The sequence below is a fragment of the Acinetobacter rathckeae genome (assembly GCF_015627125.1).
Classification (GTDB): Bacteria; Pseudomonadota; Gammaproteobacteria; order Pseudomonadales; family Moraxellaceae; genus Acinetobacter; species Acinetobacter rathckeae.
The window spans coordinates 1-57,671 of the sequence record NZ_VTDO01000008.1; the positions used below are offsets into that span (position 1 = coordinate 1).

A 57,671-nucleotide genomic window follows, 5' to 3' on the forward strand; every position below is an offset into this window, starting at 1 on the left:
AGTTTGTCAAATGCTTTTTGAAAGTTTTTTCTACCCCCTAACTAAACTCCCTTAACCAATCAATCTAAGACCTAAACCCTAAACTAATTAACTAAGATATTGTTTATTAAGAAGTTTCTTCCAACAGCACCGCCGATGGATACGCATTATAGATCAATCCATAACAAACGCAATACCTTTTTTTAATTATCCTATTCGGGTGATTACTATGTAGCCAAAATGTATTTTTCAGCTCTAAATATAAACAAATTAGCCACGTAAAATGCTTTTAACATGGCTTTTAGCGTATTCATACTGTCTTTAATTCATATCCTCTATGCTTTTTTCACTCTTTATCTGTGGTTTTGTCACATAAAGTGCATAGTTTTCTGTATCAAAGATCTGCTGAGCAAGATTACGAATGGTATTTGAGTCAATTTTTTGGGTCAACTGGCCTACTTGCTCAAGATAATCTGCATTTTTATAGTGTTCATTACTCAAAATGAGTCTTTTTTGTAATGTATTGATGTCAAATGCTTTGTTTTTTTCACTGTCTTGAAAGTATTTGCTTTGTTCTTGAATGTCTTCTGGCGTAATGAGGCTAGGCAGTTGCTTTAAAGTGGTGAGTGTCTGTTGCCAAAGTTCATCTGCTCGCTCTGGTGCGGTGGTAAAACTAATGTCTGTTTTTATAAGATTATTTTTATCATCGAGTTCACTGTTTATTTTCATACGATAGATACCCTGCATTTGGTCTCGGAGTGCTTGTTTGAGATATTTTTCTGCTAGGTTTCTTATAATGCTGACTTGCATGGCTATTTCAGGTGTCCATACCTGTTGCTTTTGGCTCCATGATCTAATTTCAGCTCGAGGCTCAAGGTTAATTTGTGCAACTTGTTTTAATACACCACGTTTTTGTTGTTGGTATGCCGTCTGAATCGTTTTTGCTTGGCGTTCAATTCCTGCAAGGTAGGTTTCTATGTCTGGTTGATAGCTTTGTGGATCTTTGGCAGTCAAAATATAGAACGTAGTTGGGGTTGTACGTATTTTATTCCATTGGGCTGTAAGCATATGGGTATGTAATTGCTTTAACTCATTTAGGTCTGGCTCTATATTTTTTTGTTCAAATCTGAGTTGTTGAATATCTTTATTCTTTTGGGCTGAAACAGAGGTTTGCTCTAACACTTTTTTTCGTATAAGTATGCTTGTGCTTGAAGCCAATGCTTGTGAGTTAAATTGTATCTGTTGTTGTGTTGTCGCATAGAGTTGTAGTAGCGAAGTAATGTGATCTGTTGCAGTTTGGCCTGAAAATATGAGTTGTTGTGGCTGTTGTTCAATTGAAAACTGGATATTGTATTGTTTTTTCCATGCTTGAAGTTGTTCAGGTTGCCATTGTTCAGGCCCTGTTTGTGATAAAAGCTGTGAGGCAATTTGTGCTTGCCATGGGTTTAAGTCTTGGCGTAAAAAACCTGCATCTGTTTGAGCAGTAAAATAGAGTTTTTCTTGAGCAAGTGCTGTTTGCAACCAAACGATGCGATCACCATTACTGAGTGTCCACACCTGATTGGTTGGTGATAGTATCTCTTTTTGTTTGATATATCCAAGGTGTTTTTTGATGGTCAATTGAGGTATTTGAACGGTTATAGGTGTTGAAAAGGTAAGACGCATGCGATGGTACTGTTGTTGCAAGGCAAAAATATCTTTAACAGAAGGTAAAGTAATACTGCTCATACCCGGTGTACTGTACTGTATGAGTTGATCTGATGCATTAAGCCATGTATGAATTTGCTGATTTACTTCTTGGTTGCTAATGGTTGGTAAAAACTGTAGAGCCTGTTGGCCAATAGAGACACTACCAAGATAATCTTGGTTTTGTTGCCATAGAGGTACAATTTTTTGTACCCAGTCAGAAAAGCTTCTTTGCTCAGGCTGTTTTAACATTTTTTCTGCTGTATTTCGTATGTCACTCTTTATGCTGTTTATTCGCTCATCGGGCAATTGATTTTGCTGTAAACGTACAATTTCTTTCAGCAGTATTGGTAAAGCCTGTTGATGCTCTTGAGGAACGACATCTGCAAAAATTCCCACGGCGAAACTATTTGGCCCAATCTCTGATTTTCGTACGACAAGGCTACTGACTGAGTTAGATTGTGTTTTTGCTTGCTGTCTTACTTGTTGGGTTAATGTATCTATAGCAATTTGCTGTAATAGTCGTTGTCTAAAACCTTGTGGGGTATTTTGTTTCGCTAAATGGTCTGTAAAGCGGTAAATATATGAAATTTGACTGCTTCCGCTTTCACTGTCTTGTAACTGTACAATTCTAAGTTGTTTTTTTAATTCAATATCATAGCTTGGCTTTGTGATTGTATTTGATGTAGATACTGTAGCGAAATATTGCTTAATTTTCGCCTGAACTTGCTCATGATCTACATCACCTATGATTAAAATTTTCATGTTTTTAGGGACATACCATGTGCGATAAAATTGCTGTAATTGCATCAGTGGCATATTTTGAATGGTTTGCTCTGTACCGGTGACTGATCGTTGTGGATATAAAGAATCCTTACGAATGGCCTGCATGCGTTGTTCGTTCATACGGTCGGCAACACCTAATTTACCTCGCCATTCTTCAAGGATGATGGATCGCTCTTGATTGAGCTCTTGTTGGTTAAATTGGCTAAAATATACCATCTGACTCAGTGCGTTCAGGCTTAAGTCTAGCGACTGCTTGCCATCGGGTGGACTCATCATAAACATTGTTCTTTCATGATTGGTCACGGCGTTATAGTGTTTTCCTCTTTGCCAGCCATGTTGCTGTAAGTATTGGCTTACTCCATTTTTTAAGCCTTCGCTGTGATGAAAGACCATGTGTTCAACCATATGTGCGACACCCTCTTGCTGTGGGGTTTGCTCCAGTGCACCCGCATCGACTTGTAGGCGTATATCTATACGATTGCCCTGCCCTTTGAGGGGCACAATGGTATAACGAAGTCCATTATCCAGTATGCCTGTACTGATCTGAGGCAATGGACTTTCTGCTTCTACGGCATGGCTCGGTGTGCTTAACATCAGTACAACAACCGCTGTCACATAGGGAAGGCTTTTCAACATATTGTTATCTCTTTATCTTTGATTGAATGTAAAAGCCGATGAGGTTTTATCTTCATCGGCTTTTTTTAACAGCTTAACGATTTACCAGTTCCAAGCAGCACCTAGCCAGATTTGGCGACCTGTTTTGTAGGTAATTGCACTACTTAATGTGGTTGATTTATAGCTTTCTATGGCTGTATTAAAGACATTCATAACATCTAGCGTGAGCTCTAAGCTTTGGCTTTTAAACATGGGTTTGATGTAACTAAAACGCCAATCATAAGAGACATAATTGTTATATTTTACTGGCATATACAAAGTTGCATTTCCAACATAGCTTCCACACACTCCTCCTGTACCATCACAAATGAGGGTCGATGTCGAATATGATTTATAACCAGAGGTATAACCGAGACGTTGTGTCCAGTTAAAGTTCCAACGTGGTACGCTCATATCTACATTAAAAAATGCAGTCCACGGCGTATTGTAGTCAAGTGCATCCATGTCACCACGTTGCATGAGTTTGTTGTTAAATACCACCATGTTTTCATCGGTGTTACTCACATCGTAATAGCTTTGTGAGCTTGATTTATTGTTACTGTAGTTGGCCGCAAAGTTCCATGTTAAATCTAGATATTTAAATTGGTATGGACTGATTGGCTCAATGGTCAGTGAAACAGTATTGCCTTTGGTTTTCCCATCGTTGGTCAGGTAGTAGTATTTCTGACCATCGACCGCGGTTGTACTACTACGTCCAAACTGGTCACGACCTTGACGGTTCACATATTTTAATGTCCAAATAGTGTCAGCAATGCGTTGTGCAATACCTAAATTTAACTCATCGCTATACGGTGTTTTCAGATTTGAAATATCATAATCGTATGATGCTTTGTTGAGTGAACCTGTTGTCCATGCTGTGCTAGCACTTGTGCGGGTTTGAGTGTAATTTTCACTGATGCCTTGGCGTAGTTTATACGCCAGCAAACTTTGTGCGTGATAACGGTTTGCACCGGCAAATAAACGGGTCTTATGGTCGCCAAAGACATCTAAAGAACCAGATAGACGGGGTGATATATTGAGATTACTCAAATAGTCATCATAAGATAAGCGCACACCTGCCGTAACTTCTAGGTTTTTCCATAACATACTGTCTTGTAGATAGCCTGCATAGTTGGTGTAGTTGCCTTTGACCAAACGTGCAGGGTACAAAGTACGACTCTTAAAGTATTGTTCACCACTAATACACAATACATCACCTGATTGGCAGACTGTTGTGCTACTCCATGTTGGTGTACCACGGCTGACAACAACATCGTTAAAACGCTGATAGCGTGCACTATAGTTCTCTACATTCCAACCGAGATCAATTTGGTGTTGCGTTTGTCCCCATTGTAGTGGATTCAAGGCATAATCTTGTTTGGCGGTCAGACTACTTTTTTGCGTTGCAAAGTGTCCGTACCCACCGTAGTAACCCAAACGTGTTGCTGTTGATGACGTACCTGTTGAGTTCCAGTTAATGGTTTTAGATGCTGTATTTTGGTAACGGCTATACCAACTGACAAAATAGTCTGACTCATGTTGAATGTCATTTTCTTCAAACTGATATCCAATGAGGCTGTTTACTTTACCCCAGTTCGCCAAGTGCTCCCACTCAAGGTTTAAGCGATACCCGCCACCTGTGTTGGTAAATGCACCTTCTTGTACATCTTTTTTAACATAAGTTGACTCATGTGGTGAGTACATGGCTGTTGCACGTAAGGTGTCGCCATTGGCAAATAAGTAGTTACCTTTCAATAAATAGCTTTCAGATTTTCTGCTTTGGTCTTCCCACTGCCCTAAAATGCTGTGGTATGACGGAATCTCTGACGTTTGGCGGTTATATGAAAAAATAATGCCCGCTTGGTCAGATAAAGGTTGATTAATACTGGCTGTATAAAATTTTTTATTAAATTTTGGTTGGTAATATAAGCTTGTCGCTTGCTCAAAGGCTTCGCTAATTCGATCATCGACATGATATTCAGTCAAATGATCGTTGGTTGTACGAAACGCAATTCGGCCAGATGGTTTTGTTAAGTCTGGGTCTTTGAGTTTTGCATCGACAACGCCACCGGTGAAACCACCGTATTTGGCTGAAATATTAGAGTCAAAGACTTCTGCTGAAGCAATCAGTTCAGAATTAATCCAAAAACTTTGCGTTCCCCCTGCAGGAAGATCTGTGGGTGAATAGCCATCTGGGCTATTAGAAAGCTCACCATTATTTGCACCTGGGTTAATCGTATTATTATTTGATAGGCCATCAATTAGATAACTATTTTGATAAAACTTTTCCCCATGAAAAGATACATTTTCAGGTTGCAATTCACCCGGCGTATTACCATTATCTGCCTGGTTTGAAAACTGTACGTTTGGGTTGTTTTTGAGTAATTCAGTGACCGAACCATTACGCGTTGGCATTTTTGCAATTTGGGTCGCCGTAATAATTTGTGTACCCATACTCTGACTTGTAGGTGTAGATCGAACAATAATGGTGTCTTGCTCATCGAATCCTGCTGTTTTTTCTTCCGCATATGCGGTGTTAACCAATGCACAAAAAACTAAAAAGGTGTATACGCTTTTATTCATAAGTCCGTTCTTTCCCCGACTGACAAAAATAATCATTTACTGATTTTCAACCACAACTCGTCCGTCTAAACGAAAGACGATATGAACCACTTGATTTTCTACTGCATGTGTAACGCGATACCGCCAACGTGACATATCTTGTATAAGACCATTTACAAAAAGCCCTTTCGGGGTTTCCTCAATAATCTGAATATTCTTCACTGCACCACTTTCAGTAACATCAAACTGTACCTTTACACGCCCTTCTACCCCTAATGCACGTGCACGATTTGGATAGTTCACACGGCGACTCATGGCTTGTATTTCACTGGGTATCGTTGCCACGGCTTGCACTGTTTTTTCTGTTAACTGTACTTCTGTTTGTATGGCTTGATGAACACTTGGGGGTCCTGTCATCTCCCTTTTTTCTTCTGTAATCGCTTTGTGGTCATCAACTGCCGTTTGTGTATTTTCAACCTGATGAGCCACTTGGCTTATAGGTTTACTTTTTGCCATATGAGAAATCGTCTTAGGATTTGGCTGTATCGTTGTCGCACGTATATCTTGTTTCACGAGACTGTGCGTTTTTTGTGATGATTTCACGTGTATAGGTTTAGCATCGAATACCGCTTGAGGTTGTTGTACAAAAGTATGACTACGCTGATGTTGCCAATGGATGTGTATCGACCTTGATGCATGTTGAGAAACTGACGCTGCTACAGGTTTTACCTTGTCTACGAGAACACTGTGGTTAAAGATAAAACTTATAAAAATGACATGAATGACGAAGCAACCTAGGCATATTGCAAGTTGTTGCATGCGATAAAACTGCTTTTGAGTATTCACATCGTAACATTACTGTAATAAAAATGTTAATGTTAATGATTATTATTTAATATAGCAATATGCATTGTGCATGCAGATTTATTATTTGTATAACAATAATACTTTTCTAATTTTAAAATGGCCTTTAAGACAGATTTCATCTTAAAGGCCACATCAGACTTACTCGCGCTTACTTAGGCTTTACTTGAGCCTTTTTCTCGCATTGGCGAACATATTTTTCTACTTTCTCACGGGCACGCTGGCGTTTTAGTGGAGATAAGTAATCCACAAAAAGCTTGCCATTTAAGTGATCCATTTCATGTTGAATACAGACTGCTAACAGCCCTTCTGCTTCCACATCAATATGCTGACCTTCTAGATCTGTGTACTCTATACGTACACGGGCTGGCCTTTCCACTTTGTCATACACTTGAGGAATAGATAAACAGCCTTCTTCATACTGTTGCATTTCATCTGTTAAAGGTGTGACTTTCGGGTTAATAAAGACCATAGGTTCATCTTTATTTTCAGACAGATCCATGACAATCAGTTGAATGTGCTGATCTATCTGTGTAGCGGCAAGACCAATACCCGGTGCGGCGTACATGGTATCGAACATATCTTGTGCTAAAGTTCGAATTTCTGCTGTCACTTGCTCTACTGGCTTAGCAATTATACGTAGACGCGGGTCAGGAAAGCTAAGTATTGGTAATAAGGCCATATGCCCTCCTTAAATTTGCATAAATCATCACGATAAATCGTTTCTTGCTAGAATATTAACCATCATTTTAGCTATTATAACTGAATCTCACCACTATCGTTTTGGGCATTACACAGATGAAAAAAAAATTTGATCATATTGGGGAAGTTTTTCAATCTAAAAAAAAGCAACTGATTCAAACAATGACAGCAAAAGCATTGGTTTCATCTTTCGTTTTAGGCAGTACATTTGTCGTATCAAGTGCAACAATGGCTACACCTGTCAATCTAAATCCAGTGGCACCCAATGTATATGTGGTTAAAAAAGGCGATACGCTATGGCAAATTGCTGGCCTATTTTTACAAAAACCTTGGCTTTGGCCACAAATTTGGGTTAAGAATAGCCATATTAAAAACCCAAATTTAATTTACCCCAATGACCGTCTGTTAATCTGTAAAGATCAAAACAACACACTGATTGGCAAAGATGAGGGGGATGGCTGTACTGGTGTAATTTCTCGTGCATCTGCTCTAAAAACCACTGAAGTTTTACCTAGAATACGTGTACAAGCATTATCAGATGCAATTCCTCTGATTCCTCTAAAAGACATTCAAGTTTGGTTAAACCGTGCCACCATTGTTTCTGCTGAATCGATTAAAAACACACCTACTGTCGTTGGTGCTGAGAATGGTCGTTTGGCATCTGCTGTTGGGCAAAAAGTTTATGTATCTGGCCAAGGGCTAGAGATTGGGCAACGTTATGCCGTTTATAAAACCATGCAACCTTATCTTCTGCAACGTCAAGACCGTACCACACTCAATGCAGGTACTGAATTAATTCAAACAGCTTCGGGTATTGTCACAGATATTCAGCAAGGTATTGCTTCTTTAGAGCTGACCAAAAGCTTTAATGAAGAAGTCAAACAAAAAGATCTGGTCCTCCCTGAACAAGTAACACAGCTACCAACAACATTTACACCAACACCTGCTTCGGTCATGGAGAAAGGCCGTATTATTCGTATTGCAGGAAGTATGGCAAATGCATCTAAACATAGTGTTGTGACAATTAATCTAGGTACATATCAGGGCATTGAAGCAGGTCAAGTTTTTGATATTACCCAAAATGGCCTAAAGCATGGTGATTTAGATAAACATGTGAAGCAATTACCGACAGAAAAAGTGGGACAATTGATGATCTTTAGAACCTTTAACAATGTAAGTTATGGGTATGTTTTATCAAGCCGTACTCCTATCCAACTGGGTGCGACCACTCAAGCACCTGAGTAATAAAAGATAGATCTATGTCTACTAAATTATCTCGGCATCAACATCAAGTTCTAATCTTATGGTATCTCGTTCAACACTCTTTAACGAGCTACCATAAACTTATAGACCATTTTGGCCATGTAGACACTGCAATTCATCCCCACAATATAGCGACATGGTCAACACTAAAAATACATAAAAACCATATTCAACGTGCCTTAGATTTTCAGCACCCTCAACAACAACAGTATTTCCAAAATATCATTGATGTGATTTGCAAGCATTGTGATTTTGTCTGTACACCATTAGATGAAGATTACCCTAAACAGCTTTTGCATTACTCAGATCATCCTCCCATTTTATTTGGTCAGGGCAATATAAAACAATTAAATACCCCCCAGATTTCAATTGTAGGAAGCCGTAAAGCTTCTAAAGCAGGCCTGCAAATCAGTTACGATTTTGCATACTTTCTCGCAGAGGCTGGCTTTACCATCACCAGTGGGCTAGCAACAGGCATAGATCAGGCAGCACATGATGCCGCTTTAAAACATTACAGAACCATTGCTGTCATGGGTACAGGTATAGATACAACTTATCCTAAAGCCAATCACTCTCTCAGACAGCGTATTCTTGAACACGGTGGTGCAGTAATTACCGAGTTTTTACCCTCCACACCACCATTACAACATCACTTTCCTAGGCGTAATCGAATTGTAAGTGGCTTGAGCTTAGCGGTATTGGTTACGCAAGCTGCATTAAAAAGCGGTTCCTTAATTACTGCAAAAACAGCCGCTGAGCAAGGAAAGCTCATTTTCGCAATCCCAGGCCATATTTATGACAGTACATATCACGGATGTCATCAACTGATTCGTGAAGGGGCAACTTTAGTTGATCACCCTGAACAAATTCTAGAAGATATTGCGTTACCAGCACATTGGTATATAAAAGCATCTGAACCCCAAATTTCTCATAAACAGAGCCAAACAGGCCCAGCTGTCGCTGTTCACTTACAAAGCACCTTAAATGCCCTTTCATGGCAAGGACAAGATATTGATGAACTCGCCACCAAGACACAACTTACAACCAGTACGCTGATTGCAAACCTCATGGAACTCGAACTAGAAGGACATTGCATACAGCAGTTTGGCTTATACTCTAGGCAAGCAATTTAAGGAACATATATGCAAGATACTTCAGTGATGCAAATGGTCAAAGACTTACGTGCAGGGGAAGTCATTGCTTACCCAACCGAAGCAGTTTGGGGATTAGGCTGTGACCCATTTAATGAGCAGGCATTTCAAAAATTACTCAAACTAAAGCAACGCCCTATTGAAAAAGGGGTTATTTTACTTGCCAGTGATATTGCTCAGGTCGAACATTTATTTAAAAACTTAAATAGCAATATTCAACAGAAGATTATTTCAAGCTGGTATCAGCAAGACCCTCTTTCGAAAGCAACCACATGGTTATTACCATCTGACAGTACTATTCCCAAGTGGATTACAGGTGAGCACCACAGTGTCGCTGTGCGTGTTACAAATCATGGGCTGTGCCAAGTCTTATGCAGAGCATTTGATGGATTTATTGTTTCAACCAGTGCTAACCCAGCAGGTGGAATGCCCGCAAAATGTTTAAGTGATGCAAAAAATTATTTTAATGATCAAATCAGCTATTTAAATGGCGAGCTAGGACTATCTCCTGAGCCAAGTCGAATTATTGATGCAAGCACAGGTTTGGTCATTAGAGAATAAAAAAAGCCCAGCTGAAAATGAGTTAGCTGGGCTTGAAAATGATGTGTGTTAATACACATCAGAGGGTTAACTGGTCAGTGATATCCAAATGAATCACTATGGGTTAGATTATGTTCAAAAAATATATATTTTAAAAATAGTTTTAAACTATAAATCATTTCACTCTAACAGTGATGTAAATAACGTGAATATTTGCTATTTATGCGTTTTTTATATAAAAAAACTAATAATAGTGTGCATTTTATTCGCCATTAGTCTAGACTTAATTGTACAAAAAAAAACCAAGTAGCTATAGCAAAATGATATTACGCTATATTTTCAACTGTTATTGATTTCAATTTACATCAAAACACCAATAGATTTCATAGTTAAAAGCTATAATTAAACCATAGAGATGATGTATTCATTCATAGAGGAATTTGATTAAACTTACCCTCTGAGCACAGTAAACATTATATTGACTCAAAGGGTAATACATAGTAACTCTAACACTTAATATATCATTTATAAGAAACTACAAAATAATACCACTGCTACTTGGATGTGCTTTTAGATACTTAAAAATTTGGCTTTGTGGCATGTTCAAGTTAATATTGTTTGGTGGAATAGGTGACTGAAACCATTTTTTATACAGTTGATCCATTTGCCCTGAATTCCACATATTTAGAATCACTGTATCAGCAATTGTTTTTAACTTTGTATTGTCTTTAGCAAACATAATTGCATATGGCTCTACGGCTAGGGGTTGACCATTTATAATCACTTTATAATCTTTTGCATTCCCCGACTTTGCAATTAGGTCATGTAAAACAGCTTCATTTTGTACAAAAGCAACAACCTTACCAGATTCAAGCATTGCGAATGCATCTGCATGACTTTTTCCATAAGATGTTGTCACTTGAATATTTTTAAGCTTTTCTATACGTGCAATATGCTTTTCAGATGTTGTACTTTTTGTTGTAGATACAATCTTATCATTTAAATCTTGAATATCTTTAATTTGAGCGTCTTTTTTGACAGCAAACCGTACCTCTGCTGCAAAATAGTTAATCGAAAAGTCGACTTCTTTTTGGCGCTCTTTAGTATTTGTTGTGGTATCACACATTAAATCTACGTGGCCTGCTTCTATTTCAGGAATGCGTTGCTCTGCTGTAACCTTTTTATATTCTATTTTAAGGTTTGGTTCTTGCAATTCTTTCTTAATTTCATTAGCAATATTATTACAAGTATCAATTACATAGCCTTGTGGCTTACCATTTGCAAAATAAGATACGGGTTCTGAAGACTCTGAATAACCAATAATAATTTTACCGCTTGTTTTAACTCTTTGTAAGGTATCTGCGGCATGACTTACACTGACTAAACTAAAAGTTGAGTACATCAATACTGAAAGTAGTATCGTATTTTTTGAGAATCTCATGGATAGAATTCCGTGCATTGAGAGGCGATTTTTATGCCTTTAATAAGATTATAAAATGAGTGTTATAACTGGAGCGAGCTATAAACTACAATAAAATAAAGCATATATTATAATTCGAAAATATTATTTCATATGCATAATCTGCATAAAATCTAAATATATCATCACTTATATGATAAAAAGTATCTAAAATCATAGTTTCAGACACCTAAGTTCGACCGTATCACCTAAGTGAAGCCTAGTTTACCTTCAAATATAATAAAAAATAACCCTCTCAAACATCAGAAAGACATTTGAGAGGGTTTTAATGAAACATGACTACTTAATTTTTAAGGCGTCTTTCATAATAAAGAATAGATCTGTTTGGTCTGTTAAGCCAACAATATTTGCAGCTCTAGGGCCATGAGCGGCAACACGAACCTGTGAACCTGTATGCTCTTGACTACCCTGTTCAGAAGTCGCATAGTTCATCACCATTGGCGAATTATCTTGCGTTAACAACTTCACTGTTTTACCTGGGCTCGGCGAGTCTAAAGGAATAATTTGACTCGTATGTGCATGATCACCCGTTAAAATAATCAGTGTATCTGGGTTTGTTTTAGCAAATGCCAAAGCAGATTGTACCGCCTCATCTAATGCTAATGTTTCACCAATTTGACCACATGCATCTGCTTCATGGTTACGTTTATCAATAGATGCACTTTCAACCTGCAAGAAGAAACCCTTTGGGTTTGTTTTTAGCAAGTTAATTGCTTTATCGGTCATTTCTTTTAGGCTTGGTGTAGATGCTTTGTACTCTGGATTCGGTTGGCAACGCTCTGCTGGTTTCTCATTACCACCATGCGTCGCTTCTGGACCAACCCATCTTACCGCAAGGTTACCTGGTGCAAATAAACCAAGTACAGGTTGCTTTTGGTTCGCCTTAGTAATTTGATCTAGCTCAGACTTATCTGTAACCACCTGATAATTTTCACTTTGTGCTTGCTCTAACAAAGTTTTACCCTGAAACTTTCCAGCAGTTGCCTTTTCTTGGAAAGATTTCATACCACCACCAAAAGTGACATCAGCACGCGCATCTAAAAGTTGTTCAGAAATTGAACCTAAACCACCATTTTCCAGTGCTTCTTTAGGACATAGTTTTGTTGTAGATGATGGTGAATAACATTTGCGTTTTGGTACATGTGATACCAGTGCAGCAGGTGTTGCATCTTGTAGCTCAGATGTGGTGACATTACCCGTTGCATAGCCTGCTTTTTTTGCCAGTGCTAAAATAGATGTTTGTGGTTTATCGTAAATATCTACACCTAAAGCACCATTATAGGTTTTTACCCCTGTTGCCCACGCTGAAGCAGAAGCTGCTGAGTCTGTAACATACTCAATACTTTTGTCTTTATTTAACGCATATGTGGTATAGCTACCCGTAAATGGCAGTGCATCGATACCTGGGAAATAGCCACTTGCACCTTTAATATAGTTACGCGCGCTGGTAATTTCTGAATCACTTGTACCATCACCAATAATTAAAATGACATTTTTAACATGGCGGTTGTTAATTGAAGATTTTAATGCTTGGCTACGTTCTTCTTTTAAACGTGTCGCACCTGAAAACTGAGTCACGTCACCTTTTGCTTGAGGTGTAATTAAATCATTATTATGTGCTTGTGATGCCATAGATACGACTGAGCAACTTGCTAAAGCCATAAGTACCGATAGTAGTTTCTTCTTATGTATCATGAAATACTGACCCCTATATATTGATATATATCAAAATTAAAACGGTATTAAAACTTAAATTTATGACACATTGATGTCATTACTTCAGTGATTAAGAAAATATAATGGTTCAAATAGTTCTATTTAAAATATGAATGTCACACAATTTACACAGGCTCTACATTCAACAGCAAGTTTAGTCACCATAATAATGAGGTAAAATTTTCACTTCTGCATTAAAAAAGGACAGCAACATGGCAAAGATTTATGATATTCCTGTTCAAAATATTAAAGGACAAGACAGCAGTTTAAAAAGCTATGAAGGTCAAGTCATTGTCGTAGTCAATACAGCATCTAAATGTGGCCTTACACCACAATATGAAGGACTGCAAAAGCTGTATCATGATAAAAAATCACAAGGGTTAACTATCTTGGGCTTCCCTGCCAACAACTTTTTACAACAAGAGCCTGCATCTAATGATGAAATTGAACAATTCTGTTCTTTAAATTATCAAGTTGATTTTCCATTATTTGCAAAAATTTCTGTGTTGGGTGAAGACAAACACCCTTTATATCAGTACTTAACAACAGCACAGCCTAAACGCATTGGTGGAGAAGCTTTCACTAAAAAGCTTAAGGCAGCATCTATTGCCGTTGCAGATGAACCTGAAATTCTCTGGAACTTTGAAAAATTTGTTATTGGTAAAAATGGCAATGTCGTTGCTCGCTTTTCGCCAGATACTGTGGCAACTGATGCTACTTTTGTAAAATGTATTGAATCAGAGTTAGCGAAATAAGTACCTTCAGCTAATTAGAAATCACTAACTCATAATATGCAGATCTACTCGGTGCTAGTTTTACACTAGCACTTTTGATTTGTCCTGACTCTACACATAAAAAATTTTGCCAAGCGTCATCAGCAACATCGACCAAACGTTGTGCTTTATCCACCCATGGATTCCATACTACAGCACTACTGGCATTACTTTTCAAAAAAATAGGCTCTTGCTGATCAGATTGGATTTCAAACTTCCCATGTGTCTTTGGATAAATTCTGTCAACTTCGGATATGAATTCAATATCTTGTTCAATTTGCAGGCATATTTTCATGTCTTGTAGTTGGTCAATATATTGATAATTAAACAACCCTTTAACTTTTGCCGAATGAATATCTGCAGGGAAATAACTATGCCAAGCAAATTCATATTCAAAATCTGTATCGCCTGTATTTACAACTTCAAAATGCAATGTCAGTTCTTCTTTACAAGAAATTTTCATCTGTAATAAAAACGAATGATTCCATAAACTACGTGTATACACTGTATCTTCTAACTTAAAAGTTAGCTCATGACCTGCCTGTTCAGTATAACTCACATCTGAAAGTTGCCACGGTAAACAACGTGCAAAACCATGAGAGGGGTAATTTTTTTGCGTTTTATGCCCGCCGAACCAAGGAAAACACAGTGGTATACCACCACGAATCGCTTTACCCAACTGATACTGATTTAAATCAGATAACCACAATAAATCTTGAGATATAGCATCTTTTTTTGTTTGAAACTTTAAAACCTGAGCACCTTGTAATGAAATGACGGCATAACACAAAGGATTATCTACTTCTATGACCGCTATATTTGAGCGTGGTAAAACAGAAGCTGTCAGACCTTCTACTTGTTTTAAATCAGGCATATGACTCTCTTGTTATTTTATAAATACCAGTACTTTTAACATAAGACTGCAAAAGTATAAATAAAAAAGCCACCCTTTTGGGTGGCTTTTCTACATCAGCAATTTACTTTGCGTGATGCTTCATTTTACGAATGGTTTCAAGCTGTCCTGCAACCTCTGAAAGAGATGCAAGCGCTGCTGCCGTATCCAAATCACTCTTCTGATTCGCTAGCAATTGTTCAGCATGTTTACGTGCTTCTAAAATTGCTACTTCATCTAAGTTTTCTGCACGTACCGCTGTATCTGCAAGTACTGTAACAACGTGAGGTTGTACTTCAAGTACACCACCTGACACGTAGATTACTTCTTCTGTACCATTTTCAAGCAGTACACGTACTGGACCTGGTTTTAGCAAAGTTACCAGTGGAGTGTGGCTTGGCATAACACCTAACTCACCACCCACACCTTTAGCAATCAACATAGTCACTGTGCCAGAGAATAACGACTCACCAACACTTACGACATCACATTGCATCGTTGCCATGAGATGATCTCCTTAAATTAGAGTTTCTCAGCCTTAGCAATCACTTCGTCAATGCCACCAACCATATAGAACGCTTGTTCTGGAATATGGTCGTATTCACCAGCGAGAAGACCTTTAAAGCCACGAATCGTTTCTTTAAGTGGTACCAACTTACCAGGAGCACCAGTAAACACTTCTGCAACGTGGAATGGTTGAGAGAAGAAACGTTGGATTTTACGCGCGCGGTAAACAACCAATTTATCTTCTTCAGCTAATTCATCCATACCCAAGATTGCAATAATGTCTTTCAGCTCTTTATAACGTTGCAAGATGTTTTGTACTTCACGTGCAATACCATAGTGCTCTTGACCAACAACCAATGGATCTAATTGACGAGATGTCGAATCCAATGGATCAATCGCTGGGTAAATACCTTGAGACGCAATATCACGGCTCAATACAACGGTTGCATCTAAGTGAGCAAATGTTGTTGCAGGCGATGGATCTGTTAAGTCATCGGCAGGTACGTATACCGCTTGAATCGATGTAATCGAACCAGACTTAGTCGATGTAATACGCTCTTGTAGTACACCCATTTCTTCTGCAAGCGTTGGTTGGTAACCTACGGCAGATGGCATACGACCAAGTAACGCAGATACTTCAGTACCTGCAAGCGTATAACGGTAGATGTTATCTACAAATAACAATACGTCACGACCTTTACCGTTCTCATCTTTTTGATCACGGAAGTATTCAGCCATGGTCAAACCAGTCAAAGCAACACGTAAACGGTTACCTGGTGGCTCATTCATCTGACCATAAACCATCGCTACTTTGTCAAGGACGTTAGAATCTTTCATCTCGTGATAAAAGTCATTCCCTTCACGTGTACGCTCACCAACACCAGCAAATACAGATAAACCACTGTGTGCTTTAGCGATGTTGTTGATCAATTCCATCATGTTTACAGTTTTACCAACACCGGCACCACCAAACAGACCAACTTTACCACCTTTTGCAAATGGGCAAAGTAAGTCAATGATTTTAATACCAGTTTCTAGTAAGTCAGTCGATGCTGCTTGTTCTGCATATGATGGTGCTTGACGGTGAATTGGTAAGTGAGACGATGCCTCAACTGGACCTGCTTCATCGATAGGACGACCTAAAACATCCATAATACGACCTAAAGTTCCGTCACCTACTGGTACAGAAATTGGGCCATTGGTGTTGGTTACAGCAAGACCACGTTTAAGGCCTTCTGTTGATCCCATTGCAATTGTACGTACGACGCCATCACCAAGCTGCTGCTGAACTTCTAAAGTAGTTTCAGTACCATCAACATGAAGCGCGTCATAGATTTTAGGAACACTGTTTCGTTCAAACTCGACGTCGATAACCGCGCCGATGATCTGAATGATATGACCGCTACTCATTGCTGTCTCCTCAATTCAAATTTCAATATTGTTAAACGGCAGCGGCACCACCAACGATCTCAGAAATTTCCTGAGTAATCGCGGCTTGACGCAGCTTGTTATAAACGAGTTGTAGGTCTTTAATTAGCTGACCTGCATTGTCTGTTGCCGCTTTCATGGCAACCATACGTGCAGACTGCTCACATGCGATATTTTCAATCACACCTTGATAAACCATCGACTCAATATAGCGAACCAATAAACCATTCAGCAGTTCTTCTGCATTTGGTTCATAGATATAGTCCCAACCGTAGTTACGGTTTAGGTCTTCGCCTTCGTCTGCCTGCGCTAAAGGAACAAGTTGCTCAACTTTTGGCTTTTGGGTCATGGCATTGACGAAACCATTCGACACAAGATAGATACGATCTAACTCGCCTTTGTCGAAGGCATCAAGCATGATTTGTACTGAACCAGAAAGCTGATCGAGTGTTGGTGCATCACCAATTTGAGTAGTTGCACCAATCACTTTGCCGCCGTAGCTGTTAAAAAACGACACCGCTTTTTGACCAATTAAAGCAAATTGAACTTCAATTGATTGCTCTTTTTGTTGCTGAACGTGCTGAACAACTTTTTTAAACAAGTTAATGTTTAAACCACCTGCTAGACCACGATCCGAAGACACGACGATATAACCGACGCGTTTTACAGGGCGATCTACCATATAACGGTGTTTATATTCAGGATTCGCTTGAACTAAATGAGCAATAACACGGTGCATATTTTCGGCATAAGGACGCCCTACCGCCATACGCTCTTGCGCACGACGCATTTTTGAAGCAGCGACCATTTGCATCGCACGCGTAATTTTTTGCGTACTTTTAATGCTAGCTACTTTGGCGCGAATTTCTTTTAAATTTGCCATATGCTTAACCTACTGTTCGAAAGTTTTTTACCACTTCCGAACATTGATCCGTGAAAACTTAGTAAGTTTGAGTTGCTTTGAAGTTCTCAATACCTGCTTTAATTGCAGCTTCGATGTCTTTGTCATATTTGCCAGTAGCATCGATGTCTTTCATTAAATCAGCATGTTCTGAGCGGAAATATGCAATCAATGCTGTATCAAAGTCTACAATCTTTTTCACTTCAACATCAGCCATGTAGCCTTCGTTTGAAGCGTAGATTGATACTGCTTGATCAGCAATAGAGTAAGGTGCATATTGCTTTTGCTTCATTAATTCAGTTACACGTTGACCGTGTTCTAACTGCTTACGTGTTGCTTCATCAAGATCAGAAGCAAACTGAGCAAATGCTGCAAGTTCACGATATTGTGCAAGTGCTGTACGAATACCACCAGAGAGTTTCTTAATGATTTTCGTTTGAGCAGAACCACCAACACGTGATACAGAAATACCCGCATTTACTGCAGGACGAATACCCGCATTAAATAGTGATGTTTCTAAGAAAATCTGACCATCGGTAATTGAAATCACGTTTGTTGGTACAAATGCAGATACGTCACCTGCTTGTGTTTCAATAATTGGAAGTGCAGTCAATGAACCTGTTTGGCCTTTCACTTCACCTTTCGTGAATTGCTCAACATAGTCAGCAGATACACGAGATGCACGCTCTAATAGGCGCGAGTGAAGATAGAATACGTCACCAGGATATGCTTCACGACCTGGTGGACGACGTAATAACAATGAAATTTGACGATAAGCAACCGCTTGCTTAGACAAATCATCATAAATAATTAACGCATCTTCACCACGGTCACGGAAGTATTCACCCATTGTACAACCAGCATACGGTGCAAGATACTGCATTGCAGCAGGATCAGCAGCAGCAGCAGCAACAACAGTTGTGTATGCCATTGCACCCGTTTCTTCTAGTTTACGTACAACGTTTGCGATCGTTGACTGTTTTTGACCAACAGCAACATATACGCATTTAATACCAGATTCTTTTTGAGCAATAATGGCATCGATTGCCATTGCTGTCTTACCTGTTTGACGATCACCAATAATCAACTCACGTTGACCACGACCAACAGGAATCATTGTATCTACAGATTTATAACCTGTTTGTACTGGCTCATCTACACTTTGACGCCAAATTACACCAGGTGCTACTTTTTCAACAGCATCTGTTAATTTTGCATCAATTGGGCCTTTCCCATCAATTGGGTTACCCAAAGCGTCGACAACACGGCCTAGAAGTTCAGGACCTACTGGCACTTCTAGAACACGACCTGTACAACGTGCTTTTTGACCTTCTTGTAGGCCAAGGTAGTTACCTAGGACAACGGCACCCACTGAATCCTGTTCTAGGTTCAGTGCCATACCAAATAAGCCGCCGTCAAATTCGATCATCTCACCGTACATTGCATCAGCAAGGCCGTGAATACGTACGATACCGTCAGATACCATCACAATGGTACCTTCAGTTTTCGCAGTTGCGCTGGTGTCCAGATCGCTGATACGCTGTTTAATGAGCGCACTGATCTCGGATGGATTCAGTTGTTGCATTGCGCTATTCCTCAATCTTTTATTAGTTCAGTCTTTTGCTTTAGGCAAGAAGACGAGTCCGCATTTTCTCAAGCTTGCTCAGCGCAGAGTCATCTATCACTTGATCACCTGCACGAATCACAACACCTGCAATAAGTGCAGGGTTAACAGTCACAGACACTTTAACAGCACTGTTAAAGCGTTTTTGTAACGCTTCTACAAGTAGTTGTTCTTGTACTGCTGTTAACGGAAATGCTGATTCAATTGTGATATCAACAATTTTGTTACGTTGTGATTTGAGCTCTTCATATTCAGTTAATACTTGTGGAAGTAATGACAAACGGTCATTTTCTGCCAAAAGTAAAATGAACTTTGATAGTGCTTCTGATTGTGCTTCACCTAAAACTTGCGTAAAAAGCTTTAATTGCCCTTCCGGAGTAATCTCAGGACGGTTCAAATAAGCGGAAAATGCTTCGTCTTGCACCGCAGCACTGAGCATTTGTAATGCATTTGACCAATTGTCAGTTACACCTTGCTCAGCAGCATAAGAAAATGCTGCTTTAGCGTACGGGCGTGCCAACGTCAAGAGTTCAGCCATATCTCGCCTCTCTTAGAGTTTCGCAGCCAGCTGAGTCAGCATGGCATTGTGAGCTTCAGCATCAACATTTTGGTTAAGAATTTTTTCTGCACCATCTACTGCCAAAGCAGCAACTTGTTGACGTAATTCTTCGCGAGCAGCATTGATTTCTTGATCGGCTGTTTCTTGTGCCTGTTGACGAATACGTTCACCTTCAGCAGTTGCCTGTGTACGTGCTTCTTCAACCAGTTGATTGGCACGACGATTTGCCTGTTCAATCAATTGTGCTGCTTGAACTTTTGCCGCATCAAGTTCATTTTTTACTTGAGCTTGAGCATCAGCAAGATCTGCTTTTGCTTTTTCTGCAGCATTTAAGCCATCAGCGATTCGACGTTGACGTTCACTAATCGCATTGATTAGCGGTGGCCAAACAAACTTCATGCAAAATATGACGAAAACTAAAAATGCAATTGCTTGACCAAATAATGTGTAGTTGATATTCATTGCAATTCCTCAATCACATAATTTTGGAATATACGAATTAACCTACTAAGCCAACAAACGGATTAGCAAAAAGAATGAATAGACCAATACCAACACTGATCATTGGGATCGCATCTAGAAGACCTGCAACAATGAACATACGTGTTTGAAGTTGTGGTGCAAGTTCAGGTTGACGTGAAACTGCTTCTAGGAAACGACCGCCTAACAATGCAAAGCCAATACCAGTACCTAGTGCTGCAAGTGCAATTAAAAGAGCTACTGCAATCGCAGATAATCCAACTACTAATTCCATGAAAAAATCCTCAGAGGTTAGGTTATACCAAATTAAAATATAAATTACGCCTAACCCTATTAATACAGTTAGGCAATAGCATTAATGTTTTTCGCTTGCCATACTCAAGTAAACGATTGTAAGCATCATAAATACAAAAGCTTGCAGCGTAATTACAAGAATGTGGAAGATTGCCCAAGGCACAGACAATGCCCATTGTGCCCACCATGGTAGCAATGCGATGAGGATGAAGATTAACTCACCTGCATACATGTTACCAAATAGTCGTAGCGCCAATGAAACTGGTCGTGCTAGGAAAGTTGCCAATTCTAAAACTAAGTTTACTGGAATAAGCAATACTTTAAAAAACAAATTACTTGGGTTAAATGGGTTGAGTGCAAACTCGCCAACAAAACCACCCACACCTTTTTCACGTACACCATAAAAGATAATTAACGCAAACACAGACAATGACATGCCGAGTGTGACGTTAATATCTGTTGTTGGAACAATTTTTTGATAAACGTGATGTGGATCCATACCAAATACATTTGCACCAATGACCTGCGCTAGATATGGAATAAAGTCAACAGGAATCAAGTCCATTAAGTTCATGAGGAAAATCCACACGAAAATGGTCAGTGCAAGTGGGGCGATCAGACGAGACTTACCATGAAAGGTATCTCGAACGTTTGAATCAACGAACTCAACGATCATTTCTACCGCAGCTTGTAATTTTGTAGGCACGCCAGCATTTGCAGCTCTTGCAACCACCCAAAAAATAAAGCAAAAAATGATACCAAGGCCAATTGACCAACCCATTGAGTCCAAGTGAATAGCAGAAAACCCCATCTGTTGAGCATCTTGAGCATTCTCAGCCAATTTCCACGTTCCATCTGGCATTTTGCCATAGGTCATGTTGGTCAAGTGATGCTTGATATACTCGGTCGAAGTCAGGGCATGTTCTTCAGCAGCCATAAATCACACCTGGTCAATGTCAATTACGAAAAAGAGAAACGAATACTGCGTACTGCAAAGGTATCTCGTATTCTCTCCAATAATATTCAATTTTATGTGCTTATACTTGTTTATTTTGTTCGTCTAGCAACCAAAAAAGGGGCAACCCATGACATCATCTGAACAAGTATAAAACCACAAAACAATGCAATTGGTGACAACGGTTTCACATTGTTTAAAATTAAAGCAAATCCAATCATAACGATCGCAAACTTACCCATCATTCCTTTATACATGTTTAAAAGCACTTGTTTTGAGGCACGTGCTCCCGCAGTACGAAAAGACTGCCATGAAAAATAGGTACATGCGAGCCAACAAACCAATGCACCAAGTGCAATACTTTTTGCTGCCGTCCCATCTTTCAAAAGCCATGCGATAAAGGCTGAAACTGGAATCATTAATGCTTGTAAACAGACCTGAGCTTTGGCAAAGCGTAGATCAATCATTCGCTTTACTTGAGCCATTTTGGCTGACACCTAACATGAATGTTCAAAAGTTTAACTCATGATCGTTTTTAATCGCAGGCATTATAGATGCCACCCCCTCAACATGCAATCTTTTCCGACAGTTAGCACCACCTTTTTGGTAAAAAGCGAGTTTTTTTTAATTTAAGGTTAAGTTAAGCCTGTTTTTTACGATTTGACGGATGTTTGTACGCATTGGTGAATTTTTTGCGCAAGATCTGTCCATGCTTTAATAAAATCATTTTCGCCCATTAAACTTTCATTCACTGGCTGAAAATATATTGGCTGAAGTTTTTGATATTGGCTACGACTCGCCTCCCCTTCTGCAAGTAAACACATGTTTGCATATGGTCTGTTGTCATTCAGGTACTTCATTTGTGAAACAGTTGGAGGTACGTGTGGGTCACTGGTGAGTGCACCTGCCAACTTAATATTTGATGCTCTTTCAATATATTGATAAGCATCATGATATGACCAATATTTGATTGGCGTTTTATGTTGTCCAAATTGGCGTGTCGCAAGCAAAAATTTCTGTGAGAATGCACGTGCATTGGCCCAATATTGTGCTTTATGCTCTGGGTGCTGTTTTGAGCGTGCTGCGGCAATAAAAAAAGCAATTCTGACTGCATTATTTGGCTCAAGCCATACATGCGTATCCACAGACTGGGCAATGGCATTGCCTTTCACATCTCGTAAAGGTAGTGTATTAAGTACCCCAGATGAAAGTAGAGAAAATGCTTTGGGATTGTCTGCTAAAAGTTTATTAAGCGGTGCTTCATGGGCTTTACCTAACCAAATAATCATTTCCGCATCTTGCAAACTTTTGCGATTTTCTGGAGTAAGCTGTATATCATGCCCAGATTGATTCCCCAATAAAAGTTCTGGCTCTTCCACCCCTTTCGTGACTTCTTGAGCAATCAAGTAAAGTGGGTGTATAGAAACCACCAATCCTTTTGCCCAAAGGCTGTGACTGTAAAAAACTAAAGCCAGTACTGCAATTAAACGTGCCATCTGAGATCTCAATTGTGCCATTCCTAGCGTTATAATATAACATTTTACGTTATACTGTAACATATATCAGAAATATGCTAATATAACTTTGAAAATATACAATCAAACATCCCAATTTTAGGTCAGGTAAATTATATGGCATCATGTACTCATTCACATGATAATACAGTGCATGGTGTACATGATCATGCAGACATCAACCTACGACTGCTTGAGGCAGAAACCTTGTGTGCGAGTAACCATGCTCGCCTGACACCTCTTAGAAAGGAAGTGCTGGCTTTAATTTTACAAGCACATGGCCCAATTGGGGCATACGACATCTTGGCACAAATCAAAAACACATCAGATAAACCTGCTGCACCACCTACAGTCTATCGTAGTTTAGATTTTCTATTGGATATGGGGCTTGTTCATCGACTCAGCTCAATTAATGCTTTTATTCCATGTTGTCACCCTAGAGAAGGCCACCAAGCCGCTTTTTTAATTTGTTCAAACTGCAAAGCAGTCAAAGAAGCATCTGCTGACTCTGTACTTAGCCAACTTTCTACACTGACAGATTCAGATGAATTTACCATTCATCACACCACCATTGAAATTTCAGGAACATGTAAACAGTGCAACCTAGCTTAGCACCTGAACTGATTGCTTTAAATAATATTCACGTTCATTTAGATGAACGTCATATTTTAACAGGCGTAGATTTTTCGTTGCATAAAAATGAAATTGTGACGCTCATTGGCCCAAATGGTGCGGGGAAATCAACGTTAATTAAAGTATTGCTAGGTATTGTTGAGCCAAGCCAAGGCCATATTCAGAAGTCTAGTGGTTTAAAGCTGTCTTATGTACCACAGAAATTTAATCCCTCTTTAAGCATGCCTTTACGAGTAAAAGACTTGCTTGGACTAGAAAAATGTACTGCCACAGTCAAACAGCAAATTATTGATGAAACAGGCATTTATAAATTACTCAATGCAAAAGTACAATTGCTTTCTGGTGGTGAACGCCAACGAGTGTTACTCGCACGTGCATTACTTAGACAACCGAATGTTTTAGTGCTTGATGAACCAATGCAGGGCCTTGATATTCAATCTGAAGCCGAGCTATATGCGTATGTTCGCACCCTACCCGAACGCTACGGTTGTGCTGTGATTATGGTGTCGCATGACCTACAGTGGGTCATGCAAGGCACACACCGCGTGATTTGTTTAAACAAACACGTTTGCTGTAGTGGCTCACCTGAAAATGTACAAAAACACCCTGAATATTTAGCAATTTTTGGCACACAACGCACATTTTATCAGCATCATCATGATCACTGTGCCCACGGCGACACACCAACCACATGCCAACATGGTTCAACCCCTCATATTCACCCAGAAGCGGAAGTCTAAATCATGATGGAATGGTTACAATTACTACTCCCTGCATGGGTGATGGGTAGTTTACTGATTTTTTTAACTGCGCCATTGGGGTGTTTAATGCTATGGCGACGGATGTCGTTTTTTGCCGACACAATGGCTCATGGCACACTTCTTGGTGTTGCCATTGCAGGGCTATTATCACTCCCTCTATGGATTGGCGTCTCTTTTTTAGCCTTGTTATTGGTCGCAATTCTATGGTTTTTATATGACCGTCGCTTACCTAACGATGCCCTATTGGCATTGTGTTCAGCAACATTGCTGTGTAGTGGCCTGCTTTTAATTCAGCAACTCCCCTTGTTAAGACCAGAGCTCCAAAGTTATTTGTTTGGTGATTTACTGACCATTAATTGGTCTGACCTGCCTCTTTTCTCTGCTGTCATTTTAGTGGCGATTAGCATTTTATATAAATTTTGGCGACCTCAACTTCAAATCGCCATTGATACAGATATTGCAATCAGCGAAGGCGTCAATGCAAAGTTACAGCGTTTAGTCTTCATGCTGTTATTAGCAATGTTTACTGTATTGGCTTTACGTGCAGTCGGCTCATTACTCATGGGTGCACTGCTCGTCATACCTGCATTAACGGCACGACTTTTAGCACACTCACCAAAGCAAATGGTATTACTTGCTTTTGTACTGGGTCAAATTGCGTTATCTGTGGGTTTATGGTCAAGTGCTTTACTCAATATTGCCACGGGCTTAAGTATTGTTTTGACCATGGCTCTATTGTTCTTTGGTATTTTCACCCTACAAAAACTCATTCATCGATAGAACTATAAGAATGGGTTTTCAACCTCTTGTTTGTCTTGTAGTTGAACTTTCTCAGGCAAATCTTTTGCTTCTTCTAAAGCCTTGACCAAGTCATTGGCAAAAGCTTGCAATGCTTTTGCTGTTTTTAATCCATCTTGGTCTTTGCTCACCTGCAAATTGCCATAGATATTGACTCGGTCTAAGCCATTTTCTAAAGTTAAGTCATATATTGCAGATGATTCATCTGTCTCAAATGGTTTAAACATGTTTTATCCTCTTTATTAGTGCATGCTATACATTGACTGTTATTTAGCCATCATCTTTAAGAAGAATTCAAGTAAATCCATCAAAATTCGTTTAAAAAAGCTGACCCAAGTATTTTGACTATTTCCTGTTGAGGTTGATGTACTACCTTCAGAAGGACGATTCGGTGCCGTAAATTGTTTTTTGAGTGCAGTTAACTCTTCAGCACTGACCTCTGCAGCACAATCACTTTTTGTATCTGTAGACAAATACGCTGGTGCTCTGTTTGCTTTGATGTCTGCTGTCGACTCTGGCAAATCATAAACTTTTCTTTTCGTAGCTTCACTCAAGCTTGGAAAAAGGTTAATCCCTGTGAGTGCTTCAATTTGGCAAACACTAACCACATTGACCTGCAAAGAGTCATCATTGGGCGCATAGTAAGCACCGATCACCCCTGTTTTAGGATAATAGACTGCTTTAAATACGGCTGAAGGAACAAATACGCCATTACCAATGGTTTGTAATTTTTTGCCCGCAAAAATAGGCCCTGTGACCACATAAACATCTTGTTTTTGCTTAGTCACCATACCTCTGGTGGCTTCTTCAAGCATACGCCATATTTCTTGGTTATTTTTAGGCGCTTGTGGCACCATATTCGCCAGTGAAAAACTGTCATACTGCGAAGCCTCATCTGGCATATCACCATTTGGTGACATATGCCCGCGGTCGTAGCCTGAACCTCTATAGTCTTTAAGCGTTGCTCTATAGATCGGGCTTACACGGTCTTCTTCATGAAAACTGTCTTGACGCTTGATTTTCTGGCTCAAACGTACAGGCGTTAAATGCTCTGCACTCCAAAAAGGGGTTTTAGATACACCAGAATACATGACATTAAAGCCATTTAAACAAAGGGGCGTCGTATTCTTTCTCAGACTTTCTTTCACCAAAAATGGCGGTGCATTATTATAAAATTGACTTGTACATGGCGTTTTGGCCCATATACTTTCACCACTTGCAAATGCAGACTGTGGCAATAACATTGTGCCAAGTAAGGCACTTAAAAGACCACTAGAAAGGATTATTGTTCTATGACTCAAAGGATTTTTAAAGCAATTAAACGTGGTCATAGACTTCATATTTTTTTCAAACAAAATAATTTAAGAAGAGATTAACAATCTCACTTTATAAAGTATATTAGTGATGCGTTAATTGTTTATAGATTAGGCAGTTTGCGAACATCACCTTTTATTTGCTTACAATAGTATGCAACGATGGCATTTACTTTTGTATAAAGCACCTTTTGAACGGTGTAAAATAGAAGTCTTACTGTTGCTATATTATGATTTCAAAGCTCTGGAGTCGAACAATGCGTCATATTCTTTTCATCACTGGCCTATTGGTCGGTTTTTCATCTCTTCATTCTGTATATGCTGAACCTGCGGTACAGCCTGGGCAAACTCTAGAGAGTTTATCAAAAGTGACTATCTCTACAACGGTGAATGATCAGCCGGGTTCTTTAGAAAAGTTGTTACAAAGTGGGGAGTATCAACTGATTTCACCAGATCCGATCAATACCAATACACCGTCTAGCAATACAGATAATGTACCTGTACGCTCAAAATAAAATGAGCTTTTATAAAAAAACCGAGTGCATTGCACTCGGTTTTTTTATTTAAATTTCAATTTGACTTCCCATTTCTACCACACGATTAGTTGGAATCTGATAGAAGTCACTCACAGGACTGGTGTTTCGATACATAGAAATAAATAGTTTTTCTCGCCACGGTGCCATACCCTGCCCGACAGTATGTATGAGTCTGTCTCTTGAAATAAAGAAACTGATATGCATCATATCAAACTCAAAACCGAGTTCTTTGTAGGCTATTTCCAGCGCTTCAGGCACATTCGGCTGATCTTTAAAACCATAATATAAAAAGAGACGATAAAAACGTTCATCTAACTTTTCAATATACATACGGTCTTGATCTGCAACGAATGGCACATCTTGCGTGACGACCGTAATCATAATATTACGTTCATGAAGGACTTTATTGTGCTTAATATTGTGGAGCATGGCATGCGGTACAATATTGGGTGTCCCTGTGAGAAAAATCGCTTCACCCGGTACATATTTAGTGTCATCACTCATACTCACGCTTTTGATAAAAAGTTCGAGTGGTAAAGCATCTTTTTCTAGACGTTGAATCACAATCTCACGACCATTTTTCCATGTGATTAACACGGTAAACACGACAATACCAATGGCTAAAGGAACCCATCCGCCTGCTAGAATTTTGAGTGATGTAGATGATACAAAAACAATATCCATCAATAAAAAGGGTACAGCAAATAAAGCCAATTTCCATACTGGCCATTTCCAACCACTTCGAGCGTAGGCAGTCACCAAGATGGTACTACAGAGCATGGTCATGGTCACAGCCACACCATAGGCACTGGCCAAATTGGCACTGTTGTGAAAGAGTAAAATTAGAATAACAACAGAAATGTACAGAACCCAGTTAATAAACGGCAAGTAAATTTGACCTTGCTCTATGTCTGAGGTGTGATGAACCGTTAAGCGTGGTAAATAACGTAGCTGGATAGCTTGATTTGCCATTGAAAACACACCCGTAATCACAGCTTGTGAGGCAATCACCGCAGCGGCGGTTGCCAAGGCGATCATTGGGTATAAGCCCCAATCGGGTACAAGCATATAAAATGGGTTTGAAATCGCAGTTGGGTCTCGCAGTAATAAAGCCCCCTGCCCGGCATAGTTAATCATTAAACATGGGCAAACCACCACAAACCACGCCAAACGAATGGGACTACGGCCAAAATGCCCCATGTCTGCATAAAGCGCTTCACCGCCTGTAAGTGTAAGTACTACAGCACCCATGGCCAAAAAGGCTACACCCGGCTCTTGGGCAATAAAGTGAATTGCCCAATATGGATTAACAAGCTCTAAAACAAACGGCGTTTTGATAATACTTACAACACCAAGTACACCAATAGAAATAAACCACGTGAGTGTAATCGGGCCAAAGAATTTACCCATGGTTGCAGTACCATGCCTTTGCACCATAAATAAGGCAGTTAAAATGCCCAATGCAATCGGCATAAGCCATTTATTAAATGCAGGTGTCGCAATACTTAACCCTTCAACGGCTGAAAGCACTGAAATGGCCGGCGTGATAATACCATCGCCAAAAAATAATGATGCACCAATAAAACCAAGCGCTATCAGCAGTGTTTTCTTATGCCGATTCATTTGATTGGGACGCAGATTTAGTGCCAATAGCGACATAATACCGCCTTCGCCATTGTTATCTGCTCGCATAATAAAGGTGACGTATTTTACACTGATGGTAAGCATCATTGACCAAAAAACCAATGATAAAATACCCATGATTGTCGCTTCACTTAAAGCAATATGCGCTTCAATAAAGCATTGTTTTATTGCATATAATGGACTCGTTCCGATGTCACCGAAGACCACCCCCAAAGCAGCAAGTGTGATCGCATATTTAGATGGTTTATAATTTGAATTTTGCATAAAAAAACTACGTTTACTCTGCACTTAAACGAGATTTTATCACTATATAATGCTTTTTACTGTAACCACATGCGTTTTATCTTGGCAGCCTACATTTTTTTGGGTATGATCGCCCCTCATTGGTGAGGTGTCCGAGTGGCTTAAGGAGCACGCCTGGAAAGTGTGTATACGTTTACGCGTATCGAGGGTTCGAATCCCTCTCTCACCGCCATATTGTATACTTATAAAAATCATACTGTATTAAAAAGCTTAAACTCAACGGGTTTAAGCTTTTTTATTTACTCAGTAATCACAACAACAATACATAATTTTGAATAATATTGGAACATCAAAACATGAAGCTTCCACCTTTTCTTATTTGACACCATAAAGCACGTAGTTAAAAAAATATAAAACAACAGCTTATGCAGGAAATTGGTTAAAAGACCACTTTATTTTAAACCGTATATTGAGTCTTTTCGAACCAAACACTATCTACATGAATATCAAAAACCTTAAAATTTCTATAAAAAATTAAACAAGTGTTTAAAAAAAGAGCTTTTTATGTAAAGATATGTACATCTATATATTTATGTCAGTAATGCATGAAGTAGATACTCTCGAAAGCAGGAAAGCTTTGAGAGTAAGTAATAAGCTCACGGATTAGAGCCACTCATTTTATAGATATAAAACTCGATGCAAAAAGGGTGCAATTCGATCGCTGTGTATGCGTATCATCACCGCCTAAAACTCATCCCTGTATCTGGTCTAGTATTAAAATAAAGTAAGCCCCTAATCCGATCTTATTACCATTATTGCCTGAAATATATGATTCAAAATTGGACTTTGAAAATATTTATGAAGGAATCGGTATGGATACGATCTTATCTCGTATAGTCAGCGTACTACTTATACTCTTTGGCATCGGTTTAGCCTTAGGCGGTGCTTATTTAATCAGTTTGGGCGGTTCATTTTTCTACCTGATTGCAGGTACTGCAATGGTTGCCATTGGTTTTGGCTTATTCAAAAAGCAAGCCTATGCATTTTGGCTATCTATTGGTTTGCTTATTGCAGCAACACTGTGGGCATTTTGGGAAGTTGGCACTGACTTTTGGCAACTTGTGCCACGCATTATCACATTCCTTGTCATTACATTGGTTGTGACGCTCTTTGCACCAAAACTTCTCAATAAATCGAATGAACCTGTCATCAATCAAAAGATTTCTTTTGGTCTTATTGGATTATGTACCATTGTTTTCTTTGGCTTTATTGCGGGTATGTTTAAACCACATCCAACTGTAGAGGCACAAGGTACAGCATCACCAACAATCAACCCTACCGCAGGTGACAGCCAAGGTGATGATTGGAGTGCATGGGGACGCAATAACTCTGGCGACCGCTTCGCACAGTTTACTCAAATTAATAAAGACAACGTTAAAGACTTAAAGGTTGCATGGACATATCGTACAGGCGACTTAGCTGTTAATGGTGCTGAATATCAGGTTACCCCGCTTAAAGTCGATAACTCAATGTACTTATGTACCCCTCACAATGAAGTCATTTCTTTAGACCCAGTAAGTGGTAAAGAAAACTGGCGTTTTGACCCTAAGCTTCGTGAAACGTCTGGTAATGCACATTGGAAGCGTTGCCGAGGCGTGTCTTATGCAGACTTGAGTCAACTCTCTGGTCAAGACTACGTAGCCAAAGACCAAGCATGTGCGACACGGATTGTCAGCACCACCAATGACGGTCGATTGTTTACCCTAGATGCCAAAACAGGTAAACAATGTGATGGCTTTGGTAAAGATGGCTTTGTAAATTTACTTGATGGTTTGGGTGCATCTGCTGAAGGTTCATACTACTTAACCTCTGCACCTTTAGTGGCAAATGGCGTGGTTTTAGTAGGTGGTAAACTCAATGACAACTTAACTGTCGGCGAAGCATCGGGGGTTGTACGTGGCTATGATGTACGTACAGGTCAATTGCTTTGGGCATGGGATCCTTCACGAGGTAAAAATGACAGCACACCACTACCTCCAGGTGAAACATATAAAATTGAAACACCCAATTTCTGGGGTACAGCAGCATACGACCCTGTACTTGGTTTAGCGTATTTCCCTACAGGGAACCAAACACCAGATTTCTGGACAGGTAACCGTCATCCGTATTCAAATGAATACAATGACTCTGTTGTTGCTGTAGACATGAAAACAGGTAAAGAGCGTTGGCATTTCCGTACTGCCAATATTGATGCATTCGACTACGATGTGTCGTCACAACCTATTTTGTATGATATTCCACAAAAAGATGGTTCAAAAATTCCTGCACTGGTTCAGTTAACCAAGCGTGGTCAAATTTTTGTTCTTGATCGCCGTGATGGTAAGCCTGTATTCCCTGTAGAACAACGTGCTGTGCCAACAGATGTGATGCCAGGTATGCAAGTCGCTCCAACTCAACCCTATTCAGCAATTTCTGTAGGTACTGACCCACTGAAAGAGCAAGATATGTGGGGTGCAACCATTTTTGATCAATTAATGTGCCGTATTCAATTTAAAGAGATGCGTTGGGAAGGTGAATTCACACCGCTTTCTGATAAAAAACGTACTTTAATTTATCCGGGCTACTATGGTGGATTTAACTGGGGTGGCGGTGCATTAGATGCATCTACAGGTACGCTCATTGTCAATGATATTCGTATGGCACAATGGGGGAAATTCATTAAACGTGAAGATGCTAAACGTATGGGCTTAAAGCCAAGTACTGAGGGTGAATACTCTGAGCAATTGGGTACGCCTTGGGGTGTAGAGCGTTCAATGTTTGTCTCTCCACTAGGTGTCCCATGCTTTAAACCACCTTTTGGTACCATGACTGCAATTGACTTGACCACTGGTCAAACTAAGTGGCAAGTACCTATGGGTACCATTGAAGATGCACCCGTTAAAGGCATTCGCCCAGGTGTGCATATGCCAATTGGCATGCCTACAATGGGTGGGCCATTAGTAACTAAAGGTGGCTTAACATTCTTCCATGGTTCTTTAGATAACTACTTGCGTGCTTTAGATAGCAATACAGGTGAAGAAATTTGGCGTAGTCGCCTACCTGTGGGTGGTCAAGGTGCGCCTATGAGCTATGTTGGTAAAGATGGTAAACAGTATATTGTTGTTGTTGCTGGTGGTGCGACACGTACTGGTAGTAATGAAAATCGTGGTGACTATGTGATTGCATATACACTGCCTTAACATATCCCCCGTTTAAGTAAATAAATCAGTTGAGTGTCTTACAAGTAAGGCACTCAATTTTTTATCTTATAACTATTGATTTATTTCTTATCAAATACTGCATCTATTCTATATACTCAGCATTTGACTCAAACCAATATTAGTCTTCGCTTAATAATAAAAAATTTGGTAATTGTTAAAATCCATACCAAACCAGATAGCGATTAGATATAAAAATTACCCTGCAATCAAACTGTCATAATCAAATTTCAAACTACTATTACCAATAAATAAAATGAGTATGTTGTATGCAAGACTCACCCCCCATGCCACGTCATGATGTAGCCTCACCCTCACCACAAAATGCAAATATAAATATGCCCTCTCCCAAATGGTTTAAGTACTCCTTTATTACCATTATTGTGGTGTCTTGTATTTATATTGGATTGCAACTCATTGGAGATCTAGCAGCCGTACCTGCATTGAGTTCATTTTCATTTTTTATGCTAGGAATTGCGCTCATCATTGCTTTAGGTTTTGAGTTTGTAAACGGATTTCATGACACAGCTAACGCTGTAGCCACAGTCATCTATACCAATGCCATGCCTGCACCTGTTGCCGTGATGTGGTCTGGTTTTTTTAACTTTCTAGGTGTACTGAGTGCAAGTGGTGCGGTGGCTTACGGTATTATTGCGCTACTGCCTGTTGAACTTATTCTACATGTGAGCAGTGCATCAGGTTTTGCCATGGTATTTGCATTACTGATTGCCGCCATCATTTGGAACTTAAGCACATGGCTACTTGGTTTACCAGCTTCTAGCTCTCATACCATGATTGGTTCAATTTTAGGTGTTGGCCTCATGAATCAAATACTTCATGCGGGTTTCAGTAGTGGTTTAAGCGGTATAGATGTCGCCCAAGTCATGAAAGTTGTGAAAGCCTTGCTTATTTCCCCTTTAGTTGGTTTTGGTCTCGCTGCTATTGCTTTTTTATTGTTAAAAATGAGTTTAAAAAATAAAAAGACTGAGCTATTTGATGCACCTGAGGGCACAAAACCACCATCCTTTATTACTCGAGTACTGCTCATTTGTACCTGTACAGGGGTCAGTTTTGCCCATGGTTCAAACGATGGTCAAAAAGGCATGGGCTTAATTATGCTCATTTTAATTGGTATTGTACCACTGGCGTATTCTCTAAATAAAACAATGGATAGTAATGAAGTCCAAGCCTTTGCGGCATTGTCTGAAAAGTCTGCACATATTTTGGCAGTTAACCCATCACAAATGGATACCACAACAGCACGACAAACACTCACTCAATACATTCAAGACAAACAAGCAACACCCGAAACAACCCTTGCTGTTGCAGCATTATCAAATAACTTAGGTAAGTTGGTGGCTGATTATAAGACCATGGCCAATATTCCTGAAAATGCCACCATTAACTTACGCAACGATATGTACCTCAGCAGTACGGCCTTAAAAACATTGCAAAAAAACAATCAAATGCCTACACAGCTGACCAATACCGAGAAAGCAACCATTGCCGAGTATCAAAAAGATTTAGATCAAGCCACACAGTACATTCCAACTTGGGTCAAAGTTGCTGTTGCACTCGCATTGGGTCTAGGCACGATGGTTGGTTGGAAACGGATTGTCGTCACTGTAGGTGAACGTATAGGAAAAACCCACCTGACTTACAGCCAAGGGATGTCCGCTGAATTTGTTGCCATGGGGACCATTATTGCTGCAGATAAGTTTGGTCTACCTGTAAGTACAACACACGTTTTAAACAGTGCTGTAGCAGGTACAATGACGGCTAATAAATCGGGGCTTCAGTGGTCGACCATCAAAAGTATTATTTTAGCTTGGGTACTCACGCTACCGTGTGCAATGCTTCTTTCAGCCACACTCTATTGGTTATTTTCTAAATTAATTTAACCCTTACAGCACAGGGTCATTTACTCAATACACCCAATTGCATTTCTGTAACGTAGAGATGCAATTGCTTTAAAAGCATTTACAACTATAAAATATGATTCGTTAAATAAATACATTAAATATTTAACCAATCTCACGATGAGGAAACCATGAAACCACCGCACTCATTGTGGCAAATATAGCCATAATGATAATCATCGCTTCGGGAGAGCTGGTTTTTCCAAAGGTAAGTAATAATGAAGAAATAATACCGCTACCATACTGCATTGAACCAATTAGTGCAGAAGCTGACCCAGCCACTTGAGGCACAGTATCTAAGGCCGCCGCAATAGATGTTGCAGCAATGACCCCATTCATTGAAAAAAATATAAATAAGAAAACAATTAAATGCGTCAGATTCAAATGCTGTGCGTAAAACAAATAAACCAATGTCAGCATGGCACACATAGACACTGTAGTTGCCCACTTAAGAAGCTTATGCAGTGCAATACGACGTACCAACCTTTTATTAATTAAACTAAAAATCATGACTCCCATAATATTCAGTCCAAACAGCCAGCCATAATGTTGTGAATCAATATGATAATAAGAAATATAAACCAATGGCGAACCGACAATAAAAGTATATGCAGCCACATAAAATGCAGTTAATGCTAAAACGTAACGCATAAACTGCCAATTTTTTAACAACAAACCATAGTTTAAAAATGCACGTTTAATTGGTTGGTCTTGTTGTTGTATTTTTGGGGCATGCGTTTCAGGCAGCCGAAAAATACAGATAAACATGATCAGCCCAATCACAGCCAGCAACCAAAAAATTGCATGCCAAGAACTCATTTTAAGTATTTGTCCACCGATTAAGGGGCCTAAAATGGGGGCAATCGCCATAATTAACATAAGCGTTGAAAGCATTTGTGCTGCTTGCACTCGCTCATATAAATCTCTTACCATCGCTCTAGCAAGCATTGGTGCAGTACATGCACCTAAAGCTTGAAAAACACGCCAAAATATAATTTGCTCAATGGTTTGAGAAAGAGCGCACCCTGCCGAGCCAATCATAAATAGAACCATACCAATAAAGAGTGGTTTTTTTCGCCCAATACGGTCACTCATTGGTCCCCAAATCAGCTGTGCTATTGAAAAACCAATCAGAAAACTGGTGATTGTGAGCTCAACATGACCTTTTAAATCGGCCTGCATTGCAGGCATAGCAGGCAAATAAATGTCTATAGAAAGTGATGTAAATGCCATTAATGCACTTAAGATAACTAATAACGCGATTTTTGACGGCGTTTTTTCATCGGTTTGATTCATATTGAATATCTTTAATCAGATTTATACTTTATACATTAGCTACTTATGATATTAATGGCTTTTGCTTGTTAGTCACTTATCAACGTTACAATAAATCATTAAACACAACGTACTGCTATGGTGAGGTCATTTATTTTCGCATATAGTGAATCACTCTCAATACTTCATTTGTGTCGTCTAAATGTTGTATTGGTAGGTCATTTTAGATGGCTTCACAATCTACACTGATTAAACACGATAACTCTGTGTAAAATAAATCACCCACTCTACTAAAATGACTCAAACAAATGTGTATTCACTCAGTTTTATATGTTTTTCTCATCAATAATATCTATAAAACTTGCCCCAAGTAATACCGATAAATCACTGGGGCTTAAACCAAGATCGAGCCCTCTTCGGCCACCACTGACATACATTTTTTGTAAACGCTGTGCAGTCAAATCAATCACCGTTTTTAAACGTTTTTTTTGTCCGAGTGGGCTAATGCCCCCCACGACAAAACCCGTTAAACGCTCAGCCACTTTAGCATCAGCAAGAGCAAGTTTTTTACAGCCAAATACTGCAGCAACTTTTTTTAAATTCAATTGATGACTTACAGGTAAAATAGCCACATAATAGTTTTTGCCATCGCTTACGAGTAGGGTTTTAAACACTTCGTGTGCAGGTAATGCAAGTTTTTCTACAGCTTCTAAACCATAGCTATTGGTCGAATTTGCATCGTGACTATACTCATGTAACGTATAGACAATATTTTTTTGTTTTAGCAACTTACATGCAGGTGTCATGATTTCTCTTTATTTTTTTAGCACAATAAAAGGACTTATTGTATGATGAATCTAATAATCTATAAAGTATTAAAACGATATACTTATGATTTTAATCAGGTTTTCAAAAATGAAACAATTCTCAACCTATTGAAAGTAAATTCAAGTAAACTTTCTAAGATAAATTTAACGCCATGTCTTGTCCTCAAAAGAACTGCTTTTACAGACAAAGCATAGTAGAATTTGCCTTTTAATTTTTCCCGGAAAGGCAGCGCCTTAACTCGATTTATGATGTTTTTCAAGGATTTTTTATGTTAGCGCTAGATATACAACATGTTAGAATGAATCAACATGCTGTTGATAAAGCTCAGGCGTTACAGTGTCTCGTCAACATTTTAGTTGAAGATCAACTGGTTACCCCTGAATACCTAGATGGTTTAAAAGCACGGGAACAACAAAGTGCAACTTACCTAGGTCAAGGCATCGCAATTCCACATGGTACGCCCCAGTCGAGACAATATATTTTAAAAACTGGTGTCCGCTTAGCCCACTTCCCTGAAGGGGTTGTATGGGATGGAGAAAACAAAATATACCTTGCAGTGGTGATTGCTGCAAAATCTGACGAACATTTACAAGTACTACAAATACTCACAAAAGCACTCATTAATGATGTATCTGATCGTGTAAAAAATGCCACATCAGCAGAACAAATTATTGAACTACTACAAGCACAACCACTGTCTTTAGCACTTCACGAAAACCTTATTGAAACCCAAGTCCCTGCCACAGATATAGATGACTTATTTTGGCATGCAGCACAACGCTTAAAACAACAAAAAGCTGTTGAAGCAGGTTTTATTACCGCACTTGATACCAAACAAATGATTCACTTAGGTGAAGGCACTTGGTCAATCACAGCCAATCAGCATGTACTGAGCCCTGCTGTAAGTATTGTAAAGCCTGAAACTGCACTTGAGTACCAAGGTGAAGTCCTGAATACCTTACTTTGTGTTGCAAGTAATGACCAATTAGACATGCCTCAGTTTAACCGTTTAATGGACATTTTATTTGATCCGGAACAACTTGAAAAACTGACCCATGAAAATGACAGTCATGAAATTGCACACATCATTGGTGCAGACATTATTCCAGATTGGCCATCATTACAGGTAACGTTAGCCAATTCTCATGGTTTGCATGCACGACCTGCAACTCAACTGGTCAATGTCACAAAAAAATTTACAGGCGACATTCAAGTGTCTGTAGATGATGGTCAATTTATTTCAGCAAAGAGCTTAACCAAACTGTTATCTCTCGGCTGTAAGCGTGGTCAAGTTCTTACCTTTATTGCTGAACCAAATACAGATGCTATTGAAGGCTTAAATGAAGTCATTCAAGCGGTTAAAAATGGCTTGGGTGAAGACGTTGAGCCGATTGAAGAAAATAGTGCTCAAGCAGTAGAAAAAGTTGAAGTACTACGCTTTGATGAAAGTACCGAAGACCAAACGTCAGGTATTCCTGCATCGAGTGGTCTAGCATTTGGCCCTGCACACGTGATTAAACCACGCCAGTTTAACTACGAACGCCAAAGTAAAAACCTCAAAGCAGAAACTGAAAAGCTTGAACAAGCGATTGAAAAAGTACAAAGCAACATTAAAGACTTTATTGCTGAGTCAAAAATTGAAGCCATCAAGCAAATTTTTACTGCCCATTTGGCCATGCTTGATGACCCAGACCTGATTCAAGGCGTACACCAAAAGCTCAAACAAAACCTATCTGCACCTGCAGCATGGCATGAGCACATTGAAGCTGCCGCAACAGCACAAGCTGCGCTTAAAGACCATCTACTTGCAGAACGTGCCACAGATTTACGTGACATTGGTGAACGTGTCATGGCGGTACTATGTAATGTGCCAGATGTCGTTGAACCCAAAGAGCCGTACATTTTAATTATGCATGACGTTGGGCCAAGCGATGTCGCACGTTTAGATAAAGATCGTGTTGCAGGTATTTTAACAGCGGTCGGTGGTGCAAGTGCCCACAGTGCTATTGTTGCTCGTGCGCTTGGTATTCCTGCCATTGTGGGTGCAGGTGCAGGGGTACTCAACATTGAAAGTAACGCCACTGTACTGATTAATGGTGACAACGGCGACTTTGTGATTAGTCCTGAAGCATCACTGATTGAACATGCAATTTCTGAACGTGAACGCCAACGTCAAATTCGTATTGAAGCAGAAAAACACAGCCAAGAACCTGCTGTGACCTTAGACGGTCATCAAATTGAAATTGCTGCCAATATTGGTAAAGTCAACGCAGGTCAAAAAGCAGTGAAAGATGGTGCAGAAGCCATTGGTCTACTGCGTACAGAGCTGGTCTTTATGGCACACAACAGTGCACCTGATGAAGCAACGCAAGAAGCTGAATACCGCGTTATTTTAGATGACTTGGCAGGTCGCCCGTTGGTAGTCCGCACACTCGATGTTGGTGGCGACAAACCGTTACCGTACGTACCTATTCCTGAAGAAGAAAACCCATTCTTAGGTGTACGTGGTATTCGTTTAACATTGCGTAAACCAGACTTACTACGTAAACAGTTGATTGCTTTACTCAAAGCTTCAGACAACCGTCCACTACGTATCATGTTCCCAATGATTGGGCGCGTAGAAGAATGGCGAGAAGCAAAAGTTATTTTAGATGAACTGCGTGCTGAATACCCATGTGACAATCTTGAAGTGGGTATTATGATTGAAGTGCCATCAGCGGCATTACTATCGCCAATTTTGGCACAAGAAGTTGACTTCTTTAGTATTGGTACAAATGACTTAACCCAATACACCATGGCCATTGACCGTGGTCACCCAGTATTATCTGCTGAAGCAGATGGCTTACACCCAAGCGTACTTTCACTGATTGATCAAACGGTACGTGCTGCACATAAACATGGCAAATGGGTCGGTATTTGTGGTGAATTGGCTGCAGATCCAAAAGCAGTTCCAGTACTCATGGGTCTTGGCGTTGATGAACTGAGCATGTCAAGTACAAGTATTCCGCTGGTGAAAGCACAAATTCGTCAGTTAAATTTTGCTGCATGCCAACAGATTGCACAAAAAGCGTTGCTCTGTGACAGTGCAACAGCCGTACGAGAATTAGGTGAATAGCTATGGCAAAAGTATTAACCGTAACACTCAACCCTGCAATTGATGTCACCATTCAACTTGATACGTTGAATGTGGGTCACGTCAATCGTCAGCAATCTGCACAAAGTCTTGCTGCAGGTAAAGGCTTAAATGTGGCACAAGTCCTGAAAGATTTAGGTCACAAAGCCATTGTGACTGGCTTTTTGGGCAAAGAAAATCGCCAAATTTTTGATAAGCACTTCGAACATGAAGGCTTTGACAACCACTTTATTTATATTAATGGTGAAACACGCCAAAATATTAAAGTGGGCGAAGAATGTGGCCGTATGACTGATATCAATGGTAAAGGCTTTGCTGTCACTGAAGATGACAAAAAAGCATTACATGCGACGATTGAACGCTTACTCACTCCTGTGGAAATTGTGGTTGTTTCAGGCAGTTTGCCACAAGGGTTTAGTACCAACGAGTTGGTTGAACTGATCGAATGGCTTAAGAGCAAAGGTAAAAAGGTTGTGGTAGACACCAGTGGCCCTGCTCTGAGTGCAGCGATTAAAGCCAACCCATGGCTCATTAAACCTAATACAGAAGAGTTGGCTGAAGCATTCCACCAGCCAGCTGAAACCTTTGCTCAGCAAAAACAATTGATTCAAGACAACCAGATTGAGATTGAAAATATTGTGATTTCTATGGGCGAGCACGGGGTAAACTGGGTACACCCTGTACACCCACTTCATGCAAAAGCACCAAGAGTACACGTTAAAAGTACAGTCGGTGCAGGTGACTCTTTAGTTGCAGGTATGATTCATGGCGTTTTAAGCCAATACTCACCTGAAGAAACACTCAAAACAGCCACTGCCATTGGTAGCAATGCAGTGACTCAAATTGGATTTGCAATAGAAGATTTATCAGCGATTGACAATCTAAAACAACAAATCACTGTTGATTCTTTGAGCTAGGTGAATAACATGGAAGACACTAAACACATTCTATTTGTACCAAATAGTGTAGAGAAACCCGTCAATGCATCTATTTTGGCACGCAAACTGGCTCAAACAGCAGTACAGCAGGGTTACATAGCGACAATTGCACAATCACTTGAAGATGATGCTCTCACTACAGCAAAGCAAGTAATTATTGTCGGTGATAAGCCAGCAAATACTCAAGTCATTGCAGACAAAACCGTTTCTATTGTCAGTCTTGATGTGGCACAAAATCATGCGAAAGACATTTTAACCAATGCACTGAGTACAGCCACAACGGCAGACCAGTTGGCAAGCACCTCAACAGGGGCAACCCGTTTTGTTGCCATTACAGCATGCCCAACAGGTGTTGCACACACCTTTATGGCAGCTGAAGCATTGCAACAAGGTGCGAAAAAACATGGCTATGACATTCAAATTGAAACCCAAGGCTCTGTGGGTGCAAAAAATATTTTAACTGCTGAACGTATTGCCCAAGCAGATATTGTCATTTTAGCCACAGACATTGAAGTTAACACAGACCGTTTTGTCGGTAAACGTGTATACCGCTGTGCAACTGGTTTTGCACTCAAACAAACGGACAAAGCCTTTGAAAATGCAGTCAAAGAAGCGACTGTGTTAGATTCAGGCAAACAATCGACCACCGCACAAGATGAGAAAAAAGAGAAAGCTGGCTTATATAAGCACTTACTCACAGGTATTTCATTTATGTTACCAATGGTGGTTGCAGGCGGTTTAATTTTAGCAATCTCGTTAATGTTTGGACTCAACCCTGCCGATCACACGCTAGGTGCAAACCTTGCCATGATTGGTAAAACAGCCATGATGCTCATGGTGCCTATGCTATCAGGTTATATTGCCTACTCGATTGCCGACCGCCCTGGTTTAACCCCTGGTCTGATTGGTGGCTTACTGGCATCTGAATCTTTAGGTGCAGGCTTCTTAGGAGGCATTGCTTCAGGCTTTATTGCAGGCTACCTTGCCCTATTTCTCGCTAAAAAACTAAAACTACCGCAAAGTGTTGAGTCTTTAAAACCGATTTTAATCATTCCATTATTGGCAAGTTTAGTCACTGGCTTACTCATGGTCTATGTAGTGGGTACACCTGTTGCTTACTTATTTGAGCTGATGAAAAACTTCTTAAATGGCATGGGTACAACCAATGCAGTACTCATGGGTATGGTACTTGCGGGCATGATGTGTATTGATTTAGGTGGCCCAATTAACAAAGCGGCTTATGCCTTTACGGTCGGCCTACTCACCACCAATACCTTTATGCCAATGGCTGCCACTATGGCAGGTGGTATGGTGCCACCATTGGGTATGGCAATTGCAACATTCTTAGCCAAAGCAAAGTTTGAACAAGCTGAGCGTGATGCAGGAAAAGCCTCTTTTGTACTCGGCCTATGCTTTATTTCAGAAGGTGCAATTTCTTTTGCAGCAAAAGATGCAGCACGTGTTATCCCTAGCTGTATTTTAGGTGGCGCACTAACAGGGGCATTGGTAGCATACTTTCACTGCGAACTTAGAGCACCCCATGGCGGTCTGTTTGTCTTGCTCATCCCAAATGCAATAAACCATGCTGGGCTATACCTATTGGCAATTTGTGCGGGTAGTTTACTTACAGGCATCACCTATGCCTTATTGAAACAAAAACAACCTGAAGTGATTGCTGAAAAAGCATAAACTGCTTTTAGTCTAAAAAGCCAAGTCACCGTACTTGGCTTTTTTATGGGCGATATAAAAGTATATTCAGCAACAAGATGAATGAAATTCATTTAATATTTTTTTGAATAAGTTTATTTAAAACTTGATTAACGAAATATCACTGTTTTTAAGTATACTCCATCCTAAAAATTTAGCTAGGAGTAAAACGTGAAAATTTTAGATGGTGGCGTAGGAAGAGAACTTGAACGCCGTGGTGCTCCTTTCCGACAACCTGAATGGTCTGCCCTCGCTTTATGGGAAGCACCTGAGATTGTAAAGCAAGTACATATTGACTTTATAAACGCAGGCGCAGAAGTCATTACCACCAATAACTATGCTGTGGTGCCCTTTCATATTGGCCAAGATAAATTTAACCAAGAGGCCAAACTACTTATTTCTACAGCGATACAACAAGCAAAACGAGCCGTAGAAGAAACAAAAACAAATACCCTCATTGCAGGTTCACTTCCACCGTTATTTGGCTCATACCGTGCAGACTTATTTGACCAAAGCCATGTCGCAGAGATTGCTGTACCTATTATTGAAACATTAAGCCCCGATGTAGATTTATGGCTTGCAGAAACGCAGTCCTGCTTACAAGAAGTAGAAATGGTACATAACCTTGTACCTAAAGATGGCCGACCATATTGGGTCTCTTTTACCTTACAAGACAATATCAGCTTGGCTCAAAGTCATTTACGTTCAGGTGAAACGCTCATTGAGGCAGCCAAACTCATTCAAAAACTAAACATTGATGCAGTACTATTTAACTGTTGCCAACCTGAAGTGATTTTACAAGCCATCCATGAAATGAAACAGCTTCTGCCTGACCTTCAAGTCGGGGCATATGCCAATGCTTTTGCTCCCCAAGATGAAACAGCAACTGCCAATGATGGAATAGATGCTGTACGAACAGACCTAGATCCAAATATGTATTTGAATTTTGCCAAACAATGGCAAAACGCAGGTGCAAGCCTCATTGGTGGCTGTTGTGGCATTAGCCCTGCACATATAAAACAACTCTCTATTCACCTTAAAGAATAACGCTTATGTCTTCTCGTAAAATTGGCTTAGTCGCACTGACGGCCCTTGTATTTAGTTCAATGGTTGGCTCTGGGGTATTTAGCCTGCCACAAAATATGGCTCAAGTAGCCAATGGTTCAGCACTGGTGATTGCATGGGGCATCACCGGTATTGGTATTTTATTCTTAGCATTTTCACTGCTGTATTTATCTCGCCAATTTCCAACTCTCGAAGGTGGTATTTATAACTATGCACGTGAAGGCTTTGGTGAGCTGATTGGCTTTTGTTCAGCTTGGGGCTATTGGCTGTGTACCACCATTGGTATTGTAGGCTATGTCGTGATTGCATTTTCTGCACTGGGTATGTTTGTAGACAGTAAAGAGCACATCATTTTTGGTGAAGGCAATACTATATATGCCATGATTGGCTCATCTATTTTTGTCTGGTTAGTTCACTTATTGGTCAGCAAAGGCATTAAAGAAGCCGCAATTGTTAACTTGATTGCAACCATTGCTAAAATTGTACCTATCGTTGTTTTTATTATTTTTAGCTTTATTGCTTTCAAGTTAGATCTATTTAAATTCAACTTTTCCGATGTTTCACTACAGGTACCAGTATGGCAACAAGTGAAAGATTTAATGCTCATCACGCTCTGGGTCTTTACAGGCATTGAAGGGGCTGTGGTACTCTCCTCTCGTGCAAAAAACCGTCACGACATTGGCAAAGCGACTGTACTTGGTGTCATCGTGGCATTGGTATTTTATGTGATGGTAACGGTATTGTCTTACGGTGTACTCAGCAGAACTGAAATTTCAGGGTTACATAACCCCTCTATGGCAACCATTTTAACCCATTTAATTGGTTTACCAGGCACGATTATTATTACGGTAGGTCTTATTATCTCCGTTGCATCATCTTATTTGAGTTGGACATTATTTGCGACGGAAATTCCTTTTCTTGCGGCTAAAAATGGGGCATTTCCTGCTGTCTTTTCAAAAACCAATTCAAATAATGTGCCTATTTCTTCACTCTGGCTCACCTCTATTGTGGTTCAGGTTTCTTTAATTGCTGTATGCTTTTTTGATAAGAACTACAACAACCTACTGCTCATTTCTTCTGTAATGATTCTATTGCCCTACTTTTTAGTATCTGCGTTTTATCTTAAAACTGCACTTAAATCAGGCCATAGCAAACACATTTTTATTGCATCTGTCGCTACATTGTATGCCGCTTGGCTGGTTTATGCAGCAGGCTTAGACCTACTGATGCTTTCAGGCATCTTATACGCTGTCGGTTTAATTATTTTCTTTTATAGTTATATCAAACATCAGCGGAAACAAAGCGAAATCTAAAACAAAAAAAACGGTTCATCATGAACCGTTTTTTATGACATCTGTTGTGTATTATTTTAAAGAAAGCTCATATGCCTTAGCTTTTTCAGTATCAAACTGTTTTTCCCACTTACTAATGACAAGTACAGCAAGGGCATTACCAATCACATTGAGTGCCGTACGTGCCATATCTAAAATACGGTCAACACCCGCAATAAATGCAAGACCTTCAAGTGGAATACCAACTGAACCAAGTGTTGCAAGTAATACAACAAAAGATACCCCTGGTACGCCTGCAATGCCCTTAGATGTCACCATTAAGGTCATTACTAAAACAATTTCTTGTGTCAGTGATAAATCAATACCGTACAGCTGTGCAATAAAAATGGCGGCAATACTTTGGTACAACGTAGAACCATCAAGGTTAAATGAATAACCTGTTGGTACAACAAAGCTAGAGATTGCTTTTGGTGCACCGTATGCTTCCATTTTTTGCATAATGCGTGGCAAGACTGTTTCTGAGCTGGCTGTAGAGAATGCCAAAATCAGCTCATCTTTTAAAATTTTAATAATAGTAAAGATGTTTAGGCCACAGAATTTTGCCACTAAGCCAAGAATCACTAAACCAAAAATTAAAATTGCAGCATAGACCAAGAGTACCAATTTTGCTAATGGCACTAATGAAGAGAAACCAAAGCTTGCAACGGTTACAGCAATTAATGCAAATACACCTACAGGTGCATACATCATCACAATATGTGTTACACGAAACATTGCTTCTGAAACAGATTTCATTACATCAAGTAAAGGCTGTTTTGTTTCATTCGGTAGTGCAGATAAACCCACACCAAAAATGACCGAGAAGAAAATGATCGGTAACATTTGTGCATTGGCCATCGCACTAAAAATATTTGAAGGAATCAGTGACAAAATGGTTTGTACAAAACTATGTGCACCAGACTGAACCTGCTCTGTAGTATGTTCATATTGTGAAATATCGACTTTATGCAGTAACGACATATCTACGCCATGACCTGGCTGGAACGTGTTTGCCAAAAAAATACCTAAAATAATGGCAACAGTGGTAATCACTTCAAAATAAAGAATGGTTTTTAAACCCAATGTACCTAATTTCTTTGAGTCACCAACGCCTGCAATACCTAAAATGAGTGTTGATATCACAATAGGTACAACTATCATTTTAATCAAACTAATAAAAATCTGACCTGCAGGTTTTAGGAAGTTGGTCACAATATAGTCTTTCAATTCGGGCTGATCATGCAAAATTGCACCAACAATTACACCCAAAACCAAGGCAATTAAGATTTGCCAAGCCAGACTAATCTTTACTTTTTTCATAGGTTCAGAACCCTACTTACTTTGTCTGATCTTTGCCATACCCATTGGCACAGCATCTCTCAGAAATGGAAAGATCAAGCACATCAGTTATCATGAAAACTTTTTGACATGCTCCCTTAAAACGGGAGTTAATGTACTCACGGGTTGTGAGTAGGTCAACAAAAAATTACATAGTTGGTCAAACGAATCACACAGATTAAATTAAATATGTTTTTTATCAACTAGTTAGTTATTTTAAGGATTTAAAGATAATTTTACTTAACTTTACATTTTCAGTAGAAATTTTACTAGAAATAAATTATACCTAAGTCGCGTACGTACACTGAATGACATTTTGTATCAATTATTTGAAAATAAAAAGAATATTGCAGATGTATTACAAGACCACAGATTATGTTGGACTTTTATAAAGTGTAGCTTTTTTATACTTACAAGTCATGAAATGCTCGTTATAATCAAAGCTCTTTGCAAACATCATAAACAACAGAAAAAGCCATGACAAAACTGACCTGTTTTAAAGCCTATGATATTCGAGGCAAACTAGAAACTGAACTAAATGAAGAGATTGCTTATAAAGTTGGCCGTGCTTATGGTCAAATTTATAAACCAAAACAAATTGTTGTCGGTTGCGATGTCCGCCTAAGCAGTGAGAGCCTAAAACAAGCGACCATTAATGGATTAAATGATGCAGGGGTAAATGTACTTGACCTTGGCATGACAGGGACTGAGGAGGTCTACTTTGGTGCTTTTCACTTAGACGTACAAGGTGGTATTGAAGTCACTGCAAGCCATAACCCAATGGATTATAATGGTATGAAATTGGTTCGAGAGAACGCTCGCCCAATTAGTGCAGATACAGGCCTAAAAGAAATTCAGGCCTTGGCTGAATCAAATACCTTTGAAGATGTTGCGACTAAAGGTGTCACTACAACTTACAATATCTTACCCGAGTTTGTAGAACATTTACTGACTTATATCCAACCTGAAAAAATTCGCCCACTTAAATTGGTAGTCAATGCAGGTAACGGTGCTGCAGGTCATGTGATTGATGCTTTAGAGGCTCAATTTGAAGCCAAAAATATTCCAATTGAATTTGTAAAAATTCACCACGAAGCAGATGGTAGCTTCCCAAATGGTATTCCTAACCCAATATTAGTAGAAAACCGTACCAGTACATCTAAAGCTGTACTTGAACATAAAGCAGATATGGGCATCGCATGGGACGGCGACTTTGACCGCTGTTTCTTGTTTGATGAAAAAGGACAATTCATTGAGGGCTACTATATTGTAGGTCTATTGGCACAAGCCTTTTTACTACAAAAAAGTGGTGAAAAAATTGTACATGACCCACGCTTGGTATGGAACACGCTCGATATTGTTGAAAAATATAATGGTGTAGCCGTACAGTCTAAATCAGGCCATGCATTTATTAAGCAAGTCATGCGTGAACAAAATGCTGTTTATGGCGGCGAAATGAGTGCGCATCACTATTTCCGTGATTTTGCATACTGTGACAGTGGCATGATTCCTTGGTTACTTGTCTCTGCACTCCTGTCTGAAACACAACAATCATTATCTTCATTGGTTGAAAACATGATTGCCAAATTCCCTTGTAGTGGTGAAATTAACTTTAAGGTGTCAGATACGCAAACTGTCATTCAACGTATTTTTGACCACTATGCGACTGCTCAACCAACAATCGATAAAACAGATGGTGTGAGCTTAGACTTTGGGACATGGCGTTTGAATATTCGTGCGTCAAATACTGAACCATTATTACGTTTAAACATTGAAGTTCGTGCAGCCGCTGCAGGTCGTTCTGTACAATCTTATGTAGATGAAGTAACAGCTTTAATTACAGCCTAAATCACTCAATCATAAAAAACGCAGCCTTGGCTGCGTTTTTTTAGCTTCAAATTACACGTTGTACCCTTTAGGGTTTTGCTTTTGCCAGTTCCAACTGTCTTTGAGCATGTCTTCTAAGTTGTGTTTTGGTGTCCAACCCAACTCATCTAATGCACGTTGGTTATCTGCAAAACACACCGCAACATCACCTGCTCGACGTGGTGAAAAAGCAAATGGAATTGCAACACCATTCACTGCCTCAAAGGTATTTTTAATCTCTAAAACAGAGATTCCTTGCCCTGTACCAATATTCCACGCTCTACACCCTGTGGTTTTTAAACGATAATCTAAAGCACATAAGTGAGCATCAGCTAAATCGACCACATGAATATAGTCACGTACACCCGTACCATCAGCTGTGTTGTAGTCGTTACCAAAAATAGCCAACTGTTCTCGTTTACCTACAGCCACTTGGGTCACATAGGGCATAAGATTATTTGGAATCCCTTGCGGGTCTTCACCAATCTTTCCACTCGCATGTGCACCAACAGGGTTAAAATAACGCAGTAAAGCAATCGACCAACGTGCATCTGCAATCGCTAGTTTTTCTAGCAACTGCTCAACCACTAATTTGGTATAACCATAGTTATTGTTTGGCATAGCCGTTGGCATAGACTCATTCAGTGGTGATGGTTGTTGATCACCATACACGGTCGCCGATGAGCTAAAGACAATACGAAAAACACCTGCTTTCTCCATCGCCTTAAATAAGCAAATACTGCCTGCAATATTATGCTCAAAATAAGACAGTGGAAATTGTTGGCTTTCACCCACCGCTTTAAGTCCTGCAAAGTGAATCACGGCGTCAATGTCATGCTGTGTAAAGATCTGATCTAACACCGCCTCATCACGAATATCACCTTCTACAAAAGTCAGTGTACGCTGTGCCAACTGCTCTACACGCTGTAAAGCATCGACTGAGCTATTACTTAAGTTATCAACCACGACAACATTGTGCCCTGCTTCAAGCAAAGCTAAACAAGTGTGTGAACCAATAAAACCTGCACCACCTGTCACTAAAACATTAGCCATGATTTTTTCCTAACAATATTTCTAGCAACCCGCGTGTTGAATCATCAAATTGTGAAAGGTCTGTGGTATCACCATTGAGTACAGGCAAGAGTTGGTTGGCAATCTCTTTGCCTTTTTCTACACCCCATTGGTCAAAGGCATTAATATTCCAGATGACCGATTGCACAAAGACTTTGTGTTCATATAACGCAATCATCATACCTAAGTTATATGGGTTTAACTCATTCATCAGCATGGTGCTGCTTGGACGGTTTCCTTCATATTGTTTATAGTCAGGCAAATGATCAATTTCATCTTTCGGTAAAACATCATTACCAAAAGCCAATAGTCTAGCTTGTGCCAAACAGTTTGAAAGGGCTAAGTGATGCTGTATGACTAAGGCTTCTGCATTGTCTGCATAAGTGAATTGCTTAGCATTATAGCGTTGTACCGGTGCAATAAAATCACAACTGACCGAGTGTGTGCCCTGATGCAGCAACTGATAGAACGCATGCTGTGCATTTGGCCCGACTTCACCCCATATAATTGGACAGGTATTTTGCTTTATTTTTTTACCATCTCTTTGTATGGTTTTACCATTGGATTCCATTTCAAGCTGTTGTAAGTACGAGGTGAAATATTTTAAGCGACCATCGTAGGGTAAAACAGCATGCGTTGGTAGATTTAGGAAGTTGGTATTCCACACGCCAAGCAACGCCAAAATCACCGGCATATTCTGTTCAAAAGGCGCTTTTTGAAAGTGCTGATCGACTGCATATGCACCTGCAAGAAACGCTTTAAAGCCTTCTACACCAATGGTGAGCGCAATTGGCAAGCCAATACATGACCAGAGCGAATAGCGTCCGCCTACCCAGTTCCACAGTTTAAATTGACAATGCGGTGCAATGCCCCATGCGGTCATTTTTTCAGGTTTAGTCGATACACCTACAAAGTGGCTTTTCACTACTTTATCATCATCACCTAACGCTTTTTGCAGCCATAAACGTGCAGTTTGTGCATTAGACAGTGTATCAATGGTACCAAAAGACTTCGATGACACAATAAATAGTGTGGTTTCAGGACGAAGTTGATGCAATATATCTGAAAGTTGTGTGCCGTCCATGGTCGACACAAAATGGGTTTTTAAGGCATTTTTGGTATTTACCTTAAAGTCAGATAAGGCATGGCTCACCATGAGTGGGCCAAGGTCTGACCCCCCTACACCAATATTGACCACATCTTGAATCACTTCACCCGTCACACCACGGTACTGCCCTGCATGAATTTTATTCACCAGTTTATACATTCGCTCTAATTGCTCATGTACTTGCGCAGCCACAGCAGTATGTTCGGTGCTTTTTTTCGGCAGACGTAATGCCCAGTGCATCACTGCACGCTGTTCGGTATAGTTAATTTTTTCGTCAGAAAATAGTTTTTTAATCCAATCATCTAGCTTTTGCTGTCTCGCAAAGGCCATGAGTTGGTTCATCACCTGCCCATCAACACGCTGTTTACTATAATCTAATGTTAACCCTTCTAGCGCCAAAGAAAAGTTTTTAAAACGTTCGTTATCTTGCTGAAATAAGTCTGTTAAATGTATAGATGCAAGTTCATCGGATCTTTTTTTTAATTGATTATAAGGGGTATTGAGAGCTTCTTTTGGAAAGCGGGTAATTTGATCGCTCATATTCTTCCAACTCCTTCGTATGCAAAGCCTTGTGATTTCACATAAGCTGCATCATAAACATTACGACCATCTAAAATAAGTGGATGCTTCATCAACTGATGTAAACGTGCATAGTCCAAACTTAAATACTGTTTCCATGCCGTCAGTAAACATAAAGCATCGGCATTTTCTACTGCCTCGTAACGAGATTCACACAGTACTAAATCTGCACGTTGCCCATATTTTTTTGCAATAAGAGGCAGTGCTTCTGGGTCATGCAATTGTACAGTTACACCTTGAGCCCACAATGCTTCTAACATGGTATGAATCGGTGAAAAGTTAATCCGTGGGGTATTTTCTTTAAATGATGCCCCCCAAATGGCGATAACCTTACCTTTTAAATCACATTGATAGTATTGCCACAATTTACGAAACAATAGCTCTTTTTGTTGCTCATTAATGGCCCAGACTTGCTCAAGTAGCTGGCTTTTTATCCCTGTGTCTTCAATGGTTTGTGTCAGGGTAAGTATATCTTGAGAAAAGTTTTCACCACCAAAGCCAACACCAGGCGCAATATATGATGAACCAATGCGAGAATCTGCACCGAGTCCTAAACGGACATTTGCAATATCAATATTGAGTTTTTCAGCCACTTGTGCCAAGTCATTCATATAGCTAATACGGGTTGCTAACATGCCTGATACGCTAAGTTTAGTAAACTCTGCATCTAAAATAGGCATAAACAAGTAATGATGGTTGGCATTATAAAATGGACGTAACACTTCTTTAATTTTCTGCTTTGCCGTATGGCCATCTACACCAATCACAATGTGCTCAACCTTGGTCACGCTGTCTAAAGTGTTACCTTCTTGTACCATATCTGGCAAATAGCACCAGTCATCTTTCGTGGCAATCGCTTGTAATTTTTTCGTGCCATTTAAGCCAAAACTTGAGCCATTGACCATCAATTTAGGGTGAATCACAGGTTTGTTTTGAATATCTTTTAAGACCTGTGCTGCAAGCATGTACTCATGTGAGTTAAAAGCAAAAAAATACGCATCTGCTGTGACAGGAATATCGCAAGCCGAACAAATTTGTAAACTTTTTCTTATGATTTGCTTATTAATTAAATCATTGACGGCTTTATCTTGATACACCACCGAACAAAAATCTTTATCGGTTGGGTACTGACACCAAAAAACTTGGTGTCCGTACTCTGCAAATAAGCTCGCCATGACACCTGCATGTAATGTTGTACCATAAACTGCAATTTTCATGACTTATCCTTATTATAATTGAAGCTCTTTAATCATGTGTTGGAAGTCTGCACCTAATTTAGGGTGTGATACACCGTAATGTAAAACCGCTTTTAAATAACCAAGCTTACTACCACAATCAAAGGTTTGGCCTTGCATACGAAATGCTTCTACCGTTTCTTCACTTTGTAGCTGTGCAATCGCATCTGTGAGCTGAATTTCATTACCCGCACCTTTAGGCGTAGTTTCTAAAATTTTCATTACTTTCGCAGGTAGCACGTAACGCCCAATCACAGACAAGTTACTTGGTGCTTGGTCAACTGCAGGCTTTTCAACAATACCTTTCATTTTCACACTCTGACCCACTGCAGGTGACTGAGCCACATCAACAATACCGTATTGATTCACCAAATGCTCAGGTACAGCTTCAACCATAATTTGTGCAGCATGGGTTTGCTTAAAACGCTCCACCATTTGTGCAAGATCACTGTATTCCGTTTGGTCTTTTACCAATACATCTGGTAGCAACACAGCAAAATCTTCCCCGCCAACGATGTCTTTGGCACACAATACCGCATGACCTAAACCTAAAGGTTGTGGCTGTCTCACACTCACAATAGACACATCACGCGGCACAATATGCTGAATTTCAGCCAATAAGTCATATTTTTTCTTATTTTCGAGCGTGGTTTCTAGTTCAAAGTTACGATCAAAATAGTTTTCAATAGATGCTTTTGATGAATGTGTGACTAAAATAATTTGCTTAATTCCCGCAGCAACCGCCTCTTTCACAACATACTCAATGGCAGGGCGGTCAACCACCGTAACCATTTCTTTTGGAATTGATTTACTTGCAGGTAAAAAACGTGTTCCTAAACCGGCAACAGGAAGAATGGCTTTTGTAATCATGACAACTCTACTTTGCTTCATTAATAATATTTAAGGTGAACCTATTCGCTCTCTTTTTTCGATTGATCAGAGGTATTTCCTTTAAACAACGAAGGCCCTACATGACCAGGTGCATTCACACCTTCTTTTTTTAGCATCACCCACACTGTTTTAAACATAATTTTAAAATCAATCAAGATATTTTTGTGATCAACATACCACACATCAAGCTTAAAACGTGCATCATAATCTAACTCATTACGCCCACTAATTTGTGCCAACCCTGTCATGCCCGGACGAACCAACAAACGGCGGGCTTGTTCGGGTGAATAAAGAGCCACAAATTCTTTAAGCATAGGACGTGGCCCCACCACACTCATATCGCCTTTAATCACATTCAACAGTTGTGGCATTTCATCTAAACTGGTCGAACGCAGTTTTTGCCCAAAAGGCGTAATACGAGCTTCGTCTGGCAATGCTTGACCATTGGCATCATATGCATCTTTCATGGAGCGAAACTTCATCATTTTAAACAGCTTGCCATCTTTACCCGGACGCTCTTGATAAAAAAACACAGGCGAACCCATATTTTTTTTCACTTTCCACATCACATATAAAAACAACGGTGACAATAACACCAATGCAATAGATGCAATAATAATATCAATAAAGCGTTTACACATGCTGATGGCCTCAATCTTTCATTAACCATAATCATGTTAACGAATGATGTCTTACGACAAAAAATGATAGGTTTTGGCGAATATTTTACTCGATATTGTGACAAGCATGGCAAGATTAATCAGGCCATAGACTAAAAATCATCATTGCATCAGGGTGATCATCTGCTGATTTACCAAATGCACATCGTAACGTGTTTTCACGATATCAAATGAAGCTTGCCCCATACGAGTCATGTCTTGAGGTTTGGCAATCAATTTAAGCATGGCTTGCGCCAACTCATTGGCTGACCCCACACTGACCTGATAGCCATTTACACCATCAACAATGGTTTCTTTACAGCCCGGTGCATTGGTGGTGATCACCACACGCCCCATCGCCATAGCTTCTAATACCGAACGTGGCGTGCCTTCTCTATACGATGGCAAGACCATGACATTACTTTGTGCCAGTACAGGGCGTACATCGTCAAGTTTCCCCCAATAGTTGACTAAGCCCTCACCGATCCAGTCATCAAGCAAAGATTGTGAAATGGCTTCTGGATTTTGATCAATCCAACCGACCAAATGAAACTCAGCTTGAGGGTGGTTTTCTTTGACCTGCCGTATGGCATCTATATACTCGTAAATGCCTTTATCTCGTAACAGTCGTGCAACCATCACAAAAACTGGACGATTGTTTTGGTCTTGATTTTGAACCAAAGGACAGCGTTGAAAATGGTGCATATTGACCCCTGAACCATTCACTACCCCTGTGGCAGTGCCCTTCAAATGCCCTAATTGCTCAATGAGCTGTAAGTCATCTGGGTTTTGAAAAATGACCCGTGTGGCTTTAGACATCGCAAAAGAAAAAATAGTATCAAAGATTTTTTTAATGTATTTAAAGTAGCCTGTATGCGTGTCTTGAAAAGCAAAGCCTAAACCGCTGAGTAGTACATAACGCTCACCAATCCCTGCCATATAAGCAGCCAATGTGCCATACATGGCCGGTTTAATAGTATAGCTTAACACTTTATTGGGCTGAATTTTCTTGAGCTGTTGGTATAGGCTAAATATGGCTTTACTGTCGTGCACAGGGTTTGTGCCTGTCTTTTTTAAAAAGTACCCGTGCACATGAAAACCAAGCGTTTGGAAGTAGCTTTGCTCATTTGGGCACTCAGCTAAATTGGGGGCTAAAATATGAATCTCATCGCCTTGTTCAGCCAATGCCAAAAGTAAATCGGCCCTTAAATTTCGCACCGTGTATAAGTCATTCGAAATAATACAAAACTTTTTCACGTCGATGAACCTTGCAAATGTGAAATGTACCAAGGCATGGCACGTTCAATACCTTGTGCTAAATCAAACTCAGCGACATAGCCCAAGCGCTGCTGTATCTTGCTGATGTCTGCCTGTGAGTGTTTGACATCACCTGCACGAAAATCTCGATACACCACGTTATGCTCATGGTTTACGCCATGCTTTGCCAAAGTTTGTTTCAGTAGCTCAACCAGTTCATTTAAAGTGGTACGCCCCCCCACTGCCACATTATAAATCTGATTCAGGGCATTGGGGTCTGTGCTACAGGCAGCCAAAATATTGGCCTGCACGGCGTTATCTACAAAATTAAAATCTCGGCTGGTTTTACCATCACCATTAATAAATACTGTTTGCTGTGCAATCATGGATGCTGTCCACTTTGGAATGACTGCTGCATATGCCCCTTCGGGGGTTTGTCTTGGGCCGAAGACATTAAAGTAACGTAGCCCCACCGAGTTAAAATCATAACTGCGTTTAAACACACTGGCATACAGTTCATTCACGTACTTGGTCACGGCATAAGGTGACAACGGATTGCCAATAATATCTTCTTGTTTTGGCAATGCTACATGGTCGCCATAGGTTGAGCTACTGGCCGCATAGACAAAGTTTTTTACCTGTGCATTTTTAGCTGCCACTAACATATTTAAAAAGCCATCAATATTGGCAGCATTGGTAGCAATCGGGTTTTCAATCGAACGAGGCACTGAACCCAAGGCCGCTTGATGCAATACATAATCCACCCCCGTACACGCTCGCTCACAGTCAGCCAAACAGCAAATATCACCTTGAATGAATGAAAACCGTTGCCACTGTGTTGGCGTCACCGCCTGTTGCACTTGGTCTAAATTATGCTGAAAACCCGTGGCAAAGTTATCTAAGCCCACCACAGTTTGGTCAAGTTTCAGGAGTTTTTCTAATAAGTTTGAGCCAATAAACCCTGCAACACCTGTAATCAGCCATGTTTTCGCCTGTTGCTGTAATTGCTCGCACTGTGTTTGATATGCTGTTGTCATTGTTTATCCTTCATTCTTTTGATAGATAGCCAGCCAATCATCACACATACGTGTCAGGCTATAATTCGCTTCAATCTGTTGACGGTGCTGTTGCCCTATATGTTGCTTTTCATGCTCACTTAACGCACTGGCTTCACGCAGTTTGTCGGCCAAAGCTTGGCTATTTTTTGGTGGTACTAACCAATGTGGCGATGCTAATACTTCTTTGACCCCACCGCAATCTGTTGCCACCACCACGCGTTCACAGCTCATGGCTTCTGCAACCACTAAACCAAAGCCTTCCCATGCCGAAGACAACACAAAAATATCGGCCATAGACAGCCAGTGTTCCACGTGGAACTGCCGACCAAGTAAGATCACCTGCTCGGTCAGCTGTTGTTGAATGATTAAGTCACTAATTTGCTCACGCAACTCCCCATCACCAATAATAAAGAGCTTTTTATGTTTTAGCGATGCACATTTGGCAAAAGCATGGATCAGGTTGGCGTAGTCTTTCGCTATATTAAAACGCCCAATCGCCATAAACACCACGTCTTGCTCAGACAATCCATACTGCTGTCTATACTGTGTGCGGTATGCATCATTATACCGAAACTTACCCGTGTCTATACCATTGGTCACAGTCACACTACGCTGTGCAGAAAAAGCCCGTTGTGCAATAAAATACTGGGTCGCTTCATGGCTGACATTGCTATTTACATCGGCCAAAGCATCCGTGTAACGGTACAACATACGCCGTGTGGTTCCGCCAATCGCTTTACTATGTGCAGTACAAATCAAGCGAGGCATAACACATAGTTTTCGCATTATACGGGTAAAAATAATGGCATGAAATAAATGTGCATGTACTACATCTGGCTGAAAATCTTTAAGTAACTGTTTAAAACGGCGTACCACTTTTGGCAATGCCAACATAGAGTCTAAACCCAATGCACACAATTCTATATGTTCAGGAACCTGCGCCGTAACTTGACCTTTTAAGTAGGCAATTTTTACCTCATGCCCACGCTGAATCAGTTGCGTGGCTAAGCTCAGCACCACATTTTCCGCACCGCCTAAGCCAAGCCCTGTAATCAGCAAGAGTACTTTCATGCTAATTTATCCGAGCACATAAACGTTGCCACTGTGTCACGATTTGACCAACTTCATACACAGACACGTCTTTTAAATTCGCGTCTGCACAGGTTTGATAATGTTCGCGGTCTTGCATCAATTGCATGAGCCCCTCCGCCAAAGCAATATGATTTTCAGGCTCTACCACACGATTTTGCGTCGCCTTTAAAATTTCTTTTGGCCCTACAGGACAATCAAAGGCCACAATAGGAATGCCAAAAGCCATTGCTTCCAGCAACACCATACCAAAACCCTCGGAACGAGAGCTTAATGCATACATAGAGGCCTGTTGATAATATGGCGTCAGGTCTGCTGTGGCAGGGTGAAACTCAACTGAACCAGATAAACCCAACTGTTCTCGCTGTGCAGATAGGTTCTCTTGCTCTACACCAGAACCAATAATCTGTAACCGCCAATCTGGATATTTTTTTTGTACTAGATGCCAAGCATCGAGCAATAAATCAAAGCCTTTTTCATGCCGTAAACGTCCCACACTTAGCACCGTTTTATGTTGCTGGGTTGCAGTGGTGGTCTGTACTGCAAATGGCAGTGGATTATAAATACAGCATAGATGTGCCTTATGCTTTGGCAAGTGCTGTTGCCACTGGGCTAAATCATGTTGGGTGAGTGTGACCACAGCATCACAATAACGTGAGGCCAACACACGCCCCCAACGGCGAAACTTTTGATTGAGGTCAACATGAAAACTAAAATGCTCCCAGCAAATATGTTTGACCTTTAAACCAAATAGCGCAGGCACCGTAAAGACACAAGAAATACTATCGACCACCACCAACGTATCAATCTGATGTGTTTTGACATAACG

48 protein-coding genes and 1 tRNA gene (1 of these 49 running past the window's edge) are annotated in these 57,671 nt (G+C 40.0%); 17 read left to right on the top strand and 32 right to left on the bottom strand.

Annotation, left to right across the window (positions count from 1 at the left end; translation table 11 throughout):
* Nucleotides 1–300: 300 nt before the first annotated feature.
* From I2F31_RS11170 to def, 4 genes are all read right to left on the bottom strand, one after another.
* A complete protein-coding gene (locus I2F31_RS11170) occupies nt 301–3,087 on the bottom strand; it encodes a M16 family metallopeptidase (protein WP_195769656.1) in 2,787 nt (928 codons plus the stop codon).
* An 81-nt stretch (nt 3,088–3,168) separates the two neighbouring features.
* A complete protein-coding gene (locus I2F31_RS11175; protein ID WP_213014878.1) occupies nt 3,169–5,688 on the bottom strand; it encodes a TonB-dependent receptor plug domain-containing protein in 2,520 nt (839 codons plus the stop codon).
* 36 nt (nt 5,689–5,724) lie between these two features.
* Nucleotides 5,725–6,513, bottom strand: a complete 789-nt coding sequence (locus I2F31_RS13450; RefSeq protein ID WP_195769658.1) for a TonB family protein — start codon at nt 6,511–6,513, stop codon at nt 5,725–5,727.
* A gap of 169 nt (nt 6,514–6,682) precedes the next feature.
* Nucleotides 6,683–7,213 carry a peptide deformylase gene (def, locus tag I2F31_RS11185; protein WP_195769659.1) on the bottom strand — a complete coding sequence of 177 codons (531 nt, stop codon included), beginning with the start codon at nt 7,211–7,213 and terminating at the stop codon, nt 6,683–6,685.
* A gap of 116 nt (nt 7,214–7,329) precedes the next feature.
* On the opposite strand from def, the gene I2F31_RS11190 reads away from it, so the two are divergent.
* From I2F31_RS11190 to I2F31_RS11200, 3 genes are read left to right on the top strand one after another with little or no spacing between them, the layout of a single operon-like run.
* Nucleotides 7,330–8,478, top strand: coding sequence for a LysM peptidoglycan-binding domain-containing protein (locus I2F31_RS11190; RefSeq protein ID WP_195769660.1), 1,149 nt, complete (start codon nt 7,330–7,332; stop codon nt 8,476–8,478).
* A gap of 14 nt (nt 8,479–8,492) precedes the next feature.
* Nucleotides 8,493–9,629, top strand: a complete 1,137-nt coding sequence (gene dprA, locus I2F31_RS11195; protein WP_195769661.1) for a DNA-processing protein DprA — start codon at nt 8,493–8,495, stop codon at nt 9,627–9,629.
* A gap of 9 nt (nt 9,630–9,638) precedes the next feature.
* Nucleotides 9,639–10,208, top strand: a complete 570-nt coding sequence (locus I2F31_RS11200) for an L-threonylcarbamoyladenylate synthase (RefSeq protein WP_195769662.1) — start codon at nt 9,639–9,641, stop codon at nt 10,206–10,208.
* A gap of 514 nt (nt 10,209–10,722) precedes the next feature.
* On the opposite strand, the gene I2F31_RS11205 is transcribed toward I2F31_RS11200, so the two are convergent.
* Complete coding sequence (locus I2F31_RS11205) at nt 10,723–11,628, bottom strand: amino acid ABC transporter substrate-binding protein (protein ID WP_195769663.1); 906 nt, start codon at nt 11,626–11,628, stop codon at nt 10,723–10,725.
* 318 nt (nt 11,629–11,946) lie between these two features.
* Nucleotides 11,947–13,329 (bottom strand): alkaline phosphatase, encoded by a 1,383-nt coding sequence (gene phoA / locus I2F31_RS11210; protein ID WP_407647887.1) that lies wholly within the window; start codon nt 13,327–13,329, stop codon nt 11,947–11,949.
* A 266-nt stretch (nt 13,330–13,595) separates the two neighbouring features.
* Between phoA and I2F31_RS11215 the strand changes: the two genes are divergently transcribed.
* Complete coding sequence (locus I2F31_RS11215; protein ID WP_195769665.1) at nt 13,596–14,138, top strand: glutathione peroxidase; 543 nt, start codon at nt 13,596–13,598, stop codon at nt 14,136–14,138.
* Between the two features lie 10 nt (nt 14,139–14,148).
* Here I2F31_RS11215 and I2F31_RS11220 read toward each other — a convergent pair whose 3' ends face one another.
* The 11 genes from I2F31_RS11220 to I2F31_RS11270 all read right to left on the bottom strand — a co-directional run bounded on the left by I2F31_RS11220 (nt 14,149) and on the right by I2F31_RS11270 (nt 23,292).
* Nucleotides 14,149–15,030, bottom strand: a complete 882-nt coding sequence (locus I2F31_RS11220) for a D-hexose-6-phosphate mutarotase (RefSeq protein ID WP_195769666.1) — start codon at nt 15,028–15,030, stop codon at nt 14,149–14,151.
* A 103-nt stretch (nt 15,031–15,133) separates the two neighbouring features.
* The gene (locus I2F31_RS11225; RefSeq protein ID WP_195769667.1) at nt 15,134–15,553 is read right to left on the bottom strand and encodes a F0F1 ATP synthase subunit epsilon; all 420 of its coding nucleotides are present in this window, start codon (nt 15,551–15,553) and stop codon (nt 15,134–15,136) included.
* Nucleotides 15,554–15,570: 17 nt separating this feature from the next.
* A complete protein-coding gene (atpD, locus tag I2F31_RS11230) occupies nt 15,571–16,965 on the bottom strand; it encodes a F0F1 ATP synthase subunit beta (RefSeq protein WP_195769668.1) in 1,395 nt (464 codons plus the stop codon).
* 31 nt (nt 16,966–16,996) lie between these two features.
* Nucleotides 16,997–17,866 (bottom strand): F0F1 ATP synthase subunit gamma, encoded by an 870-nt coding sequence (gene atpG / locus I2F31_RS11235; protein ID WP_195769669.1) that lies wholly within the window; start codon nt 17,864–17,866, stop codon nt 16,997–16,999.
* Between the two features lie 58 nt (nt 17,867–17,924).
* Nucleotides 17,925–19,469 carry a F0F1 ATP synthase subunit alpha gene (gene atpA / locus I2F31_RS11240; protein ID WP_195769670.1) on the bottom strand — a complete coding sequence of 515 codons (1,545 nt, stop codon included), beginning with the start codon at nt 19,467–19,469 and terminating at the stop codon, nt 17,925–17,927.
* A gap of 40 nt (nt 19,470–19,509) precedes the next feature.
* A complete protein-coding gene (locus tag I2F31_RS11245) occupies nt 19,510–20,046 on the bottom strand; it encodes a F0F1 ATP synthase subunit delta (RefSeq protein ID WP_195769671.1) in 537 nt (178 codons plus the stop codon).
* A gap of 12 nt (nt 20,047–20,058) precedes the next feature.
* On the bottom strand, nt 20,059–20,529 hold the full coding sequence (locus I2F31_RS11250; protein WP_195769672.1) for a F0F1 ATP synthase subunit B: 471 nt from the start codon (nt 20,527–20,529) through the stop codon (nt 20,059–20,061).
* A 37-nt stretch (nt 20,530–20,566) separates the two neighbouring features.
* Nucleotides 20,567–20,821, bottom strand: a complete 255-nt coding sequence (atpE, locus tag I2F31_RS11255; RefSeq protein ID WP_092749547.1) for a F0F1 ATP synthase subunit C — start codon at nt 20,819–20,821, stop codon at nt 20,567–20,569.
* Between the two features lie 81 nt (nt 20,822–20,902).
* Nucleotides 20,903–21,778, bottom strand: coding sequence for a F0F1 ATP synthase subunit A (atpB, locus tag I2F31_RS11260; protein ID WP_195769673.1), 876 nt, complete (start codon nt 21,776–21,778; stop codon nt 20,903–20,905).
* A 110-nt stretch (nt 21,779–21,888) separates the two neighbouring features.
* Nucleotides 21,889–22,281, bottom strand: coding sequence for an ATP synthase subunit I (locus I2F31_RS11265; protein ID WP_195769674.1), 393 nt, complete (start codon nt 22,279–22,281; stop codon nt 21,889–21,891).
* A 168-nt stretch (nt 22,282–22,449) separates the two neighbouring features.
* Nucleotides 22,450–23,292: a metal ABC transporter solute-binding protein, Zn/Mn family gene (locus I2F31_RS11270; RefSeq protein WP_195769675.1), complete on the bottom strand. Its 843-nt coding sequence runs from the start codon at nt 23,290–23,292 to the stop codon at nt 22,450–22,452.
* Nucleotides 23,293–23,427: 135 nt separating this feature from the next.
* Here I2F31_RS11270 and I2F31_RS11275 point away from each other — a divergent pair, with 135 nt between their 5' ends.
* Genes I2F31_RS11275 through znuB form a run of 3 tightly spaced genes read left to right on the top strand, consistent with a single transcriptional unit; the run spans nt 23,428 to nt 25,484 of the window.
* A complete protein-coding gene (locus I2F31_RS11275; RefSeq protein ID WP_195769676.1) occupies nt 23,428–23,922 on the top strand; it encodes a transcriptional repressor in 495 nt (164 codons plus the stop codon).
* On the top strand, nt 23,907–24,683 hold the full coding sequence (gene znuC / locus I2F31_RS11280; protein WP_195769677.1) for a zinc ABC transporter ATP-binding protein ZnuC: 777 nt from the start codon (nt 23,907–23,909) through the stop codon (nt 24,681–24,683). The genes I2F31_RS11275 and znuC overlap by 16 nt, the downstream gene beginning before the upstream one ends.
* Nucleotides 24,684–24,686: 3 nt before the next feature.
* Nucleotides 24,687–25,484 (top strand): zinc ABC transporter permease subunit ZnuB, encoded by a 798-nt coding sequence (znuB, locus tag I2F31_RS11285; protein WP_195769678.1) that lies wholly within the window; start codon nt 24,687–24,689, stop codon nt 25,482–25,484.
* Between the two features lie 2 nt (nt 25,485–25,486).
* On the opposite strand, the gene I2F31_RS11290 is transcribed toward znuB, so the two are convergent.
* A complete protein-coding gene (locus I2F31_RS11290) occupies nt 25,487–25,729 on the bottom strand; it encodes a hypothetical protein (protein WP_195769679.1) in 243 nt (80 codons plus the stop codon).
* Nucleotides 25,730–25,768: 39 nt separating this feature from the next.
* The gene (locus I2F31_RS11295) at nt 25,769–26,833 is read right to left on the bottom strand and encodes a DNA/RNA non-specific endonuclease (protein WP_195769680.1); all 1,065 of its coding nucleotides are present in this window, start codon (nt 26,831–26,833) and stop codon (nt 25,769–25,771) included.
* A 239-nt stretch (nt 26,834–27,072) separates the two neighbouring features.
* Here I2F31_RS11295 and I2F31_RS11300 point away from each other — a divergent pair, with 239 nt between their 5' ends.
* Nucleotides 27,073–27,330 carry a hypothetical protein gene (locus tag I2F31_RS11300; RefSeq protein ID WP_195769681.1) on the top strand — a complete coding sequence of 86 codons (258 nt, stop codon included), beginning with the start codon at nt 27,073–27,075 and terminating at the stop codon, nt 27,328–27,330.
* A gap of 48 nt (nt 27,331–27,378) precedes the next feature.
* On the opposite strand, the gene I2F31_RS11305 is transcribed toward I2F31_RS11300, so the two are convergent.
* Nucleotides 27,379–29,259: a potassium transporter Kup gene (locus I2F31_RS11305; protein WP_195769682.1), complete on the bottom strand. Its 1,881-nt coding sequence runs from the start codon at nt 29,257–29,259 to the stop codon at nt 27,379–27,381.
* 121 nt (nt 29,260–29,380) lie between these two features.
* Between I2F31_RS11305 and I2F31_RS11310 the strand changes: the two genes are divergently transcribed.
* From I2F31_RS11310 to I2F31_RS11320, 3 genes are all read left to right on the top strand, one after another.
* Nucleotides 29,381–29,470, top strand: a tRNA-Ser gene (locus tag I2F31_RS11310).
* A 640-nt stretch (nt 29,471–30,110) separates the two neighbouring features.
* Nucleotides 30,111–32,477, top strand: coding sequence for a membrane-bound PQQ-dependent dehydrogenase, glucose/quinate/shikimate family (locus tag I2F31_RS11315; RefSeq protein WP_195773908.1), 2,367 nt, complete (start codon nt 30,111–30,113; stop codon nt 32,475–32,477).
* Nucleotides 32,478–32,764: 287 nt separating this feature from the next.
* A complete protein-coding gene (locus I2F31_RS11320; protein WP_195773909.1) occupies nt 32,765–34,396 on the top strand; it encodes an inorganic phosphate transporter in 1,632 nt (543 codons plus the stop codon).
* A gap of 123 nt (nt 34,397–34,519) precedes the next feature.
* Here the strand turns inward: I2F31_RS11320 and I2F31_RS11325 are convergent, their stop codons facing one another.
* Complete coding sequence (locus I2F31_RS11325) at nt 34,520–35,710, bottom strand: multidrug effflux MFS transporter (RefSeq protein WP_195769685.1); 1,191 nt, start codon at nt 35,708–35,710, stop codon at nt 34,520–34,522.
* Nucleotides 35,711–36,015: 305 nt separating this feature from the next.
* Nucleotides 36,016–36,495, bottom strand: coding sequence for a Cys-tRNA(Pro) deacylase (gene ybaK, locus I2F31_RS11330; protein ID WP_195769686.1), 480 nt, complete (start codon nt 36,493–36,495; stop codon nt 36,016–36,018).
* Between the two features lie 290 nt (nt 36,496–36,785).
* On the opposite strand from ybaK, the gene ptsP reads away from it, so the two are divergent.
* From ptsP to I2F31_RS11355, 5 genes are all read left to right on the top strand, one after another.
* Nucleotides 36,786–39,632 (top strand): phosphoenolpyruvate--protein phosphotransferase, encoded by a 2,847-nt coding sequence (ptsP, locus tag I2F31_RS11335; RefSeq protein ID WP_195769687.1) that lies wholly within the window; start codon nt 36,786–36,788, stop codon nt 39,630–39,632.
* Between the two features lie 2 nt (nt 39,633–39,634).
* Nucleotides 39,635–40,567, top strand: a complete 933-nt coding sequence (gene pfkB, locus I2F31_RS11340) for a 1-phosphofructokinase (protein ID WP_195769688.1) — start codon at nt 39,635–39,637, stop codon at nt 40,565–40,567.
* Between the two features lie 9 nt (nt 40,568–40,576).
* A complete protein-coding gene (locus I2F31_RS11345; protein ID WP_195773910.1) occupies nt 40,577–42,277 on the top strand; it encodes a fructose-specific PTS transporter subunit EIIC in 1,701 nt (566 codons plus the stop codon).
* Between the two features lie 189 nt (nt 42,278–42,466).
* Nucleotides 42,467–43,342 carry a homocysteine S-methyltransferase family protein gene (locus I2F31_RS11350; RefSeq protein WP_195769690.1) on the top strand — a complete coding sequence of 292 codons (876 nt, stop codon included), beginning with the start codon at nt 42,467–42,469 and terminating at the stop codon, nt 43,340–43,342.
* A gap of 5 nt (nt 43,343–43,347) precedes the next feature.
* Nucleotides 43,348–44,673, top strand: a complete 1,326-nt coding sequence (locus I2F31_RS11355) for a basic amino acid/polyamine antiporter (RefSeq protein WP_195769691.1) — start codon at nt 43,348–43,350, stop codon at nt 44,671–44,673.
* A 51-nt stretch (nt 44,674–44,724) separates the two neighbouring features.
* Here the strand turns inward: I2F31_RS11355 and gltP are convergent, their stop codons facing one another.
* Nucleotides 44,725–46,011, bottom strand: coding sequence for a glutamate/aspartate:proton symporter GltP (gene gltP / locus I2F31_RS11360; protein WP_195769692.1), 1,287 nt, complete (start codon nt 46,009–46,011; stop codon nt 44,725–44,727).
* 495 nt (nt 46,012–46,506) lie between these two features.
* Between gltP and I2F31_RS11365 the strand changes: the two genes are divergently transcribed.
* On the top strand, nt 46,507–47,877 hold the full coding sequence (locus I2F31_RS11365; protein ID WP_195769693.1) for a phosphohexomutase domain-containing protein: 1,371 nt from the start codon (nt 46,507–46,509) through the stop codon (nt 47,875–47,877).
* Between the two features lie 51 nt (nt 47,878–47,928).
* On the opposite strand, the gene galE is transcribed toward I2F31_RS11365, so the two are convergent.
* From galE to I2F31_RS11410, 9 genes are all read right to left on the bottom strand, one after another.
* Entirely contained in the window at nt 47,929–48,948 is a 1,020-nt protein-coding gene (gene galE / locus I2F31_RS11370; protein ID WP_195773911.1) for a UDP-glucose 4-epimerase GalE, read from the bottom strand.
* On the bottom strand, nt 48,941–50,614 hold the full coding sequence (gene pgi / locus I2F31_RS11375) for a glucose-6-phosphate isomerase (protein WP_195769695.1): 1,674 nt from the start codon (nt 50,612–50,614) through the stop codon (nt 48,941–48,943). Before pgi ends, galE begins: the two co-directional genes overlap by 8 nt.
* Complete coding sequence (locus I2F31_RS11380) at nt 50,611–51,870, bottom strand: nucleotide sugar dehydrogenase (protein ID WP_195769696.1); 1,260 nt, start codon at nt 51,868–51,870, stop codon at nt 50,611–50,613. The genes pgi and I2F31_RS11380 overlap by 4 nt, the downstream gene beginning before the upstream one ends.
* A gap of 12 nt (nt 51,871–51,882) precedes the next feature.
* The gene (gene galU, locus I2F31_RS11385) at nt 51,883–52,758 is read right to left on the bottom strand and encodes a UTP--glucose-1-phosphate uridylyltransferase GalU (protein ID WP_195769697.1); all 876 of its coding nucleotides are present in this window, start codon (nt 52,756–52,758) and stop codon (nt 51,883–51,885) included.
* A gap of 41 nt (nt 52,759–52,799) precedes the next feature.
* Nucleotides 52,800–53,420 (bottom strand): sugar transferase, encoded by a 621-nt coding sequence (locus tag I2F31_RS11390; RefSeq protein WP_195769698.1) that lies wholly within the window; start codon nt 53,418–53,420, stop codon nt 52,800–52,802.
* Between the two features lie 141 nt (nt 53,421–53,561).
* Complete coding sequence (locus I2F31_RS11395; protein ID WP_323127582.1) at nt 53,562–54,695, bottom strand: glycosyltransferase family 4 protein; 1,134 nt, start codon at nt 54,693–54,695, stop codon at nt 53,562–53,564.
* On the bottom strand, nt 54,692–55,732 hold the full coding sequence (locus I2F31_RS11400) for an NAD-dependent epimerase/dehydratase family protein (RefSeq protein WP_195769699.1): 1,041 nt from the start codon (nt 55,730–55,732) through the stop codon (nt 54,692–54,694). The genes I2F31_RS11395 and I2F31_RS11400 overlap by 4 nt, the downstream gene beginning before the upstream one ends.
* 3 nt (nt 55,733–55,735) lie before the next feature.
* A complete protein-coding gene (locus I2F31_RS11405) occupies nt 55,736–56,824 on the bottom strand; it encodes a glycosyltransferase (RefSeq protein WP_195769700.1) in 1,089 nt (362 codons plus the stop codon).
* 1 nt (nt 56,825) lies between these two features.
* Nucleotides 56,826–57,671 carry the 3' portion of a glycosyltransferase family 4 protein gene (locus tag I2F31_RS11410; RefSeq protein ID WP_195769701.1) on the bottom strand. Its footprint extends 243 nt past the window's final position, so the window shows 846 of its 1,089 coding nt (coding positions 244–1,089); its start codon lies beyond the right edge, outside the window — the gene reads right to left on this strand; its stop codon occupies nt 56,826–56,828.

Coding starts and splice junctions, on each gene's coding strand:
- gltP (WP_195769692.1), bottom strand. CDS start 46,011: ATGAAAAAAGTAAAGATTAGTCTGGCTTGGCAAATCTTAATTGCCTTG.
- I2F31_RS11315 (WP_195773908.1), top strand. CDS start 30,111: ATGGATACGATCTTATCTCGTATAGTCAGCGTACTACTTATACTCTTT.
- I2F31_RS11290 (WP_195769679.1), bottom strand. CDS start 25,729: ATGTTTAAACCATTTGAGACAGATGAATCATCTGCAATATATGACTTA.
- I2F31_RS11170 (WP_195769656.1), bottom strand. CDS start 3,087: ATGTTGAAAAGCCTTCCCTATGTGACAGCGGTTGTTGTACTGATGTTA.
- galE (WP_195773911.1), bottom strand. CDS start 48,948: ATGGCTAATGTTTTAGTGACAGGTGGTGCAGGTTTTATTGGTTCACAC.
- I2F31_RS11355 (WP_195769691.1), top strand. CDS start 43,348: ATGTCTTCTCGTAAAATTGGCTTAGTCGCACTGACGGCCCTTGTATTT.
- I2F31_RS11275 (WP_195769676.1), top strand. CDS start 23,428: ATGGCATCATGTACTCATTCACATGATAATACAGTGCATGGTGTACAT.
- atpG (WP_195769669.1), bottom strand. CDS start 17,866: ATGGCAAATTTAAAAGAAATTCGCGCCAAAGTAGCTAGCATTAAAAGT.
- I2F31_RS11390 (WP_195769698.1), bottom strand. CDS start 53,420: ATGTGTAAACGCTTTATTGATATTATTATTGCATCTATTGCATTGGTG.
- I2F31_RS11305 (WP_195769682.1), bottom strand. CDS start 29,259: ATGCAAAATTCAAATTATAAACCATCTAAATATGCGATCACACTTGCT.
- I2F31_RS11270 (WP_195769675.1), bottom strand. CDS start 23,292: ATGGCACGTTTAATTGCAGTACTGGCTTTAGTTTTTTACAGTCACAGC.
- I2F31_RS11380 (WP_195769696.1), bottom strand. CDS start 51,870: ATGAAAATTGCAGTTTATGGTACAACATTACATGCAGGTGTCATGGCG.
- I2F31_RS11295 (WP_195769680.1), bottom strand. CDS start 26,833: ATGACCACGTTTAATTGCTTTAAAAATCCTTTGAGTCATAGAACAATA.
- atpE (WP_092749547.1), bottom strand. CDS start 20,821: ATGGAATTAGTAGTTGGATTATCTGCGATTGCAGTAGCTCTTTTAATT.
- def (WP_195769659.1), bottom strand. CDS start 7,213: ATGGCCTTATTACCAATACTTAGCTTTCCTGACCCGCGTCTACGTATA.
- I2F31_RS11405 (WP_195769700.1), bottom strand. CDS start 56,824: ATGAAAGTACTCTTGCTGATTACAGGGCTTGGCTTAGGCGGTGCGGAA.
- I2F31_RS11220 (WP_195769666.1), bottom strand. CDS start 15,030: ATGCCTGATTTAAAACAAGTAGAAGGTCTGACAGCTTCTGTTTTACCA.
- znuB (WP_195769678.1), top strand. CDS start 24,687: ATGATGGAATGGTTACAATTACTACTCCCTGCATGGGTGATGGGTAGT.
- I2F31_RS11265 (WP_195769674.1), bottom strand. CDS start 22,281: ATGGCTCAAGTAAAGCGAATGATTGATCTACGCTTTGCCAAAGCTCAG.
- pfkB (WP_195769688.1), top strand. CDS start 39,635: ATGGCAAAAGTATTAACCGTAACACTCAACCCTGCAATTGATGTCACC.
- galU (WP_195769697.1), bottom strand. CDS start 52,758: ATGATTACAAAAGCCATTCTTCCTGTTGCCGGTTTAGGAACACGTTTT.
- phoA (WP_407647887.1), bottom strand. CDS start 13,329: ATGGCTTTAGCAAGTTGCTCAGTCGTATCTATGGCATCACAAGCACAT.
- I2F31_RS11325 (WP_195769685.1), bottom strand. CDS start 35,710: ATGAATCAAACCGATGAAAAAACGCCGTCAAAAATCGCGTTATTAGTT.
- ybaK (WP_195769686.1), bottom strand. CDS start 36,495: ATGACACCTGCATGTAAGTTGCTAAAACAAAAAAATATTGTCTATACG.
- I2F31_RS11300 (WP_195769681.1), top strand. CDS start 27,073: ATGCGTCATATTCTTTTCATCACTGGCCTATTGGTCGGTTTTTCATCT.
- atpA (WP_195769670.1), bottom strand. CDS start 19,469: ATGCAACAACTGAATCCATCCGAGATCAGTGCGCTCATTAAACAGCGT.
- atpD (WP_195769668.1), bottom strand. CDS start 16,965: ATGAGTAGCGGTCATATCATTCAGATCATCGGCGCGGTTATCGACGTC.
- I2F31_RS11225 (WP_195769667.1), bottom strand. CDS start 15,553: ATGGCAACGATGCAATGTGATGTCGTAAGTGTTGGTGAGTCGTTATTC.
- atpB (WP_195769673.1), bottom strand. CDS start 21,778: ATGGCTGCTGAAGAACATGCCCTGACTTCGACCGAGTATATCAAGCAT.
- I2F31_RS11245 (WP_195769671.1), bottom strand. CDS start 20,046: ATGGCTGAACTCTTGACGTTGGCACGCCCGTACGCTAAAGCAGCATTT.
- I2F31_RS11400 (WP_195769699.1), bottom strand. CDS start 55,732: ATGACAACAGCATATCAAACACAGTGCGAGCAATTACAGCAACAGGCG.
- I2F31_RS11205 (WP_195769663.1), bottom strand. CDS start 11,628: ATGAGATTCTCAAAAAATACGATACTACTTTCAGTATTGATGTACTCA.
- I2F31_RS11320 (WP_195773909.1), top strand. CDS start 32,765: ATGCAAGACTCACCCCCCATGCCACGTCATGATGTAGCCTCACCCTCA.
- I2F31_RS11365 (WP_195769693.1), top strand. CDS start 46,507: ATGACAAAACTGACCTGTTTTAAAGCCTATGATATTCGAGGCAAACTA.
- pgi (WP_195769695.1), bottom strand. CDS start 50,614: ATGAGCGATCAAATTACCCGCTTTCCAAAAGAAGCTCTCAATACCCCT.
- ptsP (WP_195769687.1), top strand. CDS start 36,786: ATGTTAGCGCTAGATATACAACATGTTAGAATGAATCAACATGCTGTT.
- I2F31_RS11250 (WP_195769672.1), bottom strand. CDS start 20,529: ATGAATATCAACTACACATTATTTGGTCAAGCAATTGCATTTTTAGTT.
- I2F31_RS11215 (WP_195769665.1), top strand. CDS start 13,596: ATGGCAAAGATTTATGATATTCCTGTTCAAAATATTAAAGGACAAGAC.
- I2F31_RS11175 (WP_213014878.1), bottom strand. CDS start 5,688: ATGAATAAAAGCGTATACACCTTTTTAGTTTTTTGTGCATTGGTTAAC.
- I2F31_RS11190 (WP_195769660.1), top strand. CDS start 7,330: ATGAAAAAAAAATTTGATCATATTGGGGAAGTTTTTCAATCTAAAAAA.
- I2F31_RS11345 (WP_195773910.1), top strand. CDS start 40,577: ATGGAAGACACTAAACACATTCTATTTGTACCAAATAGTGTAGAGAAA.
- I2F31_RS11200 (WP_195769662.1), top strand. CDS start 9,639: ATGCAAGATACTTCAGTGATGCAAATGGTCAAAGACTTACGTGCAGGG.
- dprA (WP_195769661.1), top strand. CDS start 8,493: ATGTCTACTAAATTATCTCGGCATCAACATCAAGTTCTAATCTTATGG.